The organism is uncultured Bradyrhizobium sp., assembly GCF_936928535.1.
GTDB lineage: Bacteria > Pseudomonadota > Alphaproteobacteria > Rhizobiales > Xanthobacteraceae > Bradyrhizobium.
The window spans coordinates 1-57,453 of sequence record NZ_CAKZHY010000122.1; the positions used below are offsets into that span (position 1 = coordinate 1).

Sequence of the window (57,453 nt, forward strand, 5' to 3'; positions counted from 1 at the left end):
AGTTCGGCGCGCTGCGGGTGAAGACCGATGCCTGTTACACGCGGCCCGCGACCGAAGCCGCCAACACCGACGCGTTCGTCGAGGTCGACGAGATCACCTTGCAGGGCGAGGTGAAGCGGATCTTCTCCGGCTGGATGTTTGCTGCAAGCCCCGGCCTGCACGGCGTCGAGCATCCGATCTACGACATCTGGCTGACCGATTGCAAAGAGCCACAGCAGACCATTGCGACGGCGGCACCCGATCCCGCGACCAAGCCGGCTCCGCCGCCGCCGCCTCCGGCGCAGAAGAGGGCCGCGCCGAAGCAGGCCGTGCAGCGTGCGCCGCAGCCCCTGCCGCCACCACAGCAGCCGCAGGCGGCCCCGCCGCCACCTCCGCCGCCGGAGCAGCGGCCGGGCCTGTTCGGTATCCCAGGGTTTGGCCGCTAGGCCAAATCCCCCAGGGTTTGGCAGCCGGTAAGGCTGATCTATTGGCGCGAGGCGATGATCTCGAGCGCGCGTGCACCCGGAATCGCTTCGCCTTTGGAGAGCCGCAGGAAATCTCCGGGCTCGCCGGCGAGCGCCTTGTCGAGCAGCGCGGTGTAGCGCCGCCGCGAGATTTCGGACGCACCGAAGCTCTTGAGATGCTCGGTGACGTATTGCGTGTCGAGCAATTCAAAGCCGCCATGGATGAGGCGCGCGACCAGATGCACCAGCGCTACCTTGGAGGCATCGCGCGCGGTGTGGAACATGCTCTCGCCGAAGAAGGCGCGCCCCAGGCTCACGCCATAGAGACCGCCGACGAGGTCGTCACCCTGCCAGGCCTCGACGCTGTGACAATGGCCGAGCTCGTAGAGGCCGCCATAGAGGTCGCGGATGCGCTTGTTGATCCAGGTGTCCTCGCGCCCCGCTTGCGGCGCCGCGCAGCCGGCGATGGTCGCCTTGAACGCGGTGTTCACGGTGACGCGAAACGCATCCGAGCGCACCGTGCGCGCCAGCCGCGAGGCGACGCGAAAGCCGTCGAGCGGGATCACGCCGCGCATTTCCGGCTCGACCCAGAACAGGGTCGGGTCGTCAGCGCTCTCGGCCATCGGAAAGATGCCGCAGGCATAGGCGCGCAGCAGCACGGCCGGCGTGATTTCAGACGAGGCGGAGTCGCGCGAAGTCATGATCGCGACAATAGCAGGATCGCGCCGCTGGTGCGATGGGTGCGAACGAGCGGCGCGGATCAGCCCGCTGCGGCGCTGTTCGTCTTGTCTACGACGGCGGGGGTGCGCTGGAACCGCAGGTAGATGCGGGTTCCGGAATGGTTGGGATCGCGCTCGACGGTGGCATCGAGCTTGGAGGCCATGGCCGCGACGATGCGCTGGCCCATGCCGGTGGAGCGCGGATCGGCCTTGACGTTGTCGCCGACGCCGTCGTCGGTGATCGACAGCAAGAGGTTCTCGCCCTGCGAGCTCAGCTCGACGTGAATGGGCCCGGCGCCATCAGGATAGGCGTATTTCACCGCGTTCATCACCAGCTCGTTGACGATGATGCCGACGGCGACGGCGCGGTCGGGGTCGATCTCGATCGGCTCGGCCTTCACGGTCAGGCGCGACATCCGGTTACCTTCGGCGGAGCGGCGGAGGTCCTCGAGCAGGGAATCCAGATACTGGTTGAGCATCACGCTCTTCAGATCCTGCGAGGTATAGAGGCGGCGATGCACCTGGGCGACCGCGGCGACGCGGCCCATCGCGTTCGTGAGCGCGGCCTTGACCTCGTCCTGCGCGGCCGAGCTCGCCTGAAGATGCAGCAGCGACGCGATGATCTGGAGCGAATTGCCGACGCGGTGATTGACCTCGCGCAATAGCAGCTCGCGTTCGGCGGCGAGCGCCGCGTAACGGTCGCGCGAGGCGTGGATCTCGGCCTCGGCTTCCTCACGCGCGCGCTGCAATTCGGCCTGGCGCAGCGCGCCGTCGGCCGCGACATGCAGCAGCGGGATGAAGTCGCCCTTGACGTCCTTGACCAGGTAGTCGGCCGCGCCTGCTTTCAGCGCGGTGACGGCGATGCTGGAATCCTGCGAGGCCGTGACGAAGACCACGGGCGGAGCGTCCGGGATCGCCATGATCTGCTCGAGCGTCTCGAGCCCGTCCAGACCCGGCATGTACTGGTCGAGCGCCACGACATCGATGCAGCCCTGAAGGCCGGCGCTGCGGATGCGCTCGAGCCCTTCCTCGCCGCTCGCGGCATGGATGACCTTGTAGCCGCGCCGCGTCAGGCCGCGATCGACCAGGCGCGCCAGCGCGTCGTCGTCATCGATGTAGAGCAATGTTGGCGTGCGCTGCTGGTTCATGGGGCGGCGGGCGGGACCTGGATGACCGAGAAGAACAAGCCGAGCTGCCTTATGGCATTGGCGAAATTCTCGTAGTTGACGGGTTTGGTGATGTAGACGTTGCAGCCGAGCTCGTAGCAGCGCTTGATCTCCTGGCTGTCGTCGGTGGTCGTGAGCACCACCACGGGGGAGGCCTTGAGATATTTGTTTTCCTTGATCTGCTTCAGGATATCGATGCCGCTCATGTCGGGCAGGTTGAGGTCGAGCAGAACCAGCAGCGCGTTGCCCTTCTGGGCAAGCCCGGTGCCGTCGGGGCCGAACAGATGCTTGATCGCCGAGGTGCCGTTGGTGAAGGAGACGATCTCGTTGTTGACGCCGGAGCGGCGGATATTGCGCTCGATCAGCCTGGCGTGGCCCTCGTCGTCCTCGATCATGATGATGGTGACGGGCAATGTCATCGGTCAGCGTTCCGGTTGCTGGCGTTCCAATTGATGGGCAGCGTGATTGTAAACGTGCTGCCCGCGTTCAGTTCAGACGATACCGACATGGTGCCCCCAAGGCGGCGCACAAGTGCACGTACATGGGCAAGACCGATGCCCTGACCGGGCTTGTCCTGGGTTCCAGCACGTCGGAACAGGTCGAAAATCCGCTGATGATCCCTAGAGTCGATGCCGCGGCCGTTATCGCTGATTTCGAAGATAGCGTAGCCTAGCTTGGTGCGCCCGCGAATTCTGATCTCGCCGGGAACCCCGTTCTTGAGGTACTTGATCGCGTTATCGATCAGATTGGAGAAAATCTGCTCCAGCGCAAGGCGGTCACTGACAATATTCGGCAACGGCTCGATGTGGATCTCGGCCTGCGCCTCGGCCGCCTGGTGCGCCAGCGAGGAGACGATGGCCTCGATGAAATCACGGGTGTCGATCCGCTCCGGCTGAAACTCGCGCCGGCCCTCGCGGGTGAGGTTGAGGATGGCCGAGATCAGCCGGTCCATCCGGGCGATCGAGGATTTGATGAATCCGAGGGCCTCGGAAAAATCCGCCGACATCTGCTTGTCGGCGTCTTTGAGCGGAATCTCCGCGACATCGACGGGCGGGCCGCCTGCCGGCACGCCCGTGAGCCCTCCGATCCGTCGGAAGATGTCCTTGCCCAATTCCTCGAGCTCGCTGGTGAAGCCCATGATGTTGACCAGCGGCGAGCGCAGGTCGTGGCTGACGATATAGGCAAAGCGCTGGATCTCATCGTTGGCTTCACGCAGGTCTCCCGTGCGCTCGTCGACGATGGCCTCCAGATTGACGTTGGCATCGCGCAGCCGTGCCTCGGCGTCGTCGCGCGCCTGGGCCGAGCGCCGCACCAGCCAGATCGAGATCGCCGCCAGCAGCACGACCAAGCCCGAGCCGATTCCGGTCATCGACGCGGCGAATGTCTGGCTGCGGTCGGCATTCGTTGTGCGGAGCCGGAACAAGCGTTCCTCCTCCTGGATCATTGCGCCCGCGACGCTGCTGATGAGGGAGGTGGTATCGACCGCGGCGGCCTCACGGACGAGCGCGGCGGCCTTGTCGACCTGCCCCTGCCGAACATAGACCATTTCCTGCGAGAACTGGGCTAGCCGGGTCTCAATGGCCGCGCTCAGCTTTTCGATGCTCTCACGCTGCGCCGGATTGTCGCCGGTCAGGCGCGTAATCCTGTCAAGTGCGGGCACGATCGCGGCGACGGCCTTATCGTGATCGGCCTTGAAGTTCGGCTCCTGCGTCAGGAGGTAGCCGCGCGCGCCGCTCTCGGCGCGCCGGATCTCGAGCAGCAGCGTGTTGAGCTGGTTCTCGACCTCAAGGGTGTGAACGACCCATTTGTTGTCGTCGCGCGCCTTGTTGACGAGATAGACGGAGCCGGCACTGATCACGGTCAGCACCAGAAGCCCCGCCGAGAACAGCAGGATTTGCCAGACTGCGCGCCGTCGCCGCCCCTCGGCCGTCAAGACGGCCTCGCTTGATCAAATTGGGTAGTCAAAACGCCCCCTCGGAACTGTCCCCACCGTCCAGAACGCGATTGGGGCCAAAGGGTTCCATGGAAGGGGCGGTTATTTCGCCGATGGTTCCGTCTTGCCTGCGAGGTACTGTTCCAGCCAGTGGATATGGTAGTCGCCGTTGATGATGTCGTCCTGGCGGACCAGGTCGCGGAACAGCGGCAGCGTGGTCTCGATACCCTCGACCACCATCTCGTCCAGCGCGCGGCGCAAGCGCATCAGGCATTCGGCGCGGGTCTTACCGTGGACGATCAGCTTGCCCACCAGCGAGTCGTAATAGGGCGGGATTTGATACCCCTGATAGACCGCGGAATCGATGCGCACGCCGAGCCCGCCGGGCGGGTGGTATTGCGTGATACGGCCCGGTGAGGGACGGAAGGTCTCCGGGTTCTCCGCATTGATGCGGCACTCGATGGCATGGCCGATGATCTGGATCTCGCTCTGCTTGGCCGGCAGATCGCCGCCCGCGGCGATGCGAATCTGCTCCAGCACGAGATCGATGTCGGTGATGCTTTCGGTAACGGGATGCTCGACCTGGATGCGTGTGTTCATCTCGATGAAGTAGAACTCGCCGTCCTCGTAGAGGAACTCGATGGTGCCGACGCCGAGATATTTCATCTCGCGCATCGCCTTGGCGCACGTCTCGCCGATCTTGGCGCGGGCGGCGGCGGCCAGCACGGGCGAGGGGCCTTCCTCCCAGACCTTCTGGTGGCGGCGCTGCAGCGAGCAGTCGCGCTCGCCGAGATGGATCGCGCCGCCGCGGCCGTCGCCAAGGATCTGGATCTCGATGTGACGCGGCTTCTGGAGGTATTTTTCCAGGTAGACGGAGGCGTCGCCGAAAGCGGATTTCGCCTCGTTGGCCGCCGTCGACAGCGCGATCTGGAGATCAGCCTCGCTCTGCGCGACCTTCATGCCACGGCCACCGCCGCCCGCGGCCGCCTTCACCAGCACGGGAAAACCGATCTTCCTGGCGATTGACATCGCGTCGTCGGCGGGACCGACCGCACCGTCCGAGCCGGGCACCACGGGGATGCCAAGCCGCTTTGCGGTCTTCTTGGCCTCGATCTTGTCGCCCATCAGGCGGATGTGCTCGGCCTTGGGGCCGATGAATTGCAGATTGTGCTCGGACAGGATTTCGGCGAAGCGCGCGTTCTCCGACAGGAAGCCGTAACCGGGATGCACGGCGTCCGCGCCCGTGATCTCGCAGGCCGCGAGCAGCGCGGGAATGTTGAGATAGCTGTCCTTGGAGGGGGGCGGCCCGATGCAGACGCTCTCGTCCGACAGGCGCACATGCATGGCATCGGCGTCGGCGGTGGAGTGTACGGCGACGGTTGCGATCCCGAGCTCCTTGCAGGCGCGCAGGATGCGAAGGGCGATCTCGCCGCGATTGGCTATGAGGATCTTGTCGAACATGTTGTCCTGCAGCGAATGGCGAGTGGCGAATGGCGAGTAGGGAAGGCTGACGCCATTCGCTATTCGCTATTCCCCATTCGCGTTATTCTATGATCACCAGCGGCTCGCCGAATTCGACCGGCTGGCCGTCTTCGACCAGGACCTGGGTCACGGTGCCCGACCGGGTCGAGGGGATCTGGTTCATGGTCTTCATCGCCTCGATGATCAGCAAGGTCTGGCCGACCGAGACCTTGGAGCCGACCTCGACGAACGGCTTGGCGCCGGGCTCCGGCGCCCAATAGGCGGTGCCGACCATCGGCGAGGTCACGGCGCCGGGATGCTTGGACATGTCAGCGGCGGTAGCCGCGGGTGCGGCGGCAGGTGCCGCGGCATATGCGGGAGCGGCGGCCGCAACCGGCATCGGCATGGTCGCGGCGACGCTGATGTTGCGGGCGACGCGCAGGCGCAGGCCGGCACGCTCGATTTCGATCTCGGTGAGGCTGGTCTCGTCGAGCAGCAGAGCGAGCTCGCGGACGAGCGCGGAATCGTCACTGGAAAACTTTGCGGCTGCTTTGTCGTCTGGCTGGCGCGCCATGTTCTTTGATCCGAATGTTCTGGGTGAAGAGGGAGCGTCAGGCTTTGGGCTTGATGCCGATCTTGGCGGCAAGGCCCTGGATGGCGAGGCGGTAGCCCTCGATGCCGAAGCCGCAGAGCGAGGCGAAGGCCGCGCGCGCGGTGTAGGAGTGGTGACGGAAACTCTCGCGGGCGTGGATGTTGGTCACGTGCACTTCGACCGTCGGGATCTGCACCGCGAGCAGCGCGTCGTGCAGTGCGATCGAGGTGTGCGAATAGCCGCCGGCGTTGATGATGATGCCCTTCATCTTGCGCGCATGGGCCTCGTGGATGAAGTCGATCAGCTCGCCCTCGCGGTTGGACTGCCGGCAGTCGGCCTTCAGCCCGAAGCTCGCCGCGGTCTCCCGGCACAGTTTCTCGACGTCGGCCAGCGTGGCGTGGCCATACTTCTCCGGCTCCCGCGTCCCCAACATGTTGAGGTTGGGCCCGTTGAGTACGAGGATCGTGTCGGTTGCTGGTTCGGTCATTCCTGTCCCGGCGAGGTGTTTCGGCGTGGCGGGGTTATAGGTAACAAAGTGACCCAGGGGAAGCCTCGAAGGGCCTCCCTGCCAGGTTCAGGCACCTCATCCGGCGTGCAAAAACCTGTGCGGAAACTACGGAAATTGCTTGTTAACCAGTCCTAATCATGGCTGCCGGCCGCAGCCGGCAGGGCAGGCCACCCCATACGCCAAGAGCCCCTGCCGATCGCTCGGCAAGGGCCCTTTCTGGCGTCAGCGAGGCGATCAGCCCTCGATGATGTAGACGATCTCGCGGGTCTGCGGACGGACGATGATGTATTGGCCGTGCACGAAGATCACGTCATAGCCACGCCATTCCGGATAGATCTCGACGATCCGCGTCGGGAGCGGGTGGAAATGGACGGTCGCCGGGATCGTGGCGCCGACCGAGATGTTGAAGTTGACGTTGGTCGTCTCCTCGATCTTCTCGGACTTGATGGCCGACACGATCTGGGTCCGCTTCTCCGCGGGCGGCGCAGCGGTCGCCGAGGTGGCGGCGTTGCCGGTCGTGGTCTGCGACTTGCTGTCGGTCGTGGCCGGACGGTTTTCGGCATTGTTGCTCTTTGCCGCAGCACCGGCCTTGTTGTCCTCGGCCTTCATGTCCTTGGTGTTGGACTTGGTCGTCGAGTCCGAGGTCGTGGTCTTCGACTTGTCCTGCGCCGACTTTTCCTGCATCGACTTGTCCTGCGCGCTCTGGGCGTGCTCACCCTTCGCAGCGCCGGCCTTCTCGTCAGCCGCGTTCTTGTTCATCGCGCCGGACTTTTCCATGCTGCCGGATTTCTCGGCCGTGCCGGACTTCTCCATCGCACCGGACGATTTCTCTTCGCCTGACTTCATGGTGCTGGAGCCGCCAGCCTGACCGACAGTGCCCTTCTCATGGGCGGATTCCTTGCCCATCGAGCCGCGCTCGGCGGCGCCGCCCGACGACTGCGAGTGCTGCATCGGCTGAGCGCCGGCACCGCCGCCATTGTCGTTCTTCATCGTGCCTTGTGCGTTCGCCAGACCTGTGCCTGCGACGAGCGCGAGCGCGGCAACAGAGATCATAAAGCGGTTCGACATAGTCATCTCCTCACGTGTTTCTTTGCGTCATTGCCCGCGCCACCAACGGGAGGAGGTGTCACTTGTTCCGGAACATCTGCTGTTCCCCGGCATTTGTTTCCTAAACGCGCGATGAACATCCGCGCCGGATTCGCGCCAGACTCTTTGCGTCGAGATTTGTGCGGAGCCTTGGCCAACGAAAAAGGCCGGCTTTTCAGCCGGCCTCGTTGCATGCGTGGGTTGTAGGCGCGCAATCAGCAGGTCGCTTTGCCGCAGCGGGCGACGCCGATCTTTTCCTTGAGGCCGTCGAGGCCGACGGCGCCGACCACGATCTGCTTGCCGATCACGTAGCTCGGCGTGCCGTTCATGCCCATCGCTTCGGCGAGCTTGAAGTTCTCTTCGATGGTGGCGCGTACCTCGGGGCTCGCCATGTCCTTCTCGATCCTCGCGGTGTCGAGGCCGGCTTCCTTCGCCGCCTGCATGGCGCGCGCCTTGTCGGCGGCGCCGCGACCGCCGAGCAGCTTCTGGTGGAAGTCGAGATATTTCTTGCCCGAGGGATCCTGCATGCGTACGGCGACCGCAACCTGGGCGGCTTCGACCGAGCCCTGGCTCAGCACCGGAAACTCCTTCAGCACGACCTTCAGCTTCGGATCCGACTTCATCAGGTCGAGCATGTCGCTCATCGCGCGCTTGCAATAGCCGCAATTGTAATCGAAGAACTCGACGAAGGTGACGTCGCCGTCCTTGTTGCCAAGCACCACCTGGCGCGGCGAGTTGAAGATCGCATCCTTGTTCTGCGCGATGCTGGCCTCGTGCTTCTCCGACTCGGCAGCGGCCTGCCGCTTGGTGAGCTCGGTCATGGCCTCCTCGAGCACCTCGGGGTGGCTGACGAGGTAGTTCTTGATGATCGCCTCGATATCGGTGCGCTGGGCATCCGAGAAGCTCTCGGCCGAAGCCGGTCCCGTTGCGCCGAAGATGGCGAGCGCAAACAGCGCGGGAGCAAGCAGGCGCAGCGAAGGCATTGGCAAATCCTCTTTTATCCAGAGCAGGTTTCGAAAGAAGTCCCGGCGGACTTAAGCTGATGTCGTGACGTCACAATGGCAGTTCAGGCGTTAGTTGCGCGGCGGTTTCGACGCCACGATGTCGTCGGCCTTGACCCATCCGGGCGTGCCGACGGCGAAACGGGTTTTCGCACGCGTTGCGAGCTCGCGAGCGGTCTTGTTGTCGCCGCGCAAGTAGGCGGCCTGGGCCGAAGCGAGGTCCGCCTCGGCATAGTCTCCCTTCCGGCCATAGGCCATCGCGAGCTGGGTAAAGCCGAGAGGCGCTTCCGGCTCCCGCGCCACTGCGGCCCGGAGAATCCTGATAGCATCGTCCGTGTAGGCCTTATTATCGGTTCCAACCAGAGCCTGCCCAAGTAACATCTCGATGAGGGCCGAATTGTTTGAGAGTGCGACAGCCTTGCGCAGGGGGGCAATCGCGTCGGTGGGCTTGCCGCTCTCCAGCAGGGCCTGGCCGCGCACCTCGTAGAAGTACGGGTTGTTGGGCTGCACCGCGATCAGGGCATCGACCTGGGTGAGGGCGCTGCGCAAGTCACCGTGCAAATAGGTGCTGATGGCGCGGGCATAGCGCGCCGGGAGGCTGTCATTGGTCAGGGGGTAGCGGCGATAGACCACTTCCGGCCGCTCCATGAAGGCGGAGATCTTGGCGCGCACCATGTCATGGCGGAGCTGGAGCGCGGGATCGTCCTTCTTGTCCCAATAGGGGCTGGTGCTGGCGAATTGCTGGAGCGTCGCAACGCGCTCGGCGGGCATCGGGTGTGACTGCAGATAGGGATCGGCGCCGCGCGCCGCGAACAGGCTTTCGCTGGTAAAGCGCTTGAAGGTCTCGTACATGCCCTTCGGCGACTGCTGCGTCGCGGTCAGGAACTTCACGCCGGCGCGGTCGGCGTTCTCCTCCTGCTGGCGCTGATAGGACAGCAGCGAGCGGCGGATCATCTCCTGCGGTCCGGCAATCGCCGCGGCGCCGGCATTGGCCAGACCATTATTGCCGCTGTTGCCGCCGCGGCTCGCCCCCGCCGCGATGGCGCCTGCACCAAGCAGCATGGCGATGATCATCTGGGTCTGGGCACTGGCGAGCTGCTCGCGCATCTTGGCCAGATGGCCGCCGGCCAGATGCCCCGTCTCGTGCGCAAGCACGCCGATCAGTTGGTTCGGCGTCTCCGACTGCAGGATCGCGCCGTAATTGACGAAGATGCGGCGGCCGTCGGCGACGAACGCGTTGAACGAATTGTCGTTGATGATCACCATCTGGATGTTCTGCTTCTCCAGACCGGCGGCGCGAAGGATCGGGCGCGTATATTCGCGCAGCAACTGCTCGGTTTCGGTGTCGCGCAGGACCGGCGGCCCGCGGCCTTCCTGTGCGTGCGCCGCCGTAACGGGCAGCAGCGCGATTGCAGCCGCCGTGACGAGGGCAGTGAGAGCGGAGGCCTTCTTTCGCAATGCGATCTGGAGCAACATCAAACGGGCTTGCAAGCGGACTTGAATGCAGTTTTGCGATTGGTTTTGGCGATTGGCGGCGGACCGGATAAGCGATATGCCCTTATGAGCCGTATAATGCGGCTAGTCTGGGGCGCAAGCGCCCCGTTTTGCGGACCGAAAGGACCGGTTCGCCAGCGAAATAGCAGAAATCAATGCACGATGCGACATTAAGGAACCGGGTGGGGCAGTGGCTCGAGCCGTCCCGCCGCAGCGATGTCCCCCCGTTCATGGTGATGGACGTGATGGCCGCGGCGGCCCGGATCGAGGCCGCTGGCGGCCATGTCATTCACATGGAGGTCGGCCAGCCGGCGGCCGGTGCGCCGAAGACCGCGATTGCCGCTGCGCAGGCCGCGCTTGCGACGGGACGGATCGATTACACCTCGGCGCTCGGGATTCCCTCCTTGCGTGAGCGGATTGCGCGGCATTATCGCGATGCCTATGGCTGCACGGTCAGCCCTGATAGAATCGTGGTGACCACGGGCTCATCAGGCGGCTTCATCTTGGCCTTCCTGTCGATGTTCGAGCCCGGCGATCGCGTCGCCGTCACCGTGCCGGGCTATCCGCCGTATCGTCACATCCTCACCGCGCTCGGCTGCGAGCCAGTGTTGATCGAGACCACCAACGAGACGCGCCACGCACTCACCGGCGAGGCGCTGCTCGCCGCCCATCGCAAGGCGCCGCTCAAAGGCGTGCTGGTCGGAAGCCCCGCCAATCCGACGGGAACGATGATGTCCCGCGAGGCGCTGGCCGGTCTCATTGCCGCCGCGGAAGATGCCGGCATTCGCTTCATCTCCGACGAGATCTATCACGGGCTCGACTATGCGTTTCCGGCGGTGACGGCGGCGGCGCTGTCCGACCATGCGCTCGTGATCAACTCGTTCTCGAAGTATTTTTGCATGACGGGATGGCGCGTCGGCTGGATGGTCGTGCCCGACGTGCTGGTACGCCCGATCGAACGGCTGCAGCAGAACCTTTCGATCTCGGTGCCGTCACTGTCACAGATCGCGGCCGAAGCCGCCTTCGACGGCGGCGCCGAGATGGAGGAGATCAAGCATGGCTATCAGGAAAACCGGCGCATCCTGATCGAGGGACTGCCTAAGGCGGGTCTCGCCAAGTTCCTGCCGGCGGATGGCGCGTTCTATCTCTATGCAGACGTCTCGGATTTCACCTCTGACAGTTTCGACTTCGCCAAGCAGATGCTGGAGAAGGCCCATGTTGCGGCCACACCCGGCGTCGATTTCGATCCGATTCACGGCCGCTCGTTCATCAGGTTCTCCTACGCACGTTCGGCTGCCGAGATGCGGGAGGCGGTTGACCGGATCGCTCACTGGCTTAAATAGCCGCCAGTTTTGCCACGTCTTTCGGAGTGCATCTTGTCTGATCGAATCGTCCAGCCCACCGCCCCCTCGCATTCTCCTCTTGCCGCCGCGATGTGGCCGACCCGACCGGGCGAAGCCGTCGGGCGCCTGCGCGCCGTCGCACTGATCGCGCTCGGCTCAGCCTTGATGGCGCTATCAGCCAAGGTGAACCTGCCGCTGCCTTATGTGCCCATGACGTTGCAGACGCTGGTCGTGCTGACGATCGGCGCTGGATATGGCTGGCGCCTTGGCAGCGCAACCATGATCGCCTACCTCGCCGAAGGCGCGATGGGTCTGCCTGTTTTCGCAGGTCCCGTCGGTGGAATTGCACCGCTGGTCGGCCCGACCGCCGGCTATCTCTATGGCTTCGTGGCTGCAGCTTTCATCACCGGCTGGCTCGCCGAGCGCGGCTGGGATCGCAACGTCGTGCTGCTGTTTGCGGCAATGGCGGTCGGCCACGTCGTCATCTTCATCGCCGGCTTCGGTTGGCTCGCCTACGGGATCGGGCTCGGCGGGACCAAGGCCTGGTTGGTCGGTGTCGCGCCGTTCATCGCAGCCTCCGTCATCAAGAACGCGCTCGGTGCGGCGCTCGTGCCGGCGGCGTGTCGGATCGTCGATCGCCGCGGCTAGATTTCACCAGACGGAATGTTCCAATTGACAGAGCCGGCCAAGTTGATCTTGGCTGGCTCTGAGTTTTTGAGGGGGAGGGAAACAATGACAACGACAACGATGGCGGGAGCGCCGGCCGCACCAAGCGCTGCCAAGCCGTGGTATAAAGTTCTCTATATCCAGGTGCTGATCGCGATCGTGCTCGGTGCGATCGTCGGCTGGCTCTGGCCATCAGTCGCCACCAACGACTGGATCAAGGCGCTCGGCGACGGCTTCATCAAGCTGATCAAGATGGTGATCGCCCCGATCATCTTCTGCACCGTGGTGTCGGGCATCGCCCACATCCAGGACGCCAAAAAGGTGGGACGCATCGGCGTCAAGGCGCTGGTCTATTTCGAGGTCGTGTCCACTTTCGCACTGATCATCGGCCTAATCATCGGCAACGTCTTGAGGCCGGGCGCAGGCTTCGGCAGTGCCGCGGCCAACGCGAATGCCGTTGCCAACTTTGCCAAGCAAGCGGAAGCGCAGAAGTCGGTCGACTTCATCCTGCACATCATTCCGGACACCGTGGTCGGCGCCTTCGCGCAGGGTGAGATCCTGCAGGTGCTGCTGTTCTCCGTCCTGTTCGGCTTCGCCATCATGGGCCTCGGTGAGCGCGGCCATGTGATCCGCAGCTTCATCGACGATGCCGCGCACGCGGTGTTCGGCGTCATCTCCATCGTGATGCGCGCAGCGCCGCTCGGCGCTTTCGGCGCGATGGCCTATACCATCGGCAAGTTCGGCACGGGAGCGATCCTCAACCTGATGGGCCTGATCGCGACGTTCTACCTCACTGCCGCACTGTTCGTCTTCGTCGTGCTCGGCATCATCGCGCGCATCGCCGGGTTCTCGATCTTCAAGTTCCTCGCTTACATCAAGGATGAACTGCTTATCGTGCTCGGCACCTCCTCGTCCGAGAGCGCATTGCCGTCCTTGATGGAGAAGCTGGAACGGCTCGGCTGCTCCAAGTCGGTGGTCGGCCTCGTGGTGCCCACGGGATATTCGTTCAATCTCGACGGCACCAACATCTATATGACGTTGGCGACGTTGTTCATCGCGCAGGCGCTCGGCTACGACCTCACCTTCAGCCAGCAGCTCACGATCCTGGTCGTGGCGATGCTGACCTCGAAGGGTGCTTCCGGCATCACCGGTGCGGGCTTCATCACGCTGGCGGCAACGCTTGCGGTGGTCGATCCGCGCCTCGTGCCGGGCATGGCGATCGTGCTCGGCATCGACAAGTTCATGAGTGAGTGCCGTGCGCTGACCAACCTCTGCGGCAACGGCGTCGCCTGCGTGATCGTCGCCTGGTGGGAAGGCGAGCTCGACCGCGACAAGCTCACCGCGCGGCTGAACCAGCAGATCGATCCGACCGACATGGAGACCGCCGTCACGACGGACTGATCCGGAGTTGGCGGCGCCGGCCGCCGTTAGAGCTTGAAGTAGCAGGGCTGGTCGAGATTCTCGATCAGCCCTTTCTCTTTGGGCTCGCCGTCTAGAATCGTTCCGGGCGGTACGGTGTCGGATCGATCGACGGCGTCTCGCCGTTCATCATCTCAGCGAGCAGGCGCCCTGTCGCAGGCCCGAGCGTAAAGCCCTGATGGCCGTGGCCGAAATTCATCCAGAGGCCGCTGTGGCGCGGTGCGCGCCCGAGCACCGGCACCATGTCAGGCGTGCAGGGGCGGGTGCCGAACCACGGCTCCGGCTCGGCGCGCTTGCCGAGGTCGATCAGCTCGCGTGCCGAAGCCTCTGCACTGGCGAGCTGCACCGGCGTTGCCAGGGCGTCCGGCCCGGTCAGCTCCGCGCCTGTGGTGATGCGGATGCCCTTGGCCATCGGCCCCATGGCGTAGCCGCGCCCCTTGTCGACCAGCGGCAGATCGAGCGAGGCGCCGCCGCTGTAATGCATGTGATAGCCGCGCTTGCGCACCAGCGGAATCCGGTAGCCGAACTTGTGCAACAGATCGGGCGACCACGGCCCGAGCGTGACGACAGCATTGGCGGCATCGATGCGGCCATTGTCGGTGTCGACAGACCATCCGGTCGCGGTCTGCTGCAGCGATTGCGCATCGCCGAGCACGATCTGACCGCCAAGGCGCTGGAACAGCTCGGCATAGGCGGTGACAAGCGCGCCGGGATCGGACACGGTCCAGGTGTCGAGCCAGTGGATCGCGCCGGCCAGATCGTTGCGCAGGATCGGCTCGGCTTTTGTCAATTCGCTGCCCGACAGCACGCGAAACTTCACGCCGAACTCGCGGCGGTCTGCTTCGGCTTCCTTGATCGAATGGTCGAGCGCAGCGGCCTCGCGGAACACCGCGCGATAGCCGGCACGGCGGATCAGGTTGTCGGCATGGGCTTCGCGGATCAGGATGTCGTGCTCGGGCGTCGCAGTGGCGATCAGGCGCGCCCATGCCGCAATCGCTTCACGATGCCGCTTCGGCGCCGAATGCCACCAGTAACGAAGCAGCGGCTCGACGTGACGATGCAGCGACGAAAAGCTGTAGCGCACGTCGTTGGTGCGGCCGGTCGCAATGTTCAGCAGTGACGTGAGGTCGCGCGGCATCGGATAAGGCCTGACAGCTTCGGCCTGGATCATGCCGGCATTGCCGTAACTGGTCTCGCGGCCCGGCTCCCTGCGGTCGACCAGCGTGACGGTCCAGCCGCGCTGCCGAAGATGCACGGCGGCGCCGACGCCCACCATGCCGCCGCCGAGAATGATTGCGCTTTGCATCGGCAGAACTCTCCTGTCAGGCCGGCTTCGGCGCGAATCTGGGCTGCGCCGTGTTGATGGTCGCGGCGACCACGACCGACATCGCCGTCATCGCGACCAGGAAGACGAAAGCCGCGTCGAATGATCCGGTCCCGGTCACGATGAAGCCCATGATGGCCGGGGCAACGAAGCCCGCGCTCTGGCCGCCGAGATTGACCATGCCAATGCCCGATCCGATCTGGTCGTCACGCAGCAGCTTTGTTGGAAGCGCAACCACGGACGCCAGGACGAACGATTTGAAGAAGTAGACCACCGATTGATAGACGATCAAAGCGGTGATCGTTTCCGCCTTGTACATGGCATAGAGGAAGATGCCTGTTAACGCCGAGCTGCCGATCAGGAGATATTTTTCGCGCTCGGCAAAGAACGTGGTCATCACCCAGCCGCCGATTGCGGTCGCGAATGTCGCCATCACGAACGGGATCGGCGCCACCACGCCGACGGTCTTGAGGTCGAGGCCGCGCTGCTGGAGCAGATAGAGCGGCATCCAGGAATCCAGGCCCTTGTTGACGCAGGAGAGGCCGAACCACACGACCATCAGCTGCCACAGCAGCGGGTTCTTCATGAGTTCGCGCATCGGCGCGCGGGGCTTTGCGGTCACCGGTCCGACCCCGATCCGCGCAAGATGCGGAACGAAGACGAAATAGATCACCGCGAAGACGATGCCGGCGATGCCGATCGCATTGAAGGCGTGGCGCCAGCCCAGCCAGACGATCAGCGGCGCCATGATCAGCGGTGCGACCATGCTGCCGGCGTAGTTCGACGACAGCAGCAGCGCCGACATTTTGGGCCGGCTGTCCTTCTTGAACAGCTCCGCGATGGCGCGAATGCTCGCCGGGGGAAAGCCGCCCTCGGCGATGCCGAAGACGAAGCGGATCGCGATCAGCGAGGTCAGCGACCAGGCAAGGCTCGTGAACGACGTGAACAGCGACCACATCACGATGGTGACGATGACGACATATTTCGAGCCGAAGCGGTCGGAGAGCCAGCCGCCGGGCACCTGCATCGCGGCATAGCCCAGGAAGAACGCGCTGATGACGATGCCGAGATCGGCGGCCTGGAGATTGAAGTCCTTGCCGATCTGCGCCAGCGCCAGCGAGATCGCTGCGCGGTCGATATAGGAGATGCAATAGGCGAGATAGAGCAGGACGAAGGCGACGATGCCGGTCTTGCGGTTCGACAATTCGGCCATGCTGATCTCCGAGATGCCGGCGAGCCGGCGTTGATGCCTGCTTGATCTATTCCCAGGTGAGGAAGCCGGGCGCGGCCGAGAGCGGCGGCGCAGCGGCAAGCCGGGCAAGGTCGGGCACCGGCCGACACATGTTTTGATCACCCGCGAACGCAGCCTCGATGCTCGCCGCGACCGCAAGCACGATCGCATCGCCGCCGCGTGGGCCGACGATCTGCAGGCCGAACGGCAGGCCGGCTTCGTCGCGACCGAGCGGAATGCTGATCGCGGGATGGCCTGACAGCGTCACGGCGTAAGCGAGCGCGAGCCAGTGGAAGTAGGATTTCGTCGGCACGCCGTCGATCTCGGCGGGATAGAGCTCCGTCCACGGCCGCGGGCTGAGCGTGATCGTGGGGCTAATCAGCACATCGTGTATTTCGAAGAAGGTTTGATAGGCGCGATAGATCCGCGTCTGGGTCGTGGCAGCACGGGCGTGGTCCTCGAGCTTGTAGCCGAGGCCCTCCTCGACATTGGCGCGGACGTTGGGGCCCAGCATCTCGGGCCGCTCTTTGTAGTTCTTGCCATGCATCGCGAGGAACAGGCCGGCGCGCAGCACCGCGAAGGCATCATCGGCGCCAGTGCAATCGGGCGCCGCCTCGCGGCTGTCGGCGAAGTGCGGTGCGAGCTTGTTCACGCGATCGCGGAACACGCGGCGGATGGCCTGCTCGGTCGGCGCAAAGCCGAAATCCTCGGTGACGGCGAGGCGCAGCTTGCCGAGCTCTGCAGGGCGCGGCGCAGCCCAGCGCTCAGGGCGTCCACGCAGGGGCTCGCCCGGCAGCGTGTAGGCGAGCGGATCGCGTGCATCGTCGCTCGCCATCACCGACAGCATCAGCGCGGTGTCGGCGACATTGCGCGCCATCGGTCCGTCGGTGGACAGGTTGGACCAGCCGAAAGCACGCTTCTCGCTCACCACGAGACCGTAGGAGGGGCGCATGCCGACGATGCCGCAGAAGCCGGCCGGATTGCGCAGGGAGCCGCCGGTGTCGGAGCCCGAGGCGAGCGGTGCCATGCCGCAGGCGAGCGCGACCGCGGAGCCGCCGGAGGAGCCGGCCGCCGAGCGCATGGGATCGAAGGGATTACCGGTCGCGCCGAACACGGGATTGCGGGTGTTGCCGCCCGCCGCCCATTCCGGCGTGTTGGTCTTGCCGAAGATGATGGCGCCGGCGGCGCGCAAGCGCGCGACCGAGCCCTGGTCGGCACCCGGCACGTTTTCGCGCAGCAGCGGGCTGCCATAGGTCGAGCGCATTCCGGCGGTGTCTTGGGTATCCTTGATCAGGACGGGGAGCCCGTGCAGTGCGCCACGATCCTCGCCGCGCAGGATGGCGGCCTCGGCCTCTCTCGCCGCGGCGCGGGCACCCGGCTCGTCCAGGGTCACGACGGCGTTGACCGCGGGATTGACGGCCGCGATGCGGGACAGGCAGGCATCGAGCAGTTCGACAGGCGAGATCGCCTTGCTGGCCAGCAAGCGGCGCAACTCAACGGCGCTGGAATCGCACAGGTCGGACAAGGCCAATCCCTTTCAGATTATGAAAACGATTTAGCATATCGGAAAGTGGGGCCGGCGCACCAATTTTCGTCAGAACCGGCCAATTCATGCACAAATCGTGGATCGCACGCCCAGCGGCTGGCCATTGGAGGTATCCGGGGAAGCGCGACCTCGAAAAGATTGGGCCGATCAGCCAATATTTTTTCTCGGGTCCGTGGTAGAGATGCTGCATGAGCGAGATCACGACATCTGAAGGTGCCAACTCCCAGCTCGGCCAGTGTCTCAAGGCCGCCCGGCAGGCGCGCGGCCTGACGCTCAAGCAAGTGGCTGAAAGAACGGGCATGGCGCTTTCGACCCTGTCCAAGGTCGAGAACGGGCTGATGTCGCTGACCTACGACAAGCTGCTGCAGCTGACCTCAGGCCTGAAGATGGAGATCGCGGAGCTGTTCAATCCCGCGGTCGCGGCGCCCGCGCCGGGCCGGCCGGTCACGGCGCGGCGAAGCATCAGCAGGGCCGGGGAGGGGCAGCTGATCAACACGAAATTCTACACCTACACCTATCAATGCACCGACCTGATCGGCAAACGCATGGTGCCGATCGTCGCCGAGGTTCGTGCGCGCTCGTTGGACGAATTCGGTCCGCTGCTGCGTCACGCGGGCGAGGAGTATTTTCTGGTGACGAGCGGACGCGTGGCCGTCCACACCGAGTTCTACGCACCGGAGATCCTGGGTGAGGGCGATGGCATCTATCTCGATAGCACCATGGGCCACGCCTACCTCAACGCGGGCGAGGCGGCGTCCGCCAAGGGCGTCTGTCTCTGCACCAGCGAGGCCCCGGATCTCTACGACCAGCTTCGCCAGATCGCATCGCGCGACGTGGCGCCTGACGCTGATGACGAGCTACCGCCGTAGCGTATCGGCGAGGCCTTAAAACGAAAACGCCCGGCTTTTGGCCGGGCGTTTTGCATTGGATGTTCGGCTTATTCGCCGCCGCCGAAGCGGCGCGACCACCAGCCGGCGCGACGCGGGGTCGCCGGCGTCTCGACTGCCGCTTCCGGCGCGGGCTCCGGCTCAGCAGCGGGCGGAGCGACCGGCTCGGGCGTTGCCGCAACCGGGGTTGCCAGCTCGCTCGGGCTGCTCGACACGAAGCTCACCTTCTCGCGGACGGTGGAGCGGCGACGTGCCGCCTTCTCGTCGACGGCGGGCTCTTCCTCGGCGACATCAGCGGCGGCTTGAGCCGGCGCTTCGACCGGTGCCTGGTGGAATTGGGGCTCAGGCTGAGGCGCCTCGTGCTCATCAGGGGCGATCTGCTCTGAATGCGCAATCGGCGGAGCGGTCTCGCTGCCATTGCTGTCGAAATCGGCCACCGCATCGGTTGCTTCCGACGGCGGATTGCCGCCGAGCTCGTCGCCGATGGATCCCGAAAGACCTTCCTCGTTGCCGCCGCGCCGACGACGCCCACCCCTGCGACCACGCCGGCGTCGGCGGTCGCCGCTGCCCTGCTGCTCGCCACGGGCGGCCTGCTCCTCGCTGTCCTCGCCCTCTTGCTCGGCATCGGCATCCTCTTCGCCTTCGCCTGCAATCATTGCGGGTTCGGGAAGCGTCGCGGGTGTATCCTCGCGCAGCTCACCGTCGCGCTGGCCACCGCGGCCGCGACGGCGGCGGCGGCGCTTGCGGCGCTGGCCGTCCTGATCAGGTGCGGCATCGCCTGCGGCCTGCTCCTCGGTGAGACCTTCGGTCTCCTCGGTCTCGACCTCGGATTCAGTCTCCAGGTCAAAGCCGTCCTCGTCGTCATAGGCCTCTTCGGCCAGCGGCGGCGGGCTCGCGGCCGCCTGCGCTGCCAGCAGCGCCTTGGCGGCTTCGAGCGTATGCACCTGCTCGCCACGGTCGATGAGATAGGCCTGCGGGCCTGAGACGCTGGGGTCGGCGATCACGGACAGCGTGACCTTGAAGCCGTTCTCGAGGTCGCGCAGATGACCGCGCTTGTGGTTGAGCACATAGAGCGCGACGTCGGTGCGGGTGCGGACCACGAGATTGTGGGTCGCGCCCTTCATCAGGATCTCTTCGAGGCCGCGCAGCAGCTGCAGGGCCACCGAGGACACCGAACGGACGTGACCGGTGCCGCCGCAATGCGGGCAGGGATCGGTCGAGCTCTCGAGCACGCTGGCGCGGATGCGCTGGCGCGACATCTCGAGCAGGCCGAAATGCGAGATGCGTCCGACCTGGATGCGCGCACGGTCCTGCCGCAGGCAATCGGACAGCTTGCGCTCGACCGCGCGGTTGTTGCGCTTCTCGTCCATGTCGATGAAGTCGATGACGATCAGGCCGGCGAGGTCGCGCAGGCGAAGCTGGCGGGCGACCTCTTCGGCCGCTTCCAGATTGGTCTTGAGCGCGGTGTCCTCGATATGGTGCTCGCGGGTCGAGCGGCCGGAGTTGACGTCGATCGAGACCAGCGCCTCGGTCTGGTTGATGACGATGTAACCGCCGGAGCGCAACTGCACGGTCGGCGAGAACATCGCATCGAGCTGGCTCTCGACGCCCATGCGCGAGAACAGCGGTTGGCCGTCGCGATACTGCTTCACCGCGCTGACATTGGCGGGCATCAGCATCTTCATGAAGTCGCGCGCTTCGCGGTAGCCGGCGTCACCGGCGACCTGGATCTCGTCGATTTCCTTGTTGTAGAGGTCGCGCAGCGAGCGCTTGATCAGCGAGCCTTCCTCGTAGACCAGCGTCGGAGCCTGCGACTTCAGCGTCAGGTCGCGCACCGTCTCCCACATCCGGATCAAGTATTCGAAGTCGCGCTTGATCTCGGGCTTGGTGCGGGCGGCGCCGGCGGTGCGCAGGATGATGCCCATGCCCTCGGGCACGTCGAGATCCTGCACCACTTCCTTCAGGCGCGAACGGTCCTGCGCGCTGGTGATCTTGCGGCTGATGCCGCCGCCGCGCGCGGTGTTCGGCATCAACACGGCATAGCGGCCGGCGAGCGACAGATAAGTCGTCAGTGCAGCGCCCTTGTTGCCGCGCTCTTCCTTGACGACCTGCACCAGCATCACCTGGCGGCGCTTGATGACTTCCTGGATCTTGTATTGGCGGCGCGGACGGAAGGTGCGCTCCGGCACTTCCTCGAGCACGTCGTCGCCACCGACGGATTCGACGTGTTCTTCTTCGCTTTCCTCGCCGTCTTCATCGTCCTCTTCGTCGTCACCGGCGGCTTCCGCAGCCTCGCCATGCGACGCCTCTGCCGCTTCGCCAGCGGCGTAAACGGCATCGGCCGGCTCGGTGACCGAGGTCACGACTTCGGCAAACGTTTCACCATGGGCTTCGACGACGGGGGCATCGTGAGGTTCGGCAACGCTCTCGGCCGCAACGGGCGCGGGCGCCTCGTCGGGATGATGGTCGTGCTCGTGATGATCATGCTCGTGGTCATGACCATGATCGTCATGATCGTGCGCGTGCTGGTCATCATGGGCGTGGGGATGATCATGGTGATCGTGATCATCATGCTCATGATTGTCATGGCCGTGATCATCGTCATGATGGACGTGGTCGTGGCCTTCGTGCTCGCCGTGATGCTCGGCATCGGCATGCAGGTGCTCGCCCTCATGCGGCGCGCCTTCGGCGTGCTCCTGATGGGGCTGGCCCTCGACCGGCTGGGCCGCGGGATCGCTACCAGCGTCGAGACCCTCGACGATGTCGCTACGGACGCGCTCGCCCTGACCGCGGCGGCGGGCATTGCGGTGGCGCGAACGGCGGCGGCCGTGGGAGCGGTTCTCACTCTCTTCCTCGGCTTCGCGATGGGCCTGTTCTTCGGCCTCGATCAGCGCCTGCCGGTCGGCGACGGGGATCTGGTAATAGTCGGGATGGATTTCGCTGAAGGCGAGGAAGCCGTGGCGATTGCCGCCATATTCAACGAAGGCGGCTTGAAGTGAGGGTTCGACCCTGGTGACCTTGGCGAGGTAAATGTTCCCGCGCAGTTGCTTGCGTTGCGCGGTCTCGAAGTCAAACTCTTCGACGCGATTGCCGCGGACCACGACGACCCGGGTCTCTTCCGGGTGGGTGGCATCGATCAACATCTTGTTGGGCATGTCTTAACTCTTGGCGGCGGCGGGCGCGGTTCACCGTGGGCGCGAAGAGCGCTGCCGGGTGATGCGACGGTCCACCTGATTCGGGGGTGAGGGGAAGGCCGAAACGCCGTCTCTCGCGCCTTGCCGAATCGGAAGCGTCAGAACCGGAGCGGCGCGCGGGATTTTCACTCCGCAGCGTCGCGAAAGGTCCTTCAGAATTCGTCGGCACAGTCTGGCGCATCAAGCGTCGGCCCGTATGAAACATTGGGCGGAGGGGCCGCCCCTTAATCAGTTGCTGCTGGCCAGGCATGGCGCGTGCGCGCTCGCCCTGGGATCAAGAACCGCCCCCTTGGGATTAAGAGGGTGGGTAACTGGCCGTGTCGCTGTCAAAACTGTCCCGGAAACAGTGTGGTAACCGGAAACCGTTCGCCGCCGGGGCTTGCCCCGTTCCGCCTCGCTGCCGCGCACCGCGCTGGTCGTTGAGGGGAACAGAAAAACGCTGGAATTCCCGAACCTTGGGAGCTCCGGCGCTGCACCGGGAGGCTGAATGCGACACAACCGGAAATCATTGGCCGTCAGCAATCCGTACATACGAGGAATGGGCCATCCGTGCAAGGGAGCGTCGCACACCGGTCACAGTCGAAGAGTTTCGCGTTGCCGTCATTAAGGACCGATTAACCCTGTGGTTCTATTGCGTTAAAGAGGGCTGCTCGGAGGCACGGATTCGGTGGCGAGCCGCACAAATCAACGGGTTTTGCTGGGATTTGCGCTTCTATGCGCCTCGGCATTGCCATGCGCCGATTCCTCCCGCCTGAGCGCGGCGGAGAGCCCGTCGCAACCCTCTGTTGCGGCAGCAAATTTTCCTGTCGCGACAGCGGCGCGTCTGGCCGGTGACGGCAAGCAGACCCGCTTCATCCTCGACCTCGATCAGACCGTCAGCTTCCGCACCACGACGCTTGCCGATCCCTACCGGGTGGTGGTCGACGTTCCCCAGGTCAATTTTCAGCTGGCCCCAGGCACAGGGGCCGGGCGAGGACTGGTCAAGGCCTTCCGCTACGGGCTGGTGATGCCGGGCGGCTCTCGAATCGTGTTCGACCTGACCGGGCCGGCCAAGATCACCAATTCCTATGTGCTCGAGGCGGCCAACGGCCAGCCGGCCCGGTTGGTACTGGAACTCGAGGAGGTCGATCGCACGGCCTTCGTGCAGACGCCTCCGCCGGAGAATCACCCCGAACTGCGTCCGACCATCGCCGCTGCTCCGCCGACAACGGTCCCCAGCACGCCTGATCCCGCGCCGCAGAAGCCGGGAACGCCTTCCGACGGCCGGCCGGTTGTCGTGATCGACCCTGGCCATGGCGGCATCGACAATGGCACGCAGTCGAGCGGTGAGAGCGAGAAAAATCTGGTGCTGGCCTTCGGGCTGGCGTTGCGCGACCGGCTGGAAAAGTCAGGCAAATACCGGGTGGTCATGACGCGGGATGACGACACCTTCATTCCACTCAATGACCGGCCCAAGGTCGCCCGCAATCTGAACGCCGCGCTGTTCGTCTCGATCCACGCCGACGCGCTGCCGAAGGCCGAGGGCGACGCGCAAGGAGCCACCATCTATACGCTGTCGGACAAGGCCTCCGACGCCGAAGCGCAGCGGCTGGCCGATGCCGAAAACCGTGCCGATGCGATCGCCGGCTTCAATCTCGCGGAAGAACCGACCGATGTCGCCGACATCCTGATCGATCTGACGCAACGGGAAACCCGTACCTTTTCAAACCGTTTTGCCCATTTGCTGATGGGCGAAATGAAGTCGACAGTGCGGATGCACAAGCATCCGCTGAAGTCGGCCGGCTTCCGGGTCCTGAAGGCGCCTGATGTGCCCTCGGTGCTGGTGGAGATCGGCTATGTCTCCAACAAGGACGACCTCGGACACCTCGTCTCCGAGGGATGGCGATCCAGGGCCGTCGGCTCGATGGCCCAGGCTATCGACACGTTCCTGGCCAAGCGGATGGCGACGGCAGGGGCGTCGAACTAAGAAGGGGATGCCGGTTCCGTTGTTAAGCCCTAGTTTGGCCACAGCGGACGCTTTATAAAAACACCGCAGGGGGTTCCGGAATCGACGAGAATCCCGTTCGGCAAGCGTCTTTCGATCCGGCATCAATGGTATTGAGTAGGCCGGTGAATTCGCGACGTGAGGACGGCGCCCGTTGGGGACGCCTTGGGCTGATCTTGAACTGAGTCTGGGATTGAACGGATAAACACATAATGCGCTTGCTTGTGCGGTTCATGGGCTTCCTGTTCGCCGCGGGAACGGTGGTGTTCCTTGTCGGTGTCGGAGCCGTGGCAGGCCTGATCTGGCATTTCTCCAAGGACTTGCCCGATTATTCTCAGCTTCAGGACTATGAGCCGCCGGTGATGACCCGCGTCCACGCGGTCGACGGCTCGCTGCTCGGCGAATACGCCAAGGAGCGGCGTCTTTATCTGCCGATCCAGGCGGTGCCGAAGCTCGTGATCAACGCGTTCCTCGCCGCCGAAGACAAGAATTTCTACGAGCATGGCGGCATCGACTACACCGGCATGGCGCGCGCAGGCGTGCTGTACCTGCAGAACTTCGGCTCCAACCGTCGTCCGCAGGGTGCGTCCACGATCACCCAGCAGGTCGCCAAGAACTTCCTGCTGACCAACGAGGTATCCTTCTCGCGCAAGATCAAGGAAGCCTTGCTCGCGATGCGCATCGAGAAGACCTATTCGAAGGACAAGATCCTCGAGCTGTATCTGAACGAAATCTATCTCGGCCTCGGTGCCTACGGCATCGCCGCCGCCTCACTGGTCTATTTCGACAAGTCGGTGAACGAGCTCACCGTTGCGGAAGCCGCCTATCTGGCGGCGCTGCCGAAGATGCCGGCGACGCTGCATCCGGTGCGCAACCGCGATCGCGCGATCGAACGCCGCAACTACGTCATCGACCGTCTCCAGGAGAACGGCTGGATCAAGCAGGCCGACGCCGACAAGGCGCGCAAGGACCCGCTGGTCGTGACCAGCCGTTCCAACGGTGCCCACACCTTCGCTGGCGAATATTTCGCCGAGGAAGTCCGCCGCGACATCTTCGAGCGCTACGGCGAGAAGAAGCTGTACGAGGGCGGCCTCTCGGTCCGCACCACGCTCGATCCGAAGATCCAGGTCATGGCGCGCAAGACCATGGTCGCCGGCCTCGTGAATTATGACGAGCAGCAGGGCTACCGCGGCGCCATCAGCAAGCTCGATATTTCGGGCGATTGGGGCGTGAAGCTCGCCGAGATCAAGTCGCTCTCTGACATCTCGCCGTGGCGCATGGCGGTGGTGCTGGAAACCAGCGACCAGTCGGCGCGCATCGGCTTCCAGCCGAACCGCGAGCTCGGCGGCTCCGTCAGCAAGCAGCGTGAGACCGGCCTCGTCACGCTCGACGGTGTGCGCTGGGCGAGGGCCGCCCAAGGCAACTTCAAGGGTAAGACGCCGACGTCAGTGGCTCAGGTTCTGCAGCCCGGCGACGTGATCTATGCCGATCCGCTCTACAGCAAGGAAGGACAACCGGTCGAAGGCCAGTATCGTCTGCGCCAGATCCCCGAAGTCTCGGGCGCGATGGTGGTGATGGACCCCTGGACCGGCCGCGTGCTCGCGATGGTCGGCGGCTTCTCGTTCGACCAGAGCCAGTTCAACCGCGCGACGCAGGCCTATCGGCAGCCCGGCTCGTCGTTCAAGCCGATCGTCTATTCGGCCGCGCTCGACAACGGCTATACGCCGTCGACGGTCGTGCTCGACGCGCCGATCGAAATCGACCAGGGGCAGGGCGCCGGCGTGTGGCGGCCTGAAAACTTCTCGGCGAACAAATATCAGGGACCGGTGACGCTGCGGAACGCGCTGCGGCAATCGCTCAACACGGTGACCGTGCGGCTCGCGCAGGACATCGGCATGCCCCTGATCGGCGAATATGCGCGCCGCTTCGGCGTCTATGACGAGCTGCCGAACTATCTCTCCTACGCACTCGGCGCCGGCGAGACGACGGCGATGCGCATGGTCACCGCCTATTCGATGATCGCCAATGGCGGGCGGCGCGTGAAGCCGACCCTGATCGACCGTATCCAGGACCGCTACGGCCACACCATTTTCAAGCACGACCAGCGTGAATGCCGCGGCTGCGACGCGCCGGGCGGCTGGAAGAACCAGCCCGAGCCCCAGCTGATCGACCGCCGCGAGCAGGTGCTGGACTCCATGACCGCCTATCAGATCACCGAGCTGATGGAAGGCGTGGTGCAGGCCGGTACCGCGACCGTCGTGAGGGAGGTCGGCAAGCCGATCGCCGGCAAGACCGGTACGACCAACGAGGCCAAGGACGCCTGGTTCGTTGGTTTCTCGCCCGACGTCGCGGTCGCCATCTACATGGGCTACGATAAGCCGCGCCCGCTCGGCAGAGGCAATGCCGCAACCGGCGGCCATCTGGCCGCGCCGATCGCGCGCGACTTCCTCAAGCTCGCGCTCGCCGACAAGCCCGCGGTGCCGTTCAAGGTGCCGGCCGGCATCAAGCTGATCCGCGTCGTCGCCAAGACCGGCATGCGCGCCGGTCCCGGCGAGACCGGCGGAACGATTTTGGAAGCCTTCAAGCCGGGCACGGCCCCGCCGGACAATTACTCTGTCATCGGCGTTGCCGACGCCGACGGGCGCGGTGGCGTGCCGCCGCCGCAGCAGGCGCCGGATTCCGGCTTCTTCATGCGGCCGGGCACCGGCGGGCTGTACTAGGGCCCCGGGATAACGGCACTGAGACGACGCTCCGGCGGTTGCGCTTTGCAGCCGCCGCCGTTACATCCCCATCTGAATTGCACGCGGGATTCCGCGAGACCAGAGAATCACATGCGCGCCGAAATCGAACGGTTGGTAGAAGAGATCAAGCAGTCAGTCGGGCTGCTGAGGAGGCATCTTTGACGTTGAGAAATCGACGGCGCGCCTCGCTGAGCTGAACAAGCTCGCAGAAGATCCCAACCTCTGGAACGATCCACAGAAAGCTCAGAAGCTGATGCAGGAGCGAACCTCGCTGGAGGATTCGCTTTCGGGCATCGGCAAGGTCGAGCAGGAGCTCGAAGACGATATCGGCATGATCGAGCTCGGCGAAGCCGAGGGCGATGCCGGTGTCGTGGCCGAGGCTGAAGCCGCGTTGAAGAACCTGAAGAAGGAAGTGGCGCGTCGCGAGCTCGAGGCGCTGCTGTCGGGCGAAGCCGACCGCTTCGATTCCTATCTCGAAGTCCATGCCGGCGCCGGCGGCACCGAGAGCCAGGACTGGGCGCAGATGCTTCTGCGCATGTACACGCGCTGGGCCGAAACGCACGGCTTCAAGGTCGAATACCTCGAAGAGTCCGAAGGCGAAGAGGCCGGCATCAAGTCCGCGACCATCCAGGTCTCCGGCCACAACGCCTATGGCTGGCTGAAGACGGAAGCCGGCGTGCACCGCTTGGTGCGCATCTCGCCATTCGATTCCAATGCACGGCGCCACACCTCGTTCTCGAGTGTGCAGGTGTTTCCCGTCATCGACGACAGCATCAAGATCGACATCAAGGAATCCGACGTCCGCGTCGACACCATGCGATCGGGCGGCGCCGGCGGCCAGCACGTCAACAAGACAGAATCCGCGGTGCGGCTGACGCACATCCCGACCGGCGTGGCGGTGGTCTGTCAGGCCGGCCGCTCCCAGCACAAGAACCGGGCGCAGGCCTGGGACATGCTGCGCGCGCGCCTCTATGAGATCGAGCTGAAGAAGCGCGAGGAGAAGGCCGCCGCCGACCAGGCCGCCAAGACCGATATCGGCTGGGGTCACCAGATCCGCTCCTACGTGCTGCAGCCCTATCAAATGGTGAAGGACCTGCGCACCGGCGTGCAGACCTCCGACACATCGGGCGTGCTCAACGGCGAGCTCGACGACTTCATGGCCGCAACGCTGGCGCAACGCGCGTTCGGCACGACCGGCGGCGATATCGGGGACGTGGACTGACCATGACCCGCGTCGCCTTCATCGGGCTCGGGCGGATGGGGCATGGCATGGCCGGCCGCTATCTCGACGCCGGTTTTACGGTGACGCTGTGGAATCGCAGCAAGACCAAGGCGGAAGACCTGATCGCGCGCGGCGCAAAGTGGGCGACCTCGCCCGAGGATGCCGCGATCGACGCCGACGCCGTGGTGACCATGGTCGCCGACGACGAAGCCTCGCGAGCAGTCTGGCTCGGCCCCAAGGGCGCGGCCAAGACGATGAAATCAGGCACCATCGCCATCGAGTGCTCCACCGTCTCCTATGACCACGCCCGCGAGATGGGTCGCGAGCTCAATGCGCGCGGGCTCATCTACATCGATTGCCCCGTGACCGGATTGCCGGATGCGGCGACGGCCGGAAAGCTGACGCTGCTTGTCGGTGCAAATGCGGCCGACCTCGAGCGCGCGCAGCCGTTCCTTGCGCCGATCGGCTCGACCATCCGCCATTTCGGCGCGGTCGGCTCCGGCACCGTCTACAAGCTCATCAACAACCTCATGGGTGCGATCCAGATCGCGGGCCTTGCCGAGGGACTTGCGATCGCCGAGCAGGCCGGGCTCGACATGAAGCTGGTGCTGGAGTCGATCCAGGCAGGCGTCGCGGCAAGCCCTCAAGTGCAGCGTCACTCCAAGCGCATGGTCGCCCGCGACTTCAGCGGCGCGACATTCACGGCCGCGCTCCGGCACAAGGATGCCGCCTATGCCGTGAAGCTCGCGGAGAGCCTGCTGGCCAACAAGCCGCCGGTCTCGCGCGCCGCGGTCGAAGCCTATGCGCAGGCCAAGGCCACGATGCCCGACGAGGACGAGGGCCGGATGATCGAGCTGGTGTCGCGGCCGAAGAAGCCGTCCTAGCTGGGAAGTTCGACTTAACTGGAATTTTACATGGGGCAACCTCGATCGGAACGCGGTCTCGGCATTGCCCTGGTTGCTGCAGCGGCGATTGCCTGGAGCACGGCACCGTTCTTCACGCGGCTCTTGCCGTTCGATTCCTGGACCATCCTGTTCTGGCGCGGCCTGTTCGGCGGCAGCCTGATCACACTGCTGCTCGTCCTGATTCAGGGACCAGGTGCGCTCAGGCAGTTGGTGGTGCCGCGACGCGGCGGCTTGCTCGTCGCCGCATTGTCCGCCATCGGCATGATCTCGTTCATCCCCGCACTCCAGATGACCAACGTCATGAATGTCGCGGTGCTGATTGCGACCCAGCCGTTCGTCGCGGCCGCGCTGGCCTGGCTGTGGCTCGGCGAAGCCGCAACATGGCGGACGTTGATCGCAAGCCTCGTCGCCTTTGCCGGTGTGGTCATCACCGTCGGCGGCATCCGGGCCGGGGCCGATATCGGCGGCGTGGCGCTGAGCTGCCTGATGGTGTTCGCGATCTCCGCCATGACGGTCGTGGTCCGGCGCCATCGCGAGACCTCGATGGTGGCGGCGGCTGCGCTTTCGAATTTCATCGGCAGCCTCGTCAGCCTGCCGTTCGCCCATGACATCGCTGATGTCGGCGGCCACAGCCTCGCGATCCTCGCGATGTTCGGCTGCCTCCAGGTCGCGCTCGGCCTGACCTTCTACATGCTCGGCTCGCGCCACTTGCCGTCAGGACAGGCCTCGCTGATCGCCACGCTGGAGACGCCGCTGATGGCGTTGTGGATCTGGGTGGGATTTGGTGAGGTGCCGGCCCTGCATGCACTCATCGGTGCGGCCCTGGTGATCGGGGCGGTCGTCGCGGAGGTCGCCGGCGAAGCCCGGACACGACGTTCCCTGTAACGCCGTCGGAAATCGGGTGGCCTTGTTCGCCGAAGCATCTTACGCGGCAGGCCAGGCCGCCGAGGTGAGACGCATGCCAGGCAATGACAGCAGGATCGACACGCGAGACTGGTCGCTTCTCGTGGTGCTCTCGATTCTCTGGGGCGGCTCGTTCTTCTTCAATGGCGCGGCGCTGCGGGAACTGCCGCCGCTCACGCTGGTGTTTTTGCGTGTCGCGCTTGGCGCGGTCATTCTGCTGCCGTTGCTTCGCATGCAGGGGATCAAATTTCCCAGGCTGGAAGCCCTTCCTCGTGATCGGCCTACTTAACAACGTCATTCCTTTCTCGCTGATCGTGGCCGGCCAAACCTTCATCCCGAGCGGACTGGCCTCGATCCTCAACGCCACCACGCCGCTGTTCACGGTGATGGTGATGGCCGCGGCGGGCGAAGAAGCATTGCAGGCACGGCGGGTGGCCGGCGTCGCGCTCGGCCTGGCCGGAGTGATCATCCTGCGCGGCTGGGGGATCGAGACACGGACGGGGCAGGGGCTTGGCATCCTGCTCTGTCTCGGCGGCGCGCTGAGCTATGGCTTTGCAGCGCTCGCCGCGCGGAGGCTGCTGAAGGACTCTGCCCCGCTCGGCACGGCGACGTTTCAACTGATGGCGTCAACGGTGATGATGGCGGTCGTCGCCGGCGCGGCGGAGCAACCGTGGCGTCTTCCAATGCCGGGCGTCGCGACATGGTTCGCAGTGCTCGGTCTTGCCGCGCTGTCGACCGCGCTCGCCTACATCGTATTCTTTCAGATCATACGACGTTCCGGCGCAACCAACGTCATGCTGGTGACGCTGCTGATTCCCGTAACCGCGATCTTGTTGGGATGGCTGGTGCTGGGCGAGCCGATCTCCGTGCGTGAGGTCGTCGGCGCGATCGTTATTGGCAGCGCGTTGATTGTGATCGACGGACGGGCACTAAAAATGCTGCAGCGCGTCGGATAAGTTCCGTACCCTCCGTTTCACCCTGCGGAAAATCCCGCCGCTTGCCAGTCGCAGGCGGCCTTGCGACACTCTCCGCAAAACAAGAACTAGAAACACAGGGGAGAGAACGATGCCGGGTCGTCGCAACAAATTTGCTGCATTCGCCATGCTTGCCGCCGGTGCGCTCGTTGCGACACCGGCTCTCGCGCAGAAGACATACGACCCCGGTGCCAGCGACACCGAGATCAAGATCGGCAACATCATGCCCTATAGCGGGCCGGCGTCGTCCTATGGCGTGATCGGCAGGACCGAGGCGGCGTTCTTCAAGATGATCAACGAGCAGGGCGGCATCAACGGCCGCAAGATCAATTTCATCAGCTATGACGACGCCTATTCGCCGCCGAAGGCGATCGAACAGGCGCGCAAGCTGGTCGAGAGCGACGAGGTGCTGCTGATCTTCCAGGCGCTTGGCACGCCCTCGAATTCCGCGATCATGAAGTACATGAACGCCAAGCGAGTGCCGCAGCTCTTCGTTGCGTCTGGCGGTACCAAGTTCGGCGACCCCAAGAACTTCCCCTGGACGATGGGTTTCCAGCCCAACTACCAGAGCGAGGGGCGGATCTACGCAAAATACATCCTCGACAAATTCCCTGATGGCAAGATTGCGGTGTTCTGGCAGAACGACGACGCCGGCAAGGACCAGTTCAAGGGACTGAAGGACGGCCTTGGCGACAAGGCTGGTATGATCATCGCCGACAAGTCATATGAGGTCAGCGATCCCTCGATCGACTCGCAGATCGTCGCCTTGCACGATTCCGGCGCCGACATCTTCTTCTCATGGGCCGCGCCGAAGGGCTCGGCGCAGGCGATCCGCAAGGTGGGTGAGCTCGGCTGGAAACCAAAATTCTTCCTGGCCAACACCGCGACGTCCATCGCCTCCGTGCTCAAGCCCGCCGGGCTCGAATACGCCAAGGACATCATCTCGACGGCCTATCTGAAGGATCCGACCGATCCGACCTGGGACAAGGATCCGGCCGTGATCGCGTGGCGCGCCTTCATGGACAAATATTACCCCGATGGCGACAAGACCAACGCCAACAATCTCTACGGCTATGTGCAGGCCGAGGCGATGGCGCAGGTGCTGAAGCAGTGCGGCGACAATCTTACGCGCGACAACGTCATGAAGCAGGCGACCAGCCTGAAGAATTTCCACACCGACCTGATGCTCCCCGGCATCATGGTCAACACCTCACCCGACGACTATTTCCCGATCGAGCAGATGCAGCTGATGCGCTTCAACGGGCAGGTTTGGGAGCTGTTCGGCGACGTCATCACCGGTGAGGTCGGTCATGAGCACAGCCAGTAGTCAGCCTTCGACGGCTGAGTGGATCTAGCCCGCGCTGAGTCGCACACCGGCGCGCAAAAACTTCTGCGGGTCGACGGCTTCGCCGTCGATGCGGGTCTCGTAGTGCAGATGCGGACCGGTCGAGCGGCCGGTCGAGCCGACGAGGCCGATGACCTGGCCGATCTTCACGATCTCGCCGACCTTGACGTTGATCTCGGAGAGATGGCCGTAGCGGGTCGAGAGCCCGTTGCCGTGGTCGACCTCGACCATGCGGCCGTAACCACCGGACCAGCCGGCCGAAACCACCCTGCCATTAGCGGTCACGCGCGCGGGATCGCCGGTCGCGGCGCGGAAGTCGAGGCCGGTGTGCATCGCCGGCCGGCCGAGGAAGGGATCGCTGCGCACGCCGAAGCCGGAGGTGAACTCGACTTCGCCGACGACGGGCTTGCGATACGGCACCTGCGCCAGCGTGCGGTTGAGCCGGTCCATCTCGGCGCGCGTGACGTTGATGCGATAGAGCTGTTTCTCGAAGGGACCGGCGTTCGCCGTGAGTTTCACCGGCACGAACGGGCCGCCCATGGGCGCTCGCGGCGCCGCGGCCTCGAGGCTGGCAAGGTTCAGGCCGAGATCGCTGACGACGCCGCGCATCCGCCGCATCCGCGAATCCATGCCTTCCTCGACGGCGTTGAGTGCCGCGACCTGGCGGCGCTCGACCTGATCGAGCGAGTTGGTCAGCCGGACCAGGACATTGTCAAAACCCTGGTTCTTGGCGAATTGATTGACCGGCGGGGCGATCACGGCCGGGGCGCGCGATTCGAGCCGGGCTTCACGGTCAGGCGGCGCCACAAAGATCACGGTGTCGCTGATCGGCGATGGTTTCGGCGTGCCCTGGCTCGTCTGGTTCGCGTCGCCGCGCTGCGGTGTTGCGCGCGGGATCGATCCGGTCACGTCAGGCATGGCGCCAAGCGCCGTGGCGCGAGACTCCAGCGCCGTCTGCCGCTTCATGATCTGGTCGAGCTTCTGGTCGAACTGTTCCTGGTCGAGCAGCTGCCGGCTGGTGGTGCGGTCGACCTTGGCGCGAAGCTCGGCGATGCGGTCTTCATAGGCGTATTGCATCTCGGCCTGGCGGGCGATCAGCCGGGTCAGGACGTCGTCGCGAAAAGCGAAATAGGTGGCGGTCGCGGCCGACCAGAGCCCGAGCAGAACGACGGTGCCGACCACGATCCAGAACACTACGGGCCCGAGCCGGACCTGCTTGCCATGATGCACGATCGTGTAGGCGTCGTCGGCCGCGGGCAGGGGGATCGCTGCAGCTACCGCGGCCGCGGGGCGGCGGGGAAAGGACCGTCCGTGGTCGTGCGGATGATGCTGGGGGTACTGCGAGTATTGGGCAGAACTTTTCGACATCGGCACTCCCGCGCCGGTCGGAACGGTTCCTTGCGGCTCAATTGCCGCAGCAATCTGGGCCGGTCATGGTTAATTTTCTGGAAACGGGAACGCTCGATTTTAACGGGCTGGTTAAAGACTTCTTGCCGCAGCCAGCACCTCGTCGGCATGGCCGTCGACCCGGACATTGCGCCAGACCCTGGCCACCTTTCCATCGCGCCCGATCAGCACCGTGGTGCGAATAATCCCGAGGAAGCTCTTGCCATACATGGATTTTTCGCCCCAGGCGCCATACGCCTCCAGCATCTCATGTTGTTCGTCCGAGATCAGGGGGATGCTAAGGCTGTGCTTGTCGCGGAATTTCTCCTGGGCCCTTAACGGATCGGCCGAAATGCCCAGCACGGCAGTGCCGGCGGAGGTGAAGGCGTCCTTGAGCCGGGTGAAGTCGATCGCCTCGCGAGTGCAGCCCGGCGTGTCGGCTCGGGGGTAGAAAAACAGGACCAGCTTCTGGTCGGCATAATCCGACAGGGTGACGGTGTTGCCGCCGTCGCGGGGCAGGCGGAACGCGGGGGCTTTCTGGCCCTCGGCCAAAGCGGATTTGGCGCCGGCCACTGTCGCGTGAGGCTTGGTGGCCTTTTCAGAAGATTTTAACCGTTTCGACGCGGCCTTATGCGATGTTGGTTTTGCGCCTGTCTCGGTTGATTTGCCTGCCGGTGCCGGTTGTGTTTTCGCGCTGCGCGTTTGAGTCGTTGCCCGCGTTTTCCCGGGCTTCTTTTTAGCGGTCAGACTGCCGGAGGGCGTTTTGGACGATTTCTTTCGGGATTTCTTGGACATACGCCTTCCTTTCGTCGCTTTCGGCGGGTCAACCAAAGCGGTATTGCAGCTCTCGTCCGGCGTGCCGGATTCGCGCCCTCGGCTGGGCAATTTTGGCGGCGACGGAGTATGGTTACAAGGAATTCCACGCACCACCCCACTGCTCGTTGAACGCGCTCCCGGGGCGAAATGACGAACAGCAGGAACATCAGAGGTATGGCGGCAATGCCGGGGCGGGGGGCGTCTATACCCGTCGATGGCTGCGGTCCCGGCGGCGCTCAGTCCAACGACGGGCGTCTGTATCGAGAGGCAATGGCAAGGAATACGTCGCCCCAGGATCACATCAGGGACTTCGATCGACACGCCGGCCATCACGCGCAGCCGGAATGGGACGAGGCCGACTGGGATCAGGACCAGGAAGAGGAGGCGGGCCACCGCGCACGCCGCCTGTTATCGCGTTCCAACTCAGGCTTTCGCGTCGGTGACAGTTTTTCGGCGGTCCGGCGCGTGCTGCCGAGCGGTCGCTGGCTGCGGCGGATGGCCGTCGTTCTGGGCACTTTGATCGTCATCTTCGTCGGTTGCTTTGGTGCGCTCTGGTGGCGCCTTGGCGCAGGTCCGATCAATCTCGACATGGCGACGCCGTGGCTCGCCGCCGCCATCGAGGACAATATCGGTCACGGCAACACCGTGGAGGTCGGCGGCACCCAGATCGAGCGCGCGGGGCGTATCCGGATCGCCGTGCGCATCCGGGACATCATCGTTCGTGACCATGACCATGCCATCGTCGCCAGTGCGCCGAAGGCCGAGGTGAGACTGTCGGGAGCCGCGCTTCTCACCGGCCGCCTGCGCGCCGAAAGCCTCAACCTCGTCGATGCCGAACTTGCAATCCGGATCGCGCCCGATGGCACCGTCACGGTCTCCGCGGGCGACACGGCAAAGCCGCTCGCAACCGGCGTCGCGTCCAAGAGGGAAGCGGGGCTGCCGCCGACATTCCCGCGCAACGGCGTGCCGCCGCCGCCGTTCGGGATGGCGCCCGCAACACCGGACGCATCTCAGGCCGCGCCTCAACCGGTCGCGCAGAGCGGCATTCTTCAGGGCCTCGACTGGCTCGACAGCCTGAGCTTGACCGGCCTCGACGGCCAGAACCTCAACGAGATCGGTCTCAAGAACGGCAACCTGATTGTCGACGACCAGCAGCGCGGCAGCAAATGGACGTTTGAGAACATCACGCTCAGCCTGCGCCGGCCAAGCCATGGCGGCGTGGCGCTCAGCCTCGGCGAGGAGGGCGCGCACCCGTGGTCGCTGCGCGCCACGATCGGGCCGAGCGAAAATGGGGTACGCTCTGTCGATATCCGCGCCGACAAGGTCTCGACCTCGAACATCCTGCTCGCGCTGCGCGTCAAGGACCTGACCTATACGGCCGATCTGCCGCTGACCGGCGAGCTGAAAGGCGAGCTCGGCCGCGACGGCGTGCCGACGTTCTTCCGCGGCAAGGTCACCATCGGCGCGGGCAACATCATCGACACCGACACGTCCGACTATCCGATGGCGATCGACTCGGCCGAGATCAACATCGAATGGGATGCCAATCGGCGGGTGCTGGTTGCGCCGTTCAAGATCATTTCGGGCGCGAACCGTCTGACGCTGCTGGCCCATCTCGAGCCGCCGAACGGCACCGTGAACGACTGGCAGCTCGGCTTCAGCGGCGGTTCGATCCTGCTCGGCGGCATCGATAACGAGCCGCCGCTTGTCTTCAACCGCATCGCCATCGGCTTCCGTTTCGACACCGATCACAAGCGCATGCTGCTGACGCAGGCCGACATCTCCAATGGCGAGATCGGCGTCGCCGGCACCGGCGCGATCGACTATTCCGGCGAGCCGCGCCTGACGCTCGGCTTTGCGGGAACGCCGATGTCGGCCTCCGCCTTGAAGCGGATGTGGCCGACGCTGGTGGTGCCCGAACTGCGCCAGTGGGTGATCGAGCGGATCGAGCGCGGCACGCTCCAGCGCATCGAGGTCGGCGTCAACTCGCCGACGCGCAACCTTCCGCGCAAGGGCCCGCCGATTCCCGATGACGGCCTGTCGGTCAACATCGTGGCGAGCGGCGTTGCAGTTCGACCCGTGGACGGCATGCCTGTGGTGCACGACGCAGACCTCAAGGCGCATGTGACCGGACGCACCGCCACGGTGAATATCGGCCAGGGCATTGCCGACACGCCCGGAGGCCGCAAGGTCACGATCTCCGACTTCACCTTCGAGGTGCCTGATATGGCGCCAAAACCGTCGCCCTCGCGGACGCGTTTCCGCGTCGATGGTCCGGTGCCGGCGGCGGCCGAAATGCTGTCCAATGATCGGCTGAGCGACCTGTCGTCGACCGTCGTCGATCCCAACACCAGCAAGGGCACCTTCACCGCGAACATCCAGCTTGGCCTGCCGGTCAAGGGCGAGCTGACCAAGGCGGACACCACCTACGCCGTCACCGCCGATCTCAACGGCTTCAGCGCCGAAAAGCTGGTGATGAACCAGAAGCTCGAGGCCAACACGCTCAAGATCGTTGCCAACAACCAGGGCTATCAGGTCAAGGGTGACGTCAAGATCAACGGTCAGGCGGCCTCGCTCGACTATCGCAAGGCGACCGATGGCGATGCCGACGTCAAGCTGCAGACGACGCTGGATGACGCCAGCCGCGCCCGCCTGGGCTTCGACCTCAGTCCGGCCGTCAGCGGCTCGGTGCCGGTCAAGGTCTCCGGCAAGATTGCCGGCGGCCCTGAGCAGACGACCAAGCTCGGCATCGAGGCCGACCTGACCTCGGTCAAGCTCGACAACATCCTTCCCGGCTGGGTCAAGCTGCCGGGCAAGGCGAGCAAGGCCACGTTCAAGGTGGTGCCGACGGCGCAATCAACGCGGCTCGAGGACATCGTCATCGAAGGCGGCGGCGCCTCGATCAAGGGCTCGCTGGAAGTCGACCCGAACGGCGACCTGATGAATGCGAACTTCCCGGTCTACTCGCCGTCTGATGGCGACAAGACGTCGCTCAAGGTCGAGCGCGGTCAGGACGGGGTGGTGCGGGGCACGATGCGCGGCGACGTGTTCGATGGCCGCGGTTTCCTGAAGTCGGCGATTTCAGGCAATTCAAAGGACGACAGCAAGAGCAAGCTCAAGAACGTCGATTTCGACATCGACGTCAAGCTTGGCACGGTCGCCGGATTCAACGGCGAGACGATGCGGAGCGTCGACGCCAAGATGTCGAAGCGCGCAGGCGCCATCAAGGCGTTCACGCTGAGCGGCAGGATCGGCCAGAATACGCCCGTCGCGGCGGATCTGCGCGGCGGCCGCGCACAAGGCAGCCGCGAGGTGATCTATCTCCAGACCAACGATGCCGGCTCGCTGCTGAAGTTCACCGACACCACCAACAAGGTCTTTGGTGGCCAGATGGTGGTTGCGATGGAGCCGCCGACGTCGGAGCCTACGGCGAGGGAAGGCCTGATCAACGTGCGCGACTTCGCGGTCAAGGGCATGGATCAGCTTGATCGTGTCGCGGCGGGGGCGCCTAATGGCGCGCAGAATGGCGTGACCTTCACGGCCTTGCGCGCGGAGTTCACCCGGCAGAACGGCGCACTCACGATCCGCGACGGCGTGGTGAAGGGGCCGATGATTGGCGCCACCATCGAAGGCTCGGTCGACTTTCCCGGTAATCAGGTCTGCATGAGCGGCACCTTTGTGCCGATGTACGGCGTGAACAACATTTTCGGCCAGATTCCGTTGTTCGGCCTCTTCCTCGGTAACGGCGACAAAGAGGGATTGATCGGAGTCACCTACGAGGTCGTCGGTACGCCTGCAGCGCCGGTCATGCGCGTCAATCCGATCTCGGCAATGGCGCCCGGCCTTTTCCGCAAGATATTTGAGTTCAACACCGGCAAGCAGAATATGCCGATCGACGAACTGCCGTCGGCGCAGTCCGGCGACAGCTCGACCAGCTCGGCCCGGACGCTGTCGAACGGTTGCAGCCTTGCGCGGCGCTAGCCTTGGTCAGGCGACGTGCCGGGACGCTCGCTTCGAAAATTGATCTTACACCTTGACGGGCGTCACACCCGGCCGGACGTGCAATGAACCGTTTCGTTCACCGCCTCATCATGTCCGTGCTGCTCGTGGCGGCCCTCGTCCTGATCTGGAACGTGCTGGGCTCGCGCTGAACCGGCACGGGCGAAGCGCCAGTGCCGGTGCTGGTGGTGGCGTGCGGGCGTGTCAGCGCCGCGCGAAGGCGCCGCCGGTCGCTTCGCCCTCCTTACCCATCAGCGCATCGACGCTGACAGCACCGCCGCCGGCGGCCGCGAGATAGAGGCAGGCGAAGCAGAACAGGATCGCGGCGGTGCCGCCGTTGATCAGCGGCAGAAACACCGGCGGGCCTTCCTTGGAGATGTGGAAGACATGGCCAAGGAAGTAGGCGAAGGCCATTTCTCCTGACAGGACGAAGGCCGAGAGGCGAGTGAACAGTCCGACCATCAGTGCCGCGCCAAGCACCAGCTCAATCAGGCCGGCCGTCCAGATCAGCGGCGGCGGATTGGCGAAGATGGCCACCTGCGGAATGTGGAAGAGCTTGGTCATGCCGTACTGGAACAACAGCAGTCCGGTGATGAAACGAAACAGGCTCAAAAGAACCGGCTGATAGCGAGTGAGATAGGGAAAGTTCATTGGGTTGTGCCCTCCATCCAATGCTGCGACTAGGAACGCATTCGGTTCCGCCCTGCAAGTTGCGCCAGGTCAATTCGCGCTGACATTTTTGTCATGTCGGACAAAACACCGCAGGCTGTGGTTTCAGCCCGGCGCTGTCTGTATTTTTTAAGCATCTACGCGCGGCGTCCGCCCGTAGTTCCCCGGTGACACGACTGAGTGCAGGTTACCTCTGGGAGACCTAGCGCCGCAAGGCTGGCACAATCAGAAATGGAATCATGCCGAGCACGACGCTCGCAAGTGCGAAGGCGAGCAGCGCGTTGTAGCCGTGGGTGGCATCGTGGATCAGGCCGCCGCTCCAGGATCCGAAGGCCGAACCTAAACCGCTGCCGATCGAGATCGTGCCGTAGATGGTGCCGACGCGTTTACCCCCAAAGATCTTCATCGCTGTTGCGGTGATCAGGGGCCCGCGTGAGCCCATCATGCTACCGAAGCAGACGACGAAGCCGGTGAGCAGGATGACACTAGGATCATACTGAAGCAGCCAGAGCAGGACGATGCCGAGGATCGAGATCGCGTAGCTCAGCAGCACGGATGGCCGCCGCCCGATCAGCCCGTCGAGCGCCGAGACGCCGATCATCCCGAACACCAACACCACGCCCGAAAAGCCCCAGGCGGTCGCAGCCTGCAGCGGCGGGAAGCCGGCATCGATCAGATAAGCAACGATCTGTGCGGCGATCGAGTACATGCCGACGGCGGTGAAGAAGAAGGTCGAGAACAGTGCCCAGAACGCGTGATGGCGCATCGCGCTGAGAAGCGTCCATCCACTGTCGACGAAATCGGGATCGGTCTTCTTGGTGACGTAAGGCGAGCCGGCTGCGAATCTGCGCCAGGGCAACAGCATGAGCGGCACCAGCAGGGCGAGCGCCGCGAAGCCGTAGACCTGGTAGGTCTCGCGCCAGCCGAGATGATTGATCAGCAGCTGCGAGGTCGGCAGCAGAGCCAGCACGCCGCCGCCCATGGCGGAATAGACCACCGCCATCGCGGTCGGCAATCGCGGCCCGAACCAGCGGCCGAGAAGGATCGAATTCGGCACATTGCCGATGAAGGCGACGCCAATGCCGACGCAGAGCCCGATCGAAAGCTGGAATTGCCAGAGCGACTGCGCATGGCCCGCAATCAGGAAAGCCGAGCCGAGCAGCAACAGGCCGAGCGCGTAGACGATGCGTGGTCCGGAGTGATCGAACAGGCGGCCGACCAGCGGCGCGGTCAGTCCGCTGACGAGCCAGGTCAGCGAGTAGATCGAGACGACTTGCGCGCGGTCCCAGCCGAAATTTTCGGAGATCGGTTTCAGGAAGACGGTGAAGCTCTCACTCAGGCCGCGGCCGAGCACCGCCAGCGTGAAGCACAGCGCGAGCACGACGAGCGCGGTGCGCACCGCGCCTTGCCGCACGGCGTCGTGTTCCCTGGTCGCTTCCTGGGACGTCTTCTGATCCATTGCCCAACAGGGAGCGCGCATCCGCGCGCCCTGACAAGCATCAAAAGCTCATACGCCTATGCAGGCCTGATGAGGACGTGCTTCTTCTTGCCGAAGGACAGCTTGATCACGCCTTCGGGCGTCAGATTGGCTGGTGACAGCGCCAGCTTCTCGTCGGTGACGGCGATGTCATTGACGCGCAGGCCGCCACCCTTGATCTGGCGCCGTGCTTCGCCATTGGACGCGACGAGACCCGCCTTGACGAAGGCGTTCAGCACGCCGAGGCCGGCCTCCAGCTCACCGCGCGGAATTTCCACCGTCGGCAGGCTCTCGGCGAGGGCACCTTCCTCGAAGGTGCGGCGCGCGGTCTCGGCTGCTTCATTGGCGGCGTCGCGGCCGTGCAGCAGCGCGGTCGCTTCCGTCGCGAGCACCTTCTTGGCCTCGTTGATCTCGGAGCCACCGAGCGCCTCGAGCTTCTTGATCTCGGCGATCGGCAGCGTCGTGAACAGCTTCAGGAACTTGCCGACGTCGGCGTCCTCGGTGTTGCGCCAGTACTGCCAGAAATCATAAGGCGAGAACTGGTCGGCGTTGAGCCACACCGCGCCTTGCGCGGTCTTGCCCATCTTGGCGCCCGAGGCGGTGGTGAGCAGCGGCGTCGTCAGCGCGAACAGCTGGTGCGTGCCCATGCGGCGGCCGAGATCGACGCCCATGATGATGTTGCCCCACTGGTCCGAGCCGCCCATCTGCAGTTTGCAACCGGTGCGCTTGGCGAGCTCGACGAAGTCATAGGCTTGGCAGACCATGTAGTTGAACTCGATGAAGCTCATCTCCTGCTCGCGCTCGAGACGCAGGCGCACCGAGTCCATCGTCAGCATGCGGTTGACCGAGAAGTGGCGGCCGACGTCGCGCAGCATCTCGATCCAGTTGAGCTTGGTCAGCCACTCGGCATTGTCGAGCATGATGGCGTCGCTCTTGCCATCGCCGTATTTGAGCACCTTTGCGAACACGCCACGGATCGATTCCTTGTTGGACTCGATCTCGGCAATGGTCCGGATCGCGCGCGTCTCGTCCTTGCCGGAGGGATCGCCGACCATGGTGGTGCCGCCGCCCATCAGCGTGATCGGCTTGTTGCCGGATTGCTGGAGCCAGTGCAGCATCATCATGGTCAGATAGTTGCCGATATGCAGCGAGCGGGCGGTGCAATCGTAGCCGACATAGGCGGTCGCCTCGCCCTTGGCGGCAAGGGCGTCCAGCCCCTCGAAATCGGAGCATTGGTGGATGAATCCACGTTCCTGAAGCGTGTTGAGGAAATCCGATTTAAATGCAGTCATCTGTCGGCGTGCCTGACAATTCTTGGTTTACTGTTTTGGGAGCAATTTAAGGGTCTTACCCGGGAACTCGATTGCTGCCCGCCACTTGGCGCTGTGGCATTATAAGATGTGTCCCTCTGGCACAAGATCGGCATGCCGGAGGGGGTGCTTTGAGGACGCTGATCCCATGATGTTGACGGCACTCGGTTTGATGAGCGGCACCTCGCTGGACGGGGTCGATATCGCGCTGATCGAAACCGACGGGAAGCAGGTGAAGGCGTTCGGGCCCTCCGGCTACCGACCCTATAGCCCGGCCGAACGCAATCTGCTGCGCCAGGCGCTGTCTGAGGCCGTGCACTTGTCGCAACGCGATGCCCGGCCGGGGATTCTGGCCCAGGCCGAACGGGTTGTGACTCGTGCCCATGCCGAGGCGGTCGCTGTTTTCGTCGCCCAGAACCGAATGACGCCTGAGGAGATCGACATCGTCGGCTTCCACGGCCAGACCGTGCTGCACCGGCCCGAGCGGCGGCTGACGGTGCAGATCGGCGATGCGCCGGCGCTGGCCAAGGCGATCCATATCCCCGTGATGCACGACTTCCGCGCCGCCGATGTCGAGGCTGGCGGGCAGGGCGCGCCGCTCGTGCCAGTCTACCACCGAGCGTTGACGCAAACCCTGGACCGCGAGGGGCCGATCGTCGTGGTCAATATCGGCGGTGTCTCCAACATCACCTATATCGACGGCAGCGACACGCTGATCGCCTGCGACACCGGGCCCGGCAACGCGCTGCTCGACGATTTCATGTATCGCACCATGAACCAGGCGTTCGATGCGGAAGGCAAGTTCGCGGCGCTCGGCAAGGTGGATGAAGCCTGGATCGCGCGGGCGCTGGAGCTGCCGTTCTTCGCAAGCCCGCCGCCGAAATCGCTCGACCGCAACGATTTCGCGGCGTTGAAGCTCGGCGATGTCGCGCCGGCCGATGGCGCCGCGACACTCACCGCGTTTACCGCGGCTGCGATCGCGCGCGTCATTCCGCTGCTGCCGCGGCGGCCGCGCAGCTGGATCGTCTGCGGCGGCGGCGCGCGCAACCTCACCATGCTGCGGATGCTGCGGGAGCGGGTGGGAACGGCCACGGTCGAAGCCGCCGAGACGCTCGGCTGGGCCTCGGATGCCATTGAGGCGCAAGCCTTCGGCTTCCTCGCCGCGCGCGGCCTGAAGGGCCTGCCGCTATCCTATCCGGCCACCACGGGCGTCCCCATGCCGATGACGGGTGGGGTGATCGCACGGCCCTGAGGGTGACTCCTCGAGATCACGGGTGATTGATGCAAATGCATCGATCTTGACATGTAAATGCAAGTGCATCTATATTGGATGCAGTTGCATCGAACCGTCGGGATTGCACCTATGACCGCTTCACTGAAACTGATCAGCCACAAGCTTTGCCCTTATGTGCAGCGCGCGGTGATCGCGCTGAAAGAGAAGGGCGTGCCGTTCGAGCGCATCGACATCGATCTCGCCAACAAGCCCGACTGGTTCCTGAAGCTCTCGCCGCTCGGCAAGGTGCCGGTGCTGGTCGTGACGACCGCGCAGGGCGAGGTCGCGTTGTTCGAGAGCAACGTGATCTGCGAATATATCGAGGAGACGCAAGGCGGTGTGAAGCTGCATCCGGCGGACGCGTTGAAGCGAGCCGAGCACCGTGCCTGGATGGAGTTCGGCTCGGCGATCCTTGGCGATCTCTGGGGGCTGGAGACGACGGCGGATCCCGCGATATTCGAATCCAAGCGCCAGGCGCTTGTCGCGAAATTCGCGCGTGTGGAAGCCGCGCTTGGAGTTGGGCCGTATTTCGCAGGCAACGCGTTCAGCCTGGTCGATGCCGTATTCGCGCCAGTCTTCCGCTATTTCGACCTGTTCGACGAGCTGACCGATCACGGTATCTTCCGCGACGTGCCGAAGGTTCGCGCCTGGCGCGCCGCGCTCGCGAAACGTCCGAGTGTGCGCACTGCAGTTGGCGAGGACTACCCGCAATTGCTGCGCGCTTTCCTCGTTCGCCACGACGCGCATCTGCTCAAGCTCGCGGCCTGAGTCCGATGTCGCAGTCTTTGGCGTGGCTGATGCTGGTGATCGCCGGCGCGCTTGATGTCGGCTGGGCGATCTCGATGAAATATGCAGAAGGTTACACGCGGGCGGGCTGGAGCGTTGTTTCGCTCGTGCTGCTTGCGGCTTTCGTCTTCCTGCTCGGGCGCGCCCTCAAGGTGCTCGAGGTCGGCGTCGCCTATTCGGTATGGACCGGCATCGGCGCCGCCGGTACTTTTCTATTGGGCGTCGTGCTGTTCGGCGAGACGCTCAGCGCGATGAAGCTTGCAGGGATCGTGCTGGTATTGACGGGGATTGTCGCGCTGAAGCTGGCCTAGAGCTCCGCAGCCATCTTCGCCAGCGTGGCGATGGTGTTCATGTTGCGGGCCGTGCCGGCCTTGGCGGCGGGAAGCGCCAGTTTTGAAGTTCCCATGCCGTCACCGTAATGCACGTAGATCTCGCGGCGGCCGAGCTTAACCTCTTCGTTCTTCTGGCCACGAATTCCGGCGATGGTGTCCGCGGGCGGCGCCTTGTCGAGGAAGATCGCGACCGTGCGATTGGGTGCCATCTTTGGAAACGGATTGGCGGCGAGAACCTCTGTCATCTCGGCAGCGCTGCGCACGAGCACGCCGACTGGCGCGCCGGCGTACGCGTGCAGGCGTTTTTCCAGCGCAGCCTTGATTGCGGATGCCGATTTGCGGCTGGTGAAGACGACATTGCCGCTAGCGATGTAGGTGCGCACGGCACTAAAGCCGAGATCTTCGCACATCGCCTTGAGCTCGGTCATCGGCAGCTTGCCGGTGCCGCCGACATTGACCGCGCGCAGCAGGGCTACGAACGCGGTCATCTCGTCCTCAGCGAACGTTCGCCAGACGCATGTCGAGGTAGGCCGTGATGGTTTCCATCAGCGGCTCGAGCTTGGCGTCGAAGAAATGGTTGGCGCCGGGGATGACCTGCTGGTCGATCACGATGCCCTTCTGCGTCTTCAGCTTCTCGACCAGCGTGTTGACGTCCTTGGGCGGCACCACGGCGTCCTTCTCGCCATGCACGATCAGGCCCGAGGACGGGCAGGGCGCGAGGAACGAGAAGTCGTAGAGATTGGCGGGCGGCGCGATCGAGATGAAGCCTTCGACCTCGGGACGGCGCATCAGGAGCTGCATGCCGATCCAGGCGCCGAAGGAGAAGCCGGCCACCCAGCAGGCACGCGCCTCGGGATTGATCGTCTGCGCCCAGTCGAGCGCGGCGGCCGCATCCGACAATTCGCCGGTGCCGTGGTCGAACGAGCCCTGGCTGCGTCCGACGCCGCGGAAGTTGAAGCGCAGCACCGAGAAGCCGCGATGCGCAAAGGCGTAGTAGCACTGGTACACGATCTGATGGTTCATCGTGCCGTGAAACTGCGGATGCGGATGCAGGATCATCGCGATCGGCGCGTTCTTCTGCTTGGCCGGGTGATAGCGACCTTCGAGACGGCCAGCAGGGCCGGCAAAAATGACTTCAGGCATCGATGATCTCTGGATTGATTTGCTGGAGAACTGGTCCTTGGCAATCAACCGATTGTGGCCTCATTGGCAGATGCCGACGAAAGCGCGAATGGAAGGATGAGAAGGCGTACGCCTCGCGGTGATGCGCAGACGGCGCACGGTGACTTGACGGTGCGCGTTCTAACATAGGCTGCGGGGCAAAAAGCAAGCATCTTCGACATCTGCCAATCCGCTCAAGAGCTTAGCCGGCCAGGCGCGTGTCGCGGCAATAGCGGCCGGCATCGAGCAAGGGATGCCGAGGGTCGCCACCATGTTGGCAACCGATTGAAATCACGATTGTTTATTGGCTGCTGAGGGCGCCTGAGGCGATTCACACCGGTGCGGTGCTGCCGCCAAGCGAGGCGACGGCGGGGCGGTAGCGGCGGCTGCCGCCAAGCGTCTTGCCGTTGTCGAAGGTGAGCTCGAAATCCCCTGACGGCTTGAAGTCCACCCCGCTGACGCGGTCGAGATTGGCAAGCCGGGTGCGGTGAACGCGCACGATGGCGAAGCGGGCAAGCTCGCTTTCGGTCGCGGCGAGCGTGCCTCGGATCAGGTGCTGGGTGCCGTCGGCTAGGCTGTACTCGATGTAATTGCCGGCGGAGGCGACCCACAGGATGTCGCGCGGCGCGACTCGGATCCGGCTGGTGCCGTCCCGGAGCCAGATCAGATTCGGGGACGGATGCTCTTGCGAAGCGGGTGGATCGGACTGGGCGTCCCGCGCGGCCTTGTGCAACTCGCGGCGGCTGTCCATCAGCCAGAGCGTTGCCCCGATCAGCAATGCGGTCACAGCATCCTTACGGAACTCGTAGAGGATTGAGGCCAGCGAGAAATGGAAATCGTAGGTGTTGCCCGCGAGCCAGAGCATGAGCTTTCGTAAGCTGACCATGCCGGCGATGTGGAGGGCCGAGAAGCCGAGCAGGGCGGCGGCTGCAATTCCGGTCCGCATCGCGAGGGATGCAGTTCCCCGCATGCGTCGGACGGCCAGCATCAGGATCGGCACCAGCGCCAGAATGACGACGATGCTCGACAGTTCCCAGAACAGGCGCCGGCCGATATCGGCGCTATCGCCGCGCCAGGTGGCATCCTGTGCGCCGGAGAGCGCATTGACGATGCCGACGACGAGCGCGATGGCGGCGATCGCCGCGAACATCGTCCACTCGCCGCTGATCCCGCGGCGCCAACCGCTCGTCCCTGAGGACGACGCCTCGTCCCCTCGCGTTTGGTTCTGATCCCAAACCGCCTCGACGCGCTCCCTATCAGGCGCATTTTGGCCGTCAGCCATGGCCCGAAAACCATTGATATCGAGACGTTAGGGAGCAGAGACCCATGTCAACACCACAGCAAGCATCAAGCCCGGAACGACGCATCGATTTGGACTGGGTGCGGATTTTAGCCTTCGGGCTTTTGATCTTCTACCACGTCGGCATGCTCTACGTGTCCTGGGGATTTCACATCAAGAGCGCGCACCGCCTGACCTGGCTCGAGCCGGCGATGCTGGTGCTCAATCCCTGGCGGCTGTCGCTCTTGTTCCTGGTCTCCGGGGTCGCCAGCCGCTTCATGCTGGGCAAGTTCCGGCTCGGCGCCTTCGCCCGGGCGCGGTCGGTGCGGCTGCTAATTCCATTGATCTTCGGCATGCTCGTGATCGTGCCGCCGCAATCCTATCTCCAGATCGTGGAGGCGCTCGGCTATCCCGCCGGCTTCGCCGATTACTACCTCCACCACTATCTGGCGTTCAGCGCGCAATTCTGCCCGAACCCCTGCATCGCGCAGCCGACCTGGAACCACCTCTGGTTCGTGGTCTATCTCTGGGTCTACACCATGGCCCTGGCTGGCGTGCTGTTGCTGTGGCCGGCCGCTGCGGATTGGATTGGTGCGCGGTTGGCGGCCGTCCTCGCCGGGCCATGGTTGCTGGCGGTGCCGTGCTTTTTGTTCGCGGCTTGGCGGCTCTTTCTGGCGCCGATCTTCCCGTCGACGCATGCGCTGTTCGGCGACTGGTACAACCACGCGGACTATGCGAGCGCGTTCCTGATCGGCTTCCTACTCGCACGCGAGGACGGATTCTGGCGCGACGTCGAGCGGCAGCGGTGGGTGGCGCTCATGATTGCGGCCGCTTGCTTCGCCATCTTCGTGCTGGTTTATGCCGGCTTGCTGGCGCCGTCGTCGGTGCCGAAATGGTTCGCGAGCTCGGCCTATGGCTGCTACCAATGGCTCGCGATGGTCGCGATGCTCGGCTTTGCGCGACGACATTTCAGGGCCGATGGCCCCGTGCGGCGCTATCTGACCGATGCGATTTTTCCCTATTACATCGTGCATCAAACCGCGATCATCGTGATCGCACATGCGCTGCAGGGCGTTGACCTGTCGGCGGGAAGCGAGGCCGCGATCGTGATTTCAGGCACCGCGCTCACTTGTGCGGCGACCTACGAGATCGTGCGGCGGATCGGCTGGCTGCGTCCGCTGTTTGGCCTGCGGATACAGTTGCGCTCTCCGGCAGGGATCGCGCAACAGCAGCCGGCCTGATGTGCAACGGCGCCCGATTGGCGCGATGCCAAAAGGTGCTAAGAGGGCGCCATGCCAAGCCGCGTCTATCTCGACTGGAATGCGACCACACCGCTGCGCACTGAGGCGCGCGCGGCGATGCTGGCCGCCTACGAGCTGATCGGCAATCCGTCCTCGGTCCACGCCGAGGGGCGGGAGGCGCGGCGGCTGGTCGAGGAGGCCCGCGCCGCGCTGGCGGCAGCCGTCGGTGCACTGCCGCGGAACGTCGTTTTCACCTCCGCGGGAACGGAGGCCAACGCGCTGGCGCTGTCGCCCGGCCTGCGTGGCCGATCGGGGGAGCCGGTGCGGCGGCTCCTGGTCTCGGCGGTCGAGCATGCCTCGGTGCTGGCAGGCGGCCGGTTTCCGGCAGAGAGCGTCAGCCAGATCCGTGTGACGCGCTCCGGCGCGGCTGATCTCGACCACCTCCGGGAACTGCTCGCGGAGGGCCCGGCTGCGCTGGTCTCGATCATGGCGGCCAACAACGAGACCGGTGCGCTTCAGCCGGTGGCGGAAGCGGCAGGGCTGGTCCACGAGGCCGGAGGCCTGCTGCACGTCGATGCGATCCAGGCGCTCGGCAAAATTGCTTTCAATATTAACGCGGTAGGCGCGGACCTTGCGACCTTTTCTGGGCACAAGATCGGTGGACCCAAGGGCGTCGGCGCGCTGGTCGTGGCCGAGGGGCTGGCCGGACTGGAGCCGGTGCTGCGGGGCGGCGGGCAGGAGCTCGGCCGTCGCGCGGGAACCGAGAATATCGCCGGGATCGCCGGCTTCGGAGCTGCGGTGAAAGCCGCGCTTCAGGCTCTGCCCGAGGATGCGGAGCGGATGACAAGTCTCAGGAATCACTTGGAAAATGGCCTTCGCGGAATTGGCGGAGCGACCGTCTTCGCCGATGATGTGAAGAGGTTGCCAAATACCGTGCTGTTTACCGCGCCCGGACTGAAGGCCGAGACTGCTGTGATCGGATTCGACCTCGAAGGCGTCGCCGTCTCCTCAGGGTCGGCCTGTTCCTCGGGCAAGGTCCAGCCGTCCCACGTGCTCTCCGCGATGGGGTATGATGCCACCGTCGCCCAGGGAGCGGTGCGCCTCAGTCTGGGCTGGTCCACGGAACCTGAGGACATCAATAGGGCGTTAGAGGCTTGGCGAAAGCTTGGTAATACCCTACTTAGAGCCTAAGCGACGAAACACGGCTTGAACCGTTCTAAGCCCGTGCTTTCCGCACAGAAACATCGTAATACTCGTTCGAATTTGATCCACCGTGGTCCTTGAAACCACGAGCGGAGGATGGAATGCCAGCCGTTCAAGAGACGGTCGAGCGCGTCAAGCGCATCGACGTCGACCAGTATCGTTATGGGTTCGAGACCCTGATCGACTCCGAGAAGGCCCCCAAGGGGCTGTCGGAAGAGATCGTAAAGTTCATCTCGCAGAAGAAAAATGAACCCGCTTGGATGCTCCAGTGGCGGCTGGAAGCTTATCGGCGTTGGCTGACCATGCAGGAGCCGACCTGGGCGCGCGTCGACTATCCCAAGATCGACTTCCAGGACCTGTATTATTACGCGGCGCCGAAGCCGAAGAAGACGGTCACCTCGCTCGACGAGATCGATCCGGAAATCCTGAAGACCTACGAGAAGCTCGGCATCCCCTTGCGGGAAGTCGCCATGCTCGAGGGCGTCGAGCCGAAGGTGGGTGAGGACGATCCCGCCCGCCGCAAGATCGCGGTCGACGCTGTGTTCGATTCGGTCTCGGTTGCGACCACCTTCAAGGCGGAGCTGAAGAAGGCCGGCGTGATCTTCATGCCGATCTCGGAAGCCATCCGCGAGCACCCTGAACTGGTGCAGAAATATCTGGGTTCGGTGGTTCCGACCTCGGATAATTTCTATGCGACGCTGAACTCGGCGGTGTTCTCCGATGGCTCGTTCGTCTACGTGCCGCCGGGCGTGCGCTGCCCGATGGAGCTGTCGACCTATTTCCGCATCAACGAGCGCAACACCGGCCAGTTCGAGCGCACGCTGATCATCGCCGACAAGGGCTCCTACGTCTCCTATCTCGAAGGCTGCACCGCGCCGCAGCGCGACGAGAACCAGCTGCATGCCGCCGTGGTCGAGCTCGTCGCGCATGACGACGCCGAGATCAAATATTCGACGGTGCAGAACTGGTATCCCGGCAATTCGGAAGGCAAGGGCGGCATCTACAATTTCGTCACCAAGCGTGGCGATTGCCGCGGCGACCGTTCCAAGATCTCCTGGACCCAGGTCGAAACGGGTTCGGCGATAACCTGGAAGTACCCGAGCTGCATCCTGCGTGGCGATAATTCGAGCGGCGAGTTCTACTCGATCGCGATCTCGAACGGCTTCCAGCAGGTCGATTCGGGCACCAAGATGATCCACCTCGGCAAGAACACGTCGAGCCGCATCATCTCCAAGGGCATCGCCGCCGGCAAGTCGCAGAACACCTATCGTGGTCTCGTTACCGCGCATCGCAAGGCGACCGGCGCGCGCAACTTCACGGCCTGCGATTCCCTGTTGATCGGTGACAAATGCGGCGCGCACACCGTGCCGTACATTGAAGCCAAGAACTCGTCGGCAACGTTCGAGCACGAAGCGACGACCTCGAAGATCTCCGAGGACGTGCTGTTCTACTGCATCCAGCGCGGTCTCAGCCAGGAAGAAGCGGTCGGCCTCGTTGTCAACGGCTTCGTCAAGGACGTGCTGCAGCAGCTGCCGATGGAATTCGCGGTGGAAGCGCAGAAGCTGATCTCGATCTCGCTTGAAGGGTCGGTCGGCTAACGCCGACCCTCGCGGCGCACCTCGTGCGCTCCAACATCATCTGAATAGACTGGATACCAAGATGGCTTTGCTTGAAGTGAAAGACCTCAAGGTTCGTGTCGAGGAGCGTGAGATCCTCCACGGGCTGACACTGACCGTGAACGAGGGTGAGGTCCATGCGATCATGGGGCCGAACGGCTCCGGCAAGTCGACGCTCTCGCACGTGATCGCCGGCAAGCCGGGCTACGAGGTGACCGACGGCCAGATCCTGTTCAAGGGCGAGGACCTCTTGGAGATGTCGCCCGACGAGCGCGCCGCCAAGGGCGTGTTCCTGGCGTTCCAGTATCCGGTCGAGATTCCCGGCGTCGCCACCATGACGTTCCTGCGCACCGCGCTCAACGCACAGCGCAAGGCGCGTGGCGAGAGCGAATATTCGACGCCGGACTTCCTGAAGAAGGTCCGCGAGGTCTCGAAGTCGCTGAACATCCCGCAGGACATGCTCAAGCGCGGCGTCAATGTCGGCTTCTCCGGCGGCGAGAAGAAGCGCAACGAGGTGCTGCAGATGGCGCTGTTCGAGCCGAGCCTGTGCATTCTCGACGAGATGGATTCGGGCCTCGACATCGACGCGCTGCGCATCGCGGCCGACGGCGTCAACGCGCTGCGCTCGCCGAAGCGCGCGATGGTCGTAATCACTCACTATCAGCGGCTGCTCAACTACATCGTGCCCGACGTGGTGCACGTGATGTCGAAGGGACGTGTCGTGAAGAGCGGCGGCAAGGAACTGGCGCTGGAGCTGGAAGCGTCCGGCTACGCCCAGTTCGAGGACGCCGCGTAAGGAATGTTGCGATGAACGTTGCTGTGGCAAAGACCGGGAATGGCCGCGCGGTGAGCGATCTTTTCGCCAGCGCGGAAGGCCGCTTGCCGGGTTCGCCTTCCGTGATCGCGACGCGCCGCGAGGCCTTCGGGACCTATGAGCGTCTCGGCCTGCCGCACCGCCGGATCGAGGAATGGAAATACACTGACCTGCGCGCGCTGGTCGGCGAGGTGCTCCCGCTGGCAGCCGCGCCCGATGCGGCCGCGCTGAAGCGCGCTGCGGAGGCGGTGAAGACACACGCGATTGCCGGCGCCCGCAAGCTGGTGCTGGTCGACGGCGTGTTCGCGCCCGATCTGTCCGACGTCAAGGCGCTCGCCGGTCAGGCGGGCTTCAAGACCCTGCGCGAGTCGTTGGAGAAGGATGCTGGCCTGCTGAAGACCGCGTCCACCGATGCGGTGATCTCGCTCAATGCGGCGATGGCAACCGACGGCGTGGTGCTTGATATCGCCGACGGTGCACAGCTCTCCACGCCGATCCAGATCCTCCACATCGCCACATCAGCGTCCGCCTCCGCCTTCACCCGTTCGCGGGTCGCGATCGGGAAGGGCGCTCGCGTCACCATCGTCGAGAGCTTCATTTCGGCAAGCGCTGGGGCTTACCAGGTCAACGACGCCGTTCTCATCACGGTCGGTGATGGCGCTGACGTCGCCCATATCCGCCTCATGGACGACGCGCCCGATGCGGTGAACGTCTCCTCGCACTTCGTCACCATCGGCGCCGCCGTGAAGTTCAACTTCTTCAACATGACCACCGGCGCGGCGGTCAGCCGCCTGCAGGGCTTCATCACGCTGGCCGGCGAGGGCAGCGAGCTCTCGGCCAACGGTGTCAACCTGCTGCAGAAGACTGAGCATGGTGACACCACCCTGGTGGTCGACCATGCGGTTCCGAACTGCGTCAGCCGCGAAGTGTTCCGCGCGGTGATCGACGACCGCGCCCATTCGGTTTTCCAGGGCCGCATCATCGTTCGTCCCGATGCGCAGAAGACCGACGGCAAGATGATGACCCGCGCGCTGCTGCTCTCGGATGAAGCCGAGGCCGACAACAAGCCCGAGCTCGAGATCTTTGCCGACGACGTCTCCTGCGGCCACGGCGCCACCGCCGGCGCGCTCGACGACAGCCTGCTGTTCTATCTGAAGGCCCGTGGCCTGCCGGAAAAGCAGGCCCAGGCGCTGCTGATCCAGGCTTTCGTCGGTGAAGCCATCGAACAGATCGCCGATGATGGCCTGCGCGAGCACGTGATCGGCATTGCCGAACGCTGGCTGGAGCGGCGGTCATGACCACGCATCCCGCAGTCAAGAACGGTGCCTATGATGTCGCGCGCGTGCGCCAGGATTTTCCGGCGCTGGCCATGCAGGTCTACGGCAAGAAGCTGGTCTATCTGGACAACGCCGCCTCGGCGCAGAAGCCGAGCGCGGTGCTCGACCGCATGACGCAGGCCTACACCAGCGAATACGCCAACGTGCATCGCGGCCTGCACTACCTCGCCAACGCCGCAACCGAAGCCTATGAGGGCGGTCGCACCAAGGTGGCGCAGTTCATCAATGCGCCCCGTACGGAAGAAGTGATCTTCACCCGCAACGCGACGGAGGCGATCAACCTGGTCGCATCGTCCTGGGGCGGGCCGAGCATCAAAGAGGGCGACGAGATCGTCCTCTCGATCATGGAGCACCACTCCAACATCGTGCCCTGGCATTTCCTGAGGGAGCGGCAGGGTGCCGTGATCAAGTGGGCGCCCGTCGACGATGAGGGCAATTTCCTCATCGACGAGTTCGAGAAGCTGCTGACCTCGAAGACCAAGCTTGTCGCGATCACGCAGATGTCGAACGCGCTCGGCACCATCGTGCCGGTCAAGGACGTCGTGAAGATCGCGCACGCCCGCGGCATTCCCGTGCTGGTCGACGGCAGCCAGGGCGCGGTGCATCTGCCCGTCGACGTCCAGGATATCGGCTGCGACTTCTACGTCTTCACCGGCCACAAGGTTTATGGTCCCACCGGCATCGGCGTGCTCTGGGCCAAGTACGACCATCTCGTCGCGATGCGCCCCTACAACGGCGGTGGCGAGATGATCCGCGAGGTCTCGCGCGAGATCGTCACCTATGGCGATCCTCCGCATAAGTTCGAGGCCGGCACGCCGGCGATCGTCGAGGCCGTCGGCCTTGGCGCTGCCATCGACTACGTCAATTCGATCGGCAAGGAGCGTATCGCCGCGCACGAGGCCGATCTCACTGCCTACGCCCAGGAGAAGCTGCGCGAGATCAATTCGCTCAGGCTGATCGGCACGGCGCGGGGCAAGGGCCCGGTGATTTCCTTCGAGCTCAAGGGGGCGCATGCCCACGATGTCGCGACCGTGATCGACCGTCAGGGCATCGCGGTGCGCGCCGGCACCCATTGCGTGATGCCACTTTTAGAGCGGTTCAACGTGACCGCGACCTGCCGGGCCTCGTTCGGCATGTATAATACGCGGGAAGAAGTCGATCATCTGGCACAGGCGCTGCTCAAGGCGCGGGATTTGTTCGCATGAGTGACACGGCCGAAATCAAAGCCAATCCGATGGAGACCCATTCGGCATTGCCGCCCGAGGAGACCGAGCGTCTGACCCGCGAGATCATCGCCGGGCTCAAGACCGTGTTCGACCCGGAAATTCCGGCCGACATCTATGAACTCGGCCTGATCTACAAGGTCGAGATCAAGGATGACCGTTCGGTCGACGTGCAGATGACGCTGACGACGCCGAACTGCCCGGCCGCCGGCGAACTGCCGACCATGGTTGAGAATGCGGTTGCCAGCGTCCCCGGCGTCGGCGTGGTCGACGTCAAGGTGGTTTGGGAGCCGGCCTGGACGCCGGAACGCATGAGCGACGAGGCCCGCCTCGTGCTCAACATGTGGTGAGACGACTCCTACGTTGAATTTGCTCTGCAAAGGACCACATCTCTGACATGACACAGGCCACACCAGCATCCACACCGAAGCCGCGGCGGCCGCGCCCGCAGGTGATGCGGCTGACGGACGCTGCAGCCCAGCGCATCACCGAGCTGACCCAGCGTGCCGATTCCGAGATCGTCGGCCTTCGCGTCGGCGTGAAGAACGGCGGCTGCGCCGGCCAGTCCTATACGGTCGAATACGCCCATGATGTCCGCCCGACCGACGAGGTCGTCGAGGACAAGGGCGTCAAGATCCTGGTCGACCCCAAGGCCGTGCTGTTCCTGCTCGGCACCGAGATGGACTACAAGGCCGACAAGATGCAGGCCCAGTTCGTCTTCAACAACCCCAACCAGATCTCCGCCTGCGGTTGCGGCGAGTCGGTCGAGCTGCGCCCGGCCAAGATCGACGGGTAGTTTCTTTCCGTCATTGCGAGAAGCGAAGCGACGAAGCAATCCAGACTACCTCCGCAGAGGCAGTCTGGATTGCTTCGCTTCGCTCGCAATGACGGCGGTGCTATGAAAGCTGGCTTTCTCGCTTGGGGACGCCTTCCATGGACCGCGAATTCCTGATCGACCTGTTCGCCGATTTCGGCCCCGTCACCATCCGAAAAATGTTCTCCGGCCACGGCATCTCCGTCGACGGCGTCAACTTCGCGCTCGCGCTGCGCGCCGGCCTGTTCTTCCGCGCCGACGAGGTGACGATCCCGGACTTTGAAGCCGAAGGCTCCAAGCCGTTCCAATATTCGACCCGCGCCAAGACCGTGCTGGTGAATTCCTACTGGGAGTTGCCGGCGCGGCTGTTCGACGATTCCGAGGAGCTGGCACAATGGGCGAGGGCGGCGCTCGCGGCTGCCCAGCGCGCCAAGGTGAAGAAGCGGCCGAAGAAGGCCAAGAAAACTGCGGCGAAGATGGCGAGGCCGAAGAAGGTCGCCAAGAAGACTGCCAAGAAGAAGACTGCCAAGAAGGCAGCCAAACGAAAGGTGCGGTAGGGTGGGCAAAGCGGAGCGTGCCCACGATTAGGATGGTCATCGCGTGAGATCGTGGGCACGGCGCAAGGGCGCCTTTGCCCACCCTACGCGAGTGGAGGCTTAGTCCACGGCCTTCGTCAAGCCAACTCGCATGTCCTTGGCGACGAAGACGCTGACACCATCCGCGAGCACACGCCCATCAGCAATGCCGAGCACCAATTTGCCGCGACGGACCATACGCATGGCGACCTCGTAGCGCACGGATCGCGCCTGCGGCGTGACAGCTCCTGTTACCTCGACCTCGCCGACGCCGATGGCGCGGCCCTTGCCGGGTGAGCCCGACCAGCCGAGCCAATAGCCGACCATCTGCCACATCGCGTCCAGGCCCAGACTTCCCGGCATCGTCGCATCGCCGCGATAATGGCAGTCGAAGAACCAATGGTCAGGCACGATGTCGAGCTCGCCGACGATATGGCCCTTGCCATACTCGCCGCCATCCAGGCTGATCTCGGTGATGCGGTCCATCATCAGCATCGGCGGCGCCGGCAATTGCGCATTGCCCGGGCCGAAATAGCCGCCTTCGCTCGATCTCAGCAGCTCGTCCTTGGTATAGGACGGTTGCGGCGCATGAAATTCATGAGGATTGGGCACGACGACACGTCCTCGCTGCAGTCTGGCGAGGAAGATGTTGTTCGTCAGGCCGGAATGTCAAGCGGGAGCGGTTGCGCTGCTCGCATCACGCCACCCGGTTGTGCGTCTCGACCGCGAATTCCGGGTCGATTTCGCAGATCACGCGGTTGCGGCCGTTGCGCTTGGCCGCGTAGAGGCAGGCATCCGCGCGCTCGATCAGCGCGTCGGTGTCGTCGCCCTGCTTCAGCATGGAGACGCCGACGGAGATGGTGACCCGGCCGAGGATCTCGCCGGTTGATTTCTTCTTCAATTCCTTCGCCATCACGGCGCGGCGGATGTGGTCGGCGACGGTAAGCGCTTGGCGCAGCGCCGTGTTGGGCAGCACCACTGCGAACTCCTCGCCGCCGTAGCGCGCGGTGATGTCCTGGCCCTTGATGGTCTGCTTCAATGACAGGCCGACCAGCCGGAGTACCTGGTCGCCGGTGAGATGGCCGTAGGAATCGTTGAACGACTTGAAGTGGTCGATGTCGAACAGCAGCAAGGACAGCGGCTCGCCGCTCGCAAGCGCGCTCTGCACCGCCATGCCGATCATGCGGTCGAAATATTTGCGGTTGCCGAGACCCGTCAGCGGGTCGGTCAGGCTCTCGGCGCGGATCGCTTCCAGGCTCTGCTGGAGATTGCTGATCTCGTTCTTGGCCAGGATCAGCCGGTCTTCGAGGACCTTGTTGCTATTGCGCATCTCGCTCGTCGAGCTGAGGAGAGTTTCGATGATCGATTTGATCTGTTCGGCCTTCTTGGCCAACGCGAGCTCCTTTGCCGCGCCCGAAAGGCTCGCGTCGTAGGAGCTGGTCATCCCGAGCGCATCGCTCAACACGTCGACGACGTCGTCGATCTCGCCGATGACGCGGGCGCCGACCTTGTCGATACGGTCGGTGGTTTTGATGTGCGAGAGATAGGTGTCGTAGATCTGCTCGAGGTCGGCTTCGTTCAGCTTGCCGTTGCGTGCCAGCGTCTCGTTGATGATCTTGTTGAGCGGGGCGTTGTAGCCGGTCGCGTAGACGTACCAGATCTCGTAATTACGGGGAATCGCGGTTTGCTTCAGCGATCGGATCTGGCCGAGCGCCACCTCGGCGAACGCCATCGTGCGTTCGTGTTCGTCGAGCAGTTTGACCACGGAACATACCCCACAGCGGTCGGTGCGCCCATCGACCGCAGCAATGCTTAAATTATGTTCGTAGGCTAACGGACGATCATGAACGGTCGGTAAACGCTCGACCGTTCAACTCACGCGTGTATCGCGGCTTCAGGCGCCGGCGGGGGAGCGGACCGGCCGCAACAGGAATGCCGGAAGATGCGAGTGATCGCCGGGCTCGGTATCGGCGTCGCGCTGGCGGCGCGGTTCGGGACGGCCGATCGACGGCACGTGCGAATTGTCGGCTTGCGGACGCGAGCCACGACGCGGCT

The 57,453-nt window shown here is 64.2% G+C and carries 50 protein-coding genes and 1 pseudogene (1 of these 51 only partly in view); 26 read left to right on the forward strand and 25 right to left on the reverse strand.

Going from position 1 to position 57,453, the window contains the following annotated elements:
• On the forward strand, positions 1–425 hold a 425-nt coding region (locus Q0687_RS25005), incomplete at its 5' end, for a DUF2155 domain-containing protein (RefSeq protein WP_298882833.1).
• Positions 426–463: 38 nt separating this feature from the next.
• On the opposite strand, the gene aat is transcribed toward Q0687_RS25005, so the two are convergent.
• From aat to Q0687_RS25055, 10 genes are all read right to left on the reverse strand, one after another.
• Positions 464–1,144, reverse strand: a complete 681-nt coding sequence (gene aat / locus Q0687_RS25010) for a leucyl/phenylalanyl-tRNA--protein transferase (RefSeq protein ID WP_298882835.1) — start codon at positions 1,142–1,144, stop codon at positions 464–466.
• Between the two features lie 59 nt (positions 1,145–1,203).
• A complete protein-coding gene (locus Q0687_RS25015) occupies positions 1,204–2,310 on the reverse strand; it encodes a histidine kinase dimerization/phosphoacceptor domain -containing protein (RefSeq protein ID WP_298882837.1) in 1,107 nt (368 codons plus the stop codon).
• A complete protein-coding gene (locus Q0687_RS25020; protein ID WP_298882840.1) occupies positions 2,307–2,747 on the reverse strand; it encodes a response regulator in 441 nt (146 codons plus the stop codon). Before Q0687_RS25020 ends, Q0687_RS25015 begins: the two co-directional genes overlap by 4 nt.
• The gene (locus Q0687_RS25025; protein ID WP_298882842.1) at positions 2,744–4,261 is read right to left on the reverse strand and encodes a CHASE3 domain-containing protein; all 1,518 of its coding nucleotides are present in this window, start codon (positions 4,259–4,261) and stop codon (positions 2,744–2,746) included. The genes Q0687_RS25020 and Q0687_RS25025 overlap by 4 nt, the downstream gene beginning before the upstream one ends.
• Before the next feature lie 102 nt (positions 4,262–4,363).
• Positions 4,364–5,722: an acetyl-CoA carboxylase biotin carboxylase subunit gene (accC, locus tag Q0687_RS25030; RefSeq protein ID WP_298882845.1), complete on the reverse strand. Its 1,359-nt coding sequence runs from the start codon at positions 5,720–5,722 to the stop codon at positions 4,364–4,366.
• A gap of 82 nt (positions 5,723–5,804) precedes the next feature.
• On the reverse strand, positions 5,805–6,296 hold the full coding sequence (gene accB / locus Q0687_RS25035) for an acetyl-CoA carboxylase biotin carboxyl carrier protein (protein ID WP_298882848.1): 492 nt from the start codon (positions 6,294–6,296) through the stop codon (positions 5,805–5,807).
• A gap of 37 nt (positions 6,297–6,333) precedes the next feature.
• A complete protein-coding gene (gene aroQ, locus Q0687_RS25040) occupies positions 6,334–6,801 on the reverse strand; it encodes a type II 3-dehydroquinate dehydratase (RefSeq protein ID WP_298882849.1) in 468 nt (155 codons plus the stop codon).
• A 255-nt stretch (positions 6,802–7,056) separates the two neighbouring features.
• Positions 7,057–7,890, reverse strand: coding sequence for a DUF1236 domain-containing protein (locus tag Q0687_RS25045; protein ID WP_298882851.1), 834 nt, complete (start codon positions 7,888–7,890; stop codon positions 7,057–7,059).
• Between the two features lie 233 nt (positions 7,891–8,123).
• Positions 8,124–8,891, reverse strand: a complete 768-nt coding sequence (locus Q0687_RS25050) for a DsbA family protein (RefSeq protein WP_298882854.1) — start codon at positions 8,889–8,891, stop codon at positions 8,124–8,126.
• 90 nt (positions 8,892–8,981) lie between these two features.
• A complete protein-coding gene (locus tag Q0687_RS25055) occupies positions 8,982–10,385 on the reverse strand; it encodes a M48 family metalloprotease (RefSeq protein ID WP_298882856.1) in 1,404 nt (467 codons plus the stop codon).
• 173 nt (positions 10,386–10,558) lie between these two features.
• Between Q0687_RS25055 and Q0687_RS25060 the strand changes: the two genes are divergently transcribed.
• The 3 genes from Q0687_RS25060 to Q0687_RS25070 all read left to right on the forward strand — a co-directional run bounded on the left by Q0687_RS25060 (position 10,559) and on the right by Q0687_RS25070 (position 13,813).
• Positions 10,559–11,746, forward strand: coding sequence for an aminotransferase class I/II-fold pyridoxal phosphate-dependent enzyme (locus tag Q0687_RS25060; protein WP_298882858.1), 1,188 nt, complete (start codon positions 10,559–10,561; stop codon positions 11,744–11,746).
• A gap of 90 nt (positions 11,747–11,836) precedes the next feature.
• The gene (locus Q0687_RS25065; protein WP_298882990.1) at positions 11,837–12,394 is read left to right on the forward strand and encodes a biotin transporter BioY; all 558 of its coding nucleotides are present in this window, start codon (positions 11,837–11,839) and stop codon (positions 12,392–12,394) included.
• 84 nt (positions 12,395–12,478) lie between these two features.
• Entirely contained in the window at positions 12,479–13,813 is a 1,335-nt protein-coding gene (locus Q0687_RS25070; protein WP_298882860.1) for a dicarboxylate/amino acid:cation symporter, read from the forward strand.
• Between the two features lie 91 nt (positions 13,814–13,904).
• On the opposite strand, the gene Q0687_RS25075 is transcribed toward Q0687_RS25070, so the two are convergent.
• From Q0687_RS25075 to Q0687_RS25085, 3 genes are read right to left on the reverse strand one after another with little or no spacing between them, the layout of a single operon-like run.
• Positions 13,905–15,137: an FAD-dependent oxidoreductase gene (locus Q0687_RS25075; protein ID WP_298882863.1), complete on the reverse strand. Its 1,233-nt coding sequence runs from the start codon at positions 15,135–15,137 to the stop codon at positions 13,905–13,907.
• Between the two features lie 16 nt (positions 15,138–15,153).
• Positions 15,154–16,368 carry an MFS transporter gene (locus tag Q0687_RS25080; RefSeq protein WP_298882864.1) on the reverse strand — a complete coding sequence of 405 codons (1,215 nt, stop codon included), beginning with the start codon at positions 16,366–16,368 and terminating at the stop codon, positions 15,154–15,156.
• A 46-nt stretch (positions 16,369–16,414) separates the two neighbouring features.
• Positions 16,415–17,911 (reverse strand): amidase family protein, encoded by a 1,497-nt coding sequence (locus tag Q0687_RS25085; RefSeq protein WP_298882866.1) that lies wholly within the window; start codon positions 17,909–17,911, stop codon positions 16,415–16,417.
• Positions 17,912–18,120: 209 nt separating this feature from the next.
• Between Q0687_RS25085 and Q0687_RS25090 the strand changes: the two genes are divergently transcribed.
• Positions 18,121–18,801, forward strand: a complete 681-nt coding sequence (locus tag Q0687_RS25090) for an XRE family transcriptional regulator (RefSeq protein WP_298882869.1) — start codon at positions 18,121–18,123, stop codon at positions 18,799–18,801.
• A 68-nt stretch (positions 18,802–18,869) separates the two neighbouring features.
• Here the strand turns inward: Q0687_RS25090 and Q0687_RS25095 are convergent, their stop codons facing one another.
• The gene (locus Q0687_RS25095) at positions 18,870–21,020 is read right to left on the reverse strand and encodes a ribonuclease E/G (RefSeq protein ID WP_298882872.1); all 2,151 of its coding nucleotides are present in this window, start codon (positions 21,018–21,020) and stop codon (positions 18,870–18,872) included.
• On the opposite strand from Q0687_RS25095, the gene Q0687_RS25100 reads away from it, so the two are divergent.
• From Q0687_RS25100 to Q0687_RS25135, 8 genes and pseudogenes are all read left to right on the forward strand, one after another.
• Positions 20,976–21,818: a hypothetical protein gene (locus tag Q0687_RS25100; protein WP_298882875.1), complete on the forward strand. Its 843-nt coding sequence runs from the start codon at positions 20,976–20,978 to the stop codon at positions 21,816–21,818. The genes Q0687_RS25095 and Q0687_RS25100 overlap by 45 nt on opposite strands.
• A gap of 862 nt (positions 21,819–22,680) precedes the next feature.
• Entirely contained in the window at positions 22,681–23,979 is a 1,299-nt protein-coding gene (locus Q0687_RS25105) for an N-acetylmuramoyl-L-alanine amidase (protein ID WP_298882878.1), read from the forward strand.
• A gap of 230 nt (positions 23,980–24,209) precedes the next feature.
• Positions 24,210–26,717, forward strand: a complete 2,508-nt coding sequence (locus Q0687_RS25110; protein WP_298882880.1) for a penicillin-binding protein 1A — start codon at positions 24,210–24,212, stop codon at positions 26,715–26,717.
• Between the two features lie 111 nt (positions 26,718–26,828).
• Positions 26,829–27,960, forward strand: a protein-coding gene (gene prfB / locus Q0687_RS25115; protein WP_298882882.1) for a peptide chain release factor 2 whose coding sequence is annotated in 2 segments (ribosomal slippage) — positions 26,829–26,897 and positions 26,899–27,960 — 1,131 coding nt in all. Because the reading frame shifts where the segments join, the coding sequence is not laid out codon by codon here.
• A 2-nt stretch (positions 27,961–27,962) separates the two neighbouring features.
• Entirely contained in the window at positions 27,963–28,844 is an 882-nt protein-coding gene (locus Q0687_RS25120) for an NAD(P)-dependent oxidoreductase (RefSeq protein WP_298882887.1), read from the forward strand.
• Positions 28,845–28,874: 30 nt separating this feature from the next.
• A complete protein-coding gene (locus Q0687_RS25125; RefSeq protein WP_298882890.1) occupies positions 28,875–29,750 on the forward strand; it encodes a DMT family transporter in 876 nt (291 codons plus the stop codon).
• 73 nt (positions 29,751–29,823) lie between these two features.
• A pseudogene (locus Q0687_RS25130) lies at positions 29,824–30,724 on the forward strand (DMT family transporter).
• Between the two features lie 109 nt (positions 30,725–30,833).
• Positions 30,834–32,069 carry an ABC transporter substrate-binding protein gene (locus Q0687_RS25135; RefSeq protein WP_298882892.1) on the forward strand — a complete coding sequence of 412 codons (1,236 nt, stop codon included), beginning with the start codon at positions 30,834–30,836 and terminating at the stop codon, positions 32,067–32,069.
• Between the two features lie 24 nt (positions 32,070–32,093).
• Here Q0687_RS25135 and Q0687_RS25140 read toward each other — a convergent pair whose 3' ends face one another.
• The gene (locus Q0687_RS25140; RefSeq protein WP_298882895.1) at positions 32,094–33,455 is read right to left on the reverse strand and encodes a peptidoglycan DD-metalloendopeptidase family protein; all 1,362 of its coding nucleotides are present in this window, start codon (positions 33,453–33,455) and stop codon (positions 32,094–32,096) included.
• 111 nt (positions 33,456–33,566) lie between these two features.
• The gene (locus Q0687_RS25145) at positions 33,567–34,268 is read right to left on the reverse strand and encodes a peroxiredoxin (protein ID WP_298882898.1); all 702 of its coding nucleotides are present in this window, start codon (positions 34,266–34,268) and stop codon (positions 33,567–33,569) included.
• 204 nt (positions 34,269–34,472) lie between these two features.
• Here Q0687_RS25145 and Q0687_RS25150 point away from each other — a divergent pair, with 204 nt between their 5' ends.
• The gene (locus Q0687_RS25150) at positions 34,473–38,270 is read left to right on the forward strand and encodes a DUF3971 domain-containing protein (protein ID WP_298882993.1); all 3,798 of its coding nucleotides are present in this window, start codon (positions 34,473–34,475) and stop codon (positions 38,268–38,270) included.
• A 222-nt stretch (positions 38,271–38,492) separates the two neighbouring features.
• Here the strand turns inward: Q0687_RS25150 and Q0687_RS25155 are convergent, their stop codons facing one another.
• The 3 genes from Q0687_RS25155 to tyrS all read right to left on the reverse strand — a co-directional run bounded on the left by Q0687_RS25155 (position 38,493) and on the right by tyrS (position 41,726).
• A complete protein-coding gene (locus tag Q0687_RS25155) occupies positions 38,493–38,939 on the reverse strand; it encodes a DoxX family protein (protein WP_298882900.1) in 447 nt (148 codons plus the stop codon).
• A gap of 220 nt (positions 38,940–39,159) precedes the next feature.
• On the reverse strand, positions 39,160–40,416 hold the full coding sequence (locus Q0687_RS25160; RefSeq protein WP_298882903.1) for an MFS transporter: 1,257 nt from the start codon (positions 40,414–40,416) through the stop codon (positions 39,160–39,162).
• Positions 40,417–40,472: 56 nt separating this feature from the next.
• Positions 40,473–41,726, reverse strand: coding sequence for a tyrosine--tRNA ligase (tyrS, locus tag Q0687_RS25165; protein WP_298882905.1), 1,254 nt, complete (start codon positions 41,724–41,726; stop codon positions 40,473–40,475).
• Positions 41,727–41,892: 166 nt separating this feature from the next.
• Between tyrS and Q0687_RS25170 the strand changes: the two genes are divergently transcribed.
• The 3 genes from Q0687_RS25170 to Q0687_RS25180 all read left to right on the forward strand — a co-directional run bounded on the left by Q0687_RS25170 (position 41,893) and on the right by Q0687_RS25180 (position 44,114).
• Positions 41,893–42,996, forward strand: coding sequence for an anhydro-N-acetylmuramic acid kinase (locus Q0687_RS25170; RefSeq protein ID WP_298882907.1), 1,104 nt, complete (start codon positions 41,893–41,895; stop codon positions 42,994–42,996).
• 111 nt (positions 42,997–43,107) lie between these two features.
• Positions 43,108–43,785, forward strand: coding sequence for a glutathione S-transferase family protein (locus Q0687_RS25175; protein WP_298882909.1), 678 nt, complete (start codon positions 43,108–43,110; stop codon positions 43,783–43,785).
• 5 nt (positions 43,786–43,790) lie between these two features.
• Complete coding sequence (locus Q0687_RS25180) at positions 43,791–44,114, forward strand: multidrug efflux SMR transporter (protein ID WP_298882911.1); 324 nt, start codon at positions 43,791–43,793, stop codon at positions 44,112–44,114.
• On the opposite strand, the gene Q0687_RS25185 is transcribed toward Q0687_RS25180, so the two are convergent.
• From Q0687_RS25185 to Q0687_RS25195, 3 genes are all read right to left on the reverse strand, one after another.
• Positions 44,111–44,623, reverse strand: a complete 513-nt coding sequence (locus Q0687_RS25185; RefSeq protein WP_298882913.1) for a DUF1697 domain-containing protein — start codon at positions 44,621–44,623, stop codon at positions 44,111–44,113. The two genes, Q0687_RS25180 and Q0687_RS25185, sit on opposite strands and share 4 nt — an antisense overlap.
• Positions 44,624–44,630: 7 nt before the next feature.
• The gene (locus Q0687_RS25190; RefSeq protein ID WP_008143006.1) at positions 44,631–45,278 is read right to left on the reverse strand and encodes an alpha/beta hydrolase; all 648 of its coding nucleotides are present in this window, start codon (positions 45,276–45,278) and stop codon (positions 44,631–44,633) included.
• A 349-nt stretch (positions 45,279–45,627) separates the two neighbouring features.
• Positions 45,628–46,446 (reverse strand): LytTR family DNA-binding domain-containing protein, encoded by an 819-nt coding sequence (locus Q0687_RS25195; RefSeq protein ID WP_298882932.1) that lies wholly within the window; start codon positions 46,444–46,446, stop codon positions 45,628–45,630.
• Positions 46,447–46,622: 176 nt separating this feature from the next.
• On the opposite strand from Q0687_RS25195, the gene Q0687_RS25200 reads away from it, so the two are divergent.
• The 9 genes from Q0687_RS25200 to Q0687_RS25240 all read left to right on the forward strand — a co-directional run bounded on the left by Q0687_RS25200 (position 46,623) and on the right by Q0687_RS25240 (position 55,380).
• On the forward strand, positions 46,623–47,816 hold the full coding sequence (locus Q0687_RS25200; RefSeq protein ID WP_298882935.1) for an acyltransferase family protein: 1,194 nt from the start codon (positions 46,623–46,625) through the stop codon (positions 47,814–47,816).
• 51 nt (positions 47,817–47,867) lie between these two features.
• The gene (locus Q0687_RS25205) at positions 47,868–49,007 is read left to right on the forward strand and encodes a cysteine desulfurase family protein (RefSeq protein ID WP_298882937.1); all 1,140 of its coding nucleotides are present in this window, start codon (positions 47,868–47,870) and stop codon (positions 49,005–49,007) included.
• A gap of 113 nt (positions 49,008–49,120) precedes the next feature.
• Positions 49,121–50,617, forward strand: coding sequence for a Fe-S cluster assembly protein SufB (sufB, locus tag Q0687_RS25210; protein WP_298882939.1), 1,497 nt, complete (start codon positions 49,121–49,123; stop codon positions 50,615–50,617).
• A 61-nt stretch (positions 50,618–50,678) separates the two neighbouring features.
• The gene (gene sufC, locus Q0687_RS25215) at positions 50,679–51,431 is read left to right on the forward strand and encodes a Fe-S cluster assembly ATPase SufC (RefSeq protein ID WP_237858011.1); all 753 of its coding nucleotides are present in this window, start codon (positions 50,679–50,681) and stop codon (positions 51,429–51,431) included.
• An 11-nt stretch (positions 51,432–51,442) separates the two neighbouring features.
• Positions 51,443–52,747, forward strand: a complete 1,305-nt coding sequence (sufD, locus tag Q0687_RS25220) for a Fe-S cluster assembly protein SufD (RefSeq protein ID WP_298882948.1) — start codon at positions 51,443–51,445, stop codon at positions 52,745–52,747.
• Entirely contained in the window at positions 52,744–53,991 is a 1,248-nt protein-coding gene (locus Q0687_RS25225) for a cysteine desulfurase (protein ID WP_298882951.1), read from the forward strand. Before sufD ends, Q0687_RS25225 begins: the two co-directional genes overlap by 4 nt.
• Positions 53,988–54,359, forward strand: coding sequence for an SUF system Fe-S cluster assembly protein (locus tag Q0687_RS25230; RefSeq protein WP_092229105.1), 372 nt, complete (start codon positions 53,988–53,990; stop codon positions 54,357–54,359). Before Q0687_RS25225 ends, Q0687_RS25230 begins: the two co-directional genes overlap by 4 nt.
• Before the next feature lie 47 nt (positions 54,360–54,406).
• The gene (locus Q0687_RS25235; RefSeq protein ID WP_018323036.1) at positions 54,407–54,805 is read left to right on the forward strand and encodes an iron-sulfur cluster assembly accessory protein; all 399 of its coding nucleotides are present in this window, start codon (positions 54,407–54,409) and stop codon (positions 54,803–54,805) included.
• A gap of 137 nt (positions 54,806–54,942) precedes the next feature.
• Entirely contained in the window at positions 54,943–55,380 is a 438-nt protein-coding gene (locus Q0687_RS25240; RefSeq protein ID WP_298882960.1) for a TfoX/Sxy family protein, read from the forward strand.
• A gap of 99 nt (positions 55,381–55,479) precedes the next feature.
• Here Q0687_RS25240 and fabA read toward each other — a convergent pair whose 3' ends face one another.
• The 3 genes from fabA to Q0687_RS25255 all read right to left on the reverse strand — a co-directional run.
• Positions 55,480–56,010, reverse strand: a complete 531-nt coding sequence (gene fabA, locus Q0687_RS25245) for a bifunctional 3-hydroxydecanoyl-ACP dehydratase/trans-2-decenoyl-ACP isomerase (protein WP_298882963.1) — start codon at positions 56,008–56,010, stop codon at positions 55,480–55,482.
• 85 nt (positions 56,011–56,095) lie between these two features.
• Entirely contained in the window at positions 56,096–57,163 is a 1,068-nt protein-coding gene (locus Q0687_RS25250) for a GGDEF domain-containing protein (RefSeq protein WP_298882965.1), read from the reverse strand.
• Between the two features lie 129 nt (positions 57,164–57,292).
• A protein-coding gene (locus Q0687_RS25255) for a DEAD/DEAH box helicase (RefSeq protein ID WP_298882967.1) crosses the window boundary here: on the reverse strand, positions 57,293–57,453 show its end. The gene runs 1,384 nt beyond the window's last position; only the last 161 of its 1,545 coding nucleotides appear in the window; the start codon falls outside the window, past its right edge; it ends in the stop codon at positions 57,293–57,295.

Excerpts from the sequence above, each read along its gene's own strand:
- accC (WP_298882845.1), bottom strand. The coding sequence starts at position 5,722 with ATGTTCGACAAGATCCTCATAGCCAATCGCGGCGAGATCGCCCTTCGC.
- Q0687_RS25020 (WP_298882840.1), bottom strand. The coding sequence starts at position 2,747 with ATGACATTGCCCGTCACCATCATCATGATCGAGGACGACGAGGGCCAC.
- sufB (WP_298882939.1), top strand. The coding sequence starts at position 49,121 with ATGCCAGCCGTTCAAGAGACGGTCGAGCGCGTCAAGCGCATCGACGTC.
- Q0687_RS25080 (WP_298882864.1), bottom strand. The coding sequence starts at position 16,368 with ATGGCCGAATTGTCGAACCGCAAGACCGGCATCGTCGCCTTCGTCCTG.
- Q0687_RS25140 (WP_298882895.1), bottom strand. The coding sequence starts at position 33,455 with ATGTCGAAAAGTTCTGCCCAATACTCGCAGTACCCCCAGCATCATCCG.
- sufC (WP_237858011.1), top strand. The coding sequence starts at position 50,679 with ATGGCTTTGCTTGAAGTGAAAGACCTCAAGGTTCGTGTCGAGGAGCGT.
- Q0687_RS25125 (WP_298882890.1), top strand. The coding sequence starts at position 28,875 with ATGGGGCAACCTCGATCGGAACGCGGTCTCGGCATTGCCCTGGTTGCT.
- Q0687_RS25070 (WP_298882860.1), top strand. The coding sequence starts at position 12,479 with ATGACAACGACAACGATGGCGGGAGCGCCGGCCGCACCAAGCGCTGCC.
- Q0687_RS25160 (WP_298882903.1), bottom strand. The coding sequence starts at position 40,416 with ATGGATCAGAAGACGTCCCAGGAAGCGACCAGGGAACACGACGCCGTG.
- Q0687_RS25055 (WP_298882856.1), bottom strand. The coding sequence starts at position 10,385 with ATGTTGCTCCAGATCGCATTGCGAAAGAAGGCCTCCGCTCTCACTGCC.
- Q0687_RS25050 (WP_298882854.1), bottom strand. The coding sequence starts at position 8,891 with ATGCCTTCGCTGCGCCTGCTTGCTCCCGCGCTGTTTGCGCTCGCCATC.
- Q0687_RS25195 (WP_298882932.1), bottom strand. The coding sequence starts at position 46,446 with ATGTTCGCGGCGATCGCCGCCATCGCGCTCGTCGTCGGCATCGTCAAT.
- Q0687_RS25155 (WP_298882900.1), bottom strand. The coding sequence starts at position 38,939 with ATGAACTTTCCCTATCTCACTCGCTATCAGCCGGTTCTTTTGAGCCTG.
- Q0687_RS25180 (WP_298882911.1), top strand. The coding sequence starts at position 43,791 with ATGTCGCAGTCTTTGGCGTGGCTGATGCTGGTGATCGCCGGCGCGCTT.
- sufD (WP_298882948.1), top strand. The coding sequence starts at position 51,443 with ATGAACGTTGCTGTGGCAAAGACCGGGAATGGCCGCGCGGTGAGCGAT.
- Q0687_RS25170 (WP_298882907.1), top strand. The coding sequence starts at position 41,893 with ATGATGTTGACGGCACTCGGTTTGATGAGCGGCACCTCGCTGGACGGG.
- accB (WP_298882848.1), bottom strand. The coding sequence starts at position 6,296 with ATGGCGCGCCAGCCAGACGACAAAGCAGCCGCAAAGTTTTCCAGTGAC.
- aroQ (WP_298882849.1), bottom strand. The coding sequence starts at position 6,801 with ATGACCGAACCAGCAACCGACACGATCCTCGTACTCAACGGGCCCAAC.
- Q0687_RS25235 (WP_018323036.1), top strand. The coding sequence starts at position 54,407 with ATGACACAGGCCACACCAGCATCCACACCGAAGCCGCGGCGGCCGCGC.
- Q0687_RS25110 (WP_298882880.1), top strand. The coding sequence starts at position 24,210 with ATGCGCTTGCTTGTGCGGTTCATGGGCTTCCTGTTCGCCGCGGGAACG.
- Q0687_RS25120 (WP_298882887.1), top strand. The coding sequence starts at position 27,963 with ATGACCCGCGTCGCCTTCATCGGGCTCGGGCGGATGGGGCATGGCATG.
- Q0687_RS25015 (WP_298882837.1), bottom strand. The coding sequence starts at position 2,310 with ATGAACCAGCAGCGCACGCCAACATTGCTCTACATCGATGACGACGAC.
- Q0687_RS25185 (WP_298882913.1), bottom strand. The coding sequence starts at position 44,623 with ATGACCGCGTTCGTAGCCCTGCTGCGCGCGGTCAATGTCGGCGGCACC.
- Q0687_RS25145 (WP_298882898.1), bottom strand. The coding sequence starts at position 34,268 with ATGTCCAAGAAATCCCGAAAGAAATCGTCCAAAACGCCCTCCGGCAGT.
- Q0687_RS25230 (WP_092229105.1), top strand. The coding sequence starts at position 53,988 with ATGAGTGACACGGCCGAAATCAAAGCCAATCCGATGGAGACCCATTCG.
- Q0687_RS25045 (WP_298882851.1), bottom strand. The coding sequence starts at position 7,890 with ATGTCGAACCGCTTTATGATCTCTGTTGCCGCGCTCGCGCTCGTCGCA.
- Q0687_RS25190 (WP_008143006.1), bottom strand. The coding sequence starts at position 45,278 with ATGCCTGAAGTCATTTTTGCCGGCCCTGCTGGCCGTCTCGAAGGTCGC.
- Q0687_RS25150 (WP_298882993.1), top strand. The coding sequence starts at position 34,473 with ATGCCGGGGCGGGGGGCGTCTATACCCGTCGATGGCTGCGGTCCCGGC.
- Q0687_RS25065 (WP_298882990.1), top strand. The coding sequence starts at position 11,837 with ATGTGGCCGACCCGACCGGGCGAAGCCGTCGGGCGCCTGCGCGCCGTC.
- Q0687_RS25240 (WP_298882960.1), top strand. The coding sequence starts at position 54,943 with ATGGACCGCGAATTCCTGATCGACCTGTTCGCCGATTTCGGCCCCGTC.
- Q0687_RS25090 (WP_298882869.1), top strand. The coding sequence starts at position 18,121 with ATGAGCGAGATCACGACATCTGAAGGTGCCAACTCCCAGCTCGGCCAG.
- Q0687_RS25075 (WP_298882863.1), bottom strand. The coding sequence starts at position 15,137 with ATGCAAAGCGCAATCATTCTCGGCGGCGGCATGGTGGGCGTCGGCGCC.
- Q0687_RS25200 (WP_298882935.1), top strand. The coding sequence starts at position 46,623 with ATGTCAACACCACAGCAAGCATCAAGCCCGGAACGACGCATCGATTTG.
- Q0687_RS25225 (WP_298882951.1), top strand. The coding sequence starts at position 52,744 with ATGACCACGCATCCCGCAGTCAAGAACGGTGCCTATGATGTCGCGCGC.
- Q0687_RS25205 (WP_298882937.1), top strand. The coding sequence starts at position 47,868 with ATGCCAAGCCGCGTCTATCTCGACTGGAATGCGACCACACCGCTGCGC.
- Q0687_RS25060 (WP_298882858.1), top strand. The coding sequence starts at position 10,559 with ATGCACGATGCGACATTAAGGAACCGGGTGGGGCAGTGGCTCGAGCCG.
- tyrS (WP_298882905.1), bottom strand. The coding sequence starts at position 41,726 with ATGACTGCATTTAAATCGGATTTCCTCAACACGCTTCAGGAACGTGGA.
- Q0687_RS25135 (WP_298882892.1), top strand. The coding sequence starts at position 30,834 with ATGCCGGGTCGTCGCAACAAATTTGCTGCATTCGCCATGCTTGCCGCC.
- Q0687_RS25175 (WP_298882909.1), top strand. The coding sequence starts at position 43,108 with ATGACCGCTTCACTGAAACTGATCAGCCACAAGCTTTGCCCTTATGTG.
- aat (WP_298882835.1), bottom strand. The coding sequence starts at position 1,144 with ATGACTTCGCGCGACTCCGCCTCGTCTGAAATCACGCCGGCCGTGCTG.